The organism is Aeromonas sp. QDB17, assembly GCF_027705305.1.
In the GTDB taxonomy this organism is placed as follows: Bacteria; Pseudomonadota; Gammaproteobacteria; order Enterobacterales; family Aeromonadaceae; genus Aeromonas; species Aeromonas caviae.
This window is the reverse complement of the sequence record NZ_JAPDBP010000017.1, coordinates 1-56,507: the sequence shown is the minus strand read 5'-3', so window position 1 is coordinate 56,507 and position 56,507 is coordinate 1. Positions and strand designations below refer to the sequence as shown.

General features: G+C 63.8%; 51 protein-coding genes and 1 pseudogene. 22 read left to right on the top strand and 30 right to left on the bottom strand.

Going from position 1 to position 56,507, the window contains the following annotated elements; genetic code table 11:
• Nucleotides 1–297 precede the first annotated feature (297 nt).
• A complete protein-coding gene (locus OKC41_RS14830; RefSeq protein WP_010672901.1) occupies nt 298–1,611 on the top strand; it encodes a sodium-dependent transporter in 1,314 nt (437 codons plus the stop codon).
• 36 nt (nt 1,612–1,647) lie between these two features.
• Here the strand turns inward: OKC41_RS14830 and OKC41_RS14825 are convergent, their stop codons facing one another.
• The 3 genes from OKC41_RS14825 to OKC41_RS14815 all read right to left on the bottom strand — a co-directional run bounded on the left by OKC41_RS14825 (nt 1,648) and on the right by OKC41_RS14815 (nt 5,294).
• Nucleotides 1,648–3,285, bottom strand: coding sequence for a hypothetical protein (locus OKC41_RS14825; protein ID WP_010672902.1), 1,638 nt, complete (start codon nt 3,283–3,285; stop codon nt 1,648–1,650).
• Nucleotides 3,286–3,426: 141 nt separating this feature from the next.
• Entirely contained in the window at nt 3,427–3,891 is a 465-nt protein-coding gene (locus OKC41_RS14820; RefSeq protein WP_010672903.1) for a hypothetical protein, read from the bottom strand.
• A 29-nt stretch (nt 3,892–3,920) separates the two neighbouring features.
• Nucleotides 3,921–5,294 (bottom strand): PLP-dependent aminotransferase family protein, encoded by a 1,374-nt coding sequence (locus tag OKC41_RS14815; RefSeq protein WP_109112596.1) that lies wholly within the window; start codon nt 5,292–5,294, stop codon nt 3,921–3,923.
• 116 nt (nt 5,295–5,410) lie between these two features.
• On the opposite strand from OKC41_RS14815, the gene OKC41_RS14810 reads away from it, so the two are divergent.
• The 4 genes from OKC41_RS14810 (at nt 5,411) to OKC41_RS14795 (ending at nt 8,969) form a co-directional block, all read left to right on the top strand.
• Complete coding sequence (locus tag OKC41_RS14810; protein WP_039039402.1) at nt 5,411–6,007, top strand: LysE family translocator; 597 nt, start codon at nt 5,411–5,413, stop codon at nt 6,005–6,007.
• A gap of 102 nt (nt 6,008–6,109) precedes the next feature.
• Complete coding sequence (locus OKC41_RS14805; protein WP_010672906.1) at nt 6,110–6,700, top strand: LysE family translocator; 591 nt, start codon at nt 6,110–6,112, stop codon at nt 6,698–6,700.
• A 135-nt stretch (nt 6,701–6,835) separates the two neighbouring features.
• A complete protein-coding gene (locus tag OKC41_RS14800) occupies nt 6,836–7,528 on the top strand; it encodes an aspartate/glutamate racemase family protein (RefSeq protein WP_270672123.1) in 693 nt (230 codons plus the stop codon).
• A 226-nt stretch (nt 7,529–7,754) separates the two neighbouring features.
• Nucleotides 7,755–8,969: an aldose 1-epimerase family protein gene (locus OKC41_RS14795; RefSeq protein WP_039039404.1), complete on the top strand. Its 1,215-nt coding sequence runs from the start codon at nt 7,755–7,757 to the stop codon at nt 8,967–8,969.
• 60 nt (nt 8,970–9,029) lie between these two features.
• Here OKC41_RS14795 and OKC41_RS14790 read toward each other — a convergent pair whose 3' ends face one another.
• Nucleotides 9,030–10,820: a long-chain fatty acid--CoA ligase gene (locus OKC41_RS14790; RefSeq protein ID WP_201895114.1), complete on the bottom strand. Its 1,791-nt coding sequence runs from the start codon at nt 10,818–10,820 to the stop codon at nt 9,030–9,032.
• A 181-nt stretch (nt 10,821–11,001) separates the two neighbouring features.
• Between OKC41_RS14790 and OKC41_RS14785 the strand changes: the two genes are divergently transcribed.
• Complete coding sequence (locus tag OKC41_RS14785) at nt 11,002–11,544, top strand: hypothetical protein (protein WP_010672910.1); 543 nt, start codon at nt 11,002–11,004, stop codon at nt 11,542–11,544.
• Nucleotides 11,545–11,616: 72 nt separating this feature from the next.
• Here OKC41_RS14785 and rimI read toward each other — a convergent pair whose 3' ends face one another.
• A complete protein-coding gene (gene rimI / locus OKC41_RS14780) occupies nt 11,617–12,066 on the bottom strand; it encodes a ribosomal protein S18-alanine N-acetyltransferase (RefSeq protein WP_029313700.1) in 450 nt (149 codons plus the stop codon).
• A 74-nt stretch (nt 12,067–12,140) separates the two neighbouring features.
• Nucleotides 12,141–12,578: a DNA polymerase III subunit psi gene (locus tag OKC41_RS14775; RefSeq protein WP_049635924.1), complete on the bottom strand. Its 438-nt coding sequence runs from the start codon at nt 12,576–12,578 to the stop codon at nt 12,141–12,143.
• A 216-nt stretch (nt 12,579–12,794) separates the two neighbouring features.
• On the opposite strand from OKC41_RS14775, the gene OKC41_RS14770 reads away from it, so the two are divergent.
• Together OKC41_RS14770 and viaA are read left to right on the top strand one after the other, a co-directional pair.
• Entirely contained in the window at nt 12,795–14,408 is a 1,614-nt protein-coding gene (locus tag OKC41_RS14770; protein WP_201895115.1) for an ATPase RavA domain-containing protein, read from the top strand.
• A gap of 95 nt (nt 14,409–14,503) precedes the next feature.
• On the top strand, nt 14,504–15,958 hold the full coding sequence (gene viaA, locus OKC41_RS14765) for an ATPase RavA stimulator ViaA (protein ID WP_029313704.1): 1,455 nt from the start codon (nt 14,504–14,506) through the stop codon (nt 15,956–15,958).
• A gap of 12 nt (nt 15,959–15,970) precedes the next feature.
• On the opposite strand, the gene OKC41_RS14760 is transcribed toward viaA, so the two are convergent.
• The gene (locus tag OKC41_RS14760; RefSeq protein ID WP_010672915.1) at nt 15,971–16,975 is read right to left on the bottom strand and encodes a sensor domain-containing diguanylate cyclase; all 1,005 of its coding nucleotides are present in this window, start codon (nt 16,973–16,975) and stop codon (nt 15,971–15,973) included.
• A 195-nt stretch (nt 16,976–17,170) separates the two neighbouring features.
• Between OKC41_RS14760 and OKC41_RS14755 the strand changes: the two genes are divergently transcribed.
• The 4 genes from OKC41_RS14755 to OKC41_RS14740 all read left to right on the top strand — a co-directional run bounded on the left by OKC41_RS14755 (nt 17,171) and on the right by OKC41_RS14740 (nt 21,897).
• Nucleotides 17,171–19,033 (top strand): diguanylate cyclase, encoded by a 1,863-nt coding sequence (locus OKC41_RS14755; protein WP_201895119.1) that lies wholly within the window; start codon nt 17,171–17,173, stop codon nt 19,031–19,033.
• Nucleotides 19,034–19,277: 244 nt separating this feature from the next.
• A complete protein-coding gene (prfC, locus tag OKC41_RS14750) occupies nt 19,278–20,867 on the top strand; it encodes a peptide chain release factor 3 (RefSeq protein WP_089503670.1) in 1,590 nt (529 codons plus the stop codon).
• A 168-nt stretch (nt 20,868–21,035) separates the two neighbouring features.
• On the top strand, nt 21,036–21,374 hold the full coding sequence (locus OKC41_RS14745) for a nuclear transport factor 2 family protein (protein WP_048206934.1): 339 nt from the start codon (nt 21,036–21,038) through the stop codon (nt 21,372–21,374).
• Between the two features lie 73 nt (nt 21,375–21,447).
• On the top strand, nt 21,448–21,897 hold the full coding sequence (locus tag OKC41_RS14740) for an N-acetyltransferase (RefSeq protein WP_010672919.1): 450 nt from the start codon (nt 21,448–21,450) through the stop codon (nt 21,895–21,897).
• Between the two features lie 180 nt (nt 21,898–22,077).
• Here the strand turns inward: OKC41_RS14740 and OKC41_RS14735 are convergent, their stop codons facing one another.
• From OKC41_RS14735 to OKC41_RS14725, 3 genes are all read right to left on the bottom strand, one after another.
• A complete protein-coding gene (locus OKC41_RS14735; RefSeq protein WP_201895121.1) occupies nt 22,078–22,539 on the bottom strand; it encodes an acyltransferase in 462 nt (153 codons plus the stop codon).
• Nucleotides 22,536–23,462 (bottom strand): bifunctional helix-turn-helix transcriptional regulator/GNAT family N-acetyltransferase, encoded by a 927-nt coding sequence (locus OKC41_RS14730; RefSeq protein WP_201895122.1) that lies wholly within the window; start codon nt 23,460–23,462, stop codon nt 22,536–22,538. Before OKC41_RS14730 ends, OKC41_RS14735 begins: the two co-directional genes overlap by 4 nt.
• 197 nt (nt 23,463–23,659) lie before the next feature.
• Nucleotides 23,660–24,697, bottom strand: coding sequence for an alkene reductase (locus OKC41_RS14725; RefSeq protein ID WP_201895123.1), 1,038 nt, complete (start codon nt 24,695–24,697; stop codon nt 23,660–23,662).
• 167 nt (nt 24,698–24,864) lie between these two features.
• On the opposite strand from OKC41_RS14725, the gene OKC41_RS14720 reads away from it, so the two are divergent.
• On the top strand, nt 24,865–25,431 hold the full coding sequence (locus OKC41_RS14720) for a TetR/AcrR family transcriptional regulator (protein ID WP_201895124.1): 567 nt from the start codon (nt 24,865–24,867) through the stop codon (nt 25,429–25,431).
• A gap of 155 nt (nt 25,432–25,586) precedes the next feature.
• On the opposite strand, the gene OKC41_RS14715 is transcribed toward OKC41_RS14720, so the two are convergent.
• Nucleotides 25,587–26,498 (bottom strand): LysR family transcriptional regulator, encoded by a 912-nt coding sequence (locus OKC41_RS14715; protein ID WP_039041291.1) that lies wholly within the window; start codon nt 26,496–26,498, stop codon nt 25,587–25,589.
• A gap of 145 nt (nt 26,499–26,643) precedes the next feature.
• Here OKC41_RS14715 and aguA point away from each other — a divergent pair, with 145 nt between their 5' ends.
• On the top strand, nt 26,644–27,741 hold the full coding sequence (gene aguA, locus OKC41_RS14710; RefSeq protein WP_270672122.1) for an agmatine deiminase: 1,098 nt from the start codon (nt 26,644–26,646) through the stop codon (nt 27,739–27,741).
• A 136-nt stretch (nt 27,742–27,877) separates the two neighbouring features.
• The gene (locus OKC41_RS14705; protein ID WP_270672121.1) at nt 27,878–29,581 is read left to right on the top strand and encodes an amidase; all 1,704 of its coding nucleotides are present in this window, start codon (nt 27,878–27,880) and stop codon (nt 29,579–29,581) included.
• A gap of 159 nt (nt 29,582–29,740) precedes the next feature.
• Here OKC41_RS14705 and OKC41_RS14700 read toward each other — a convergent pair whose 3' ends face one another.
• From OKC41_RS14700 to OKC41_RS14645, 12 genes are all read right to left on the bottom strand, one after another.
• Nucleotides 29,741–31,081 (bottom strand): hypothetical protein, encoded by a 1,341-nt coding sequence (locus OKC41_RS14700; protein ID WP_270672120.1) that lies wholly within the window; start codon nt 31,079–31,081, stop codon nt 29,741–29,743.
• A gap of 580 nt (nt 31,082–31,661) precedes the next feature.
• On the bottom strand, nt 31,662–32,057 hold the full coding sequence (locus tag OKC41_RS14695) for a hypothetical protein (RefSeq protein ID WP_010672931.1): 396 nt from the start codon (nt 32,055–32,057) through the stop codon (nt 31,662–31,664).
• A gap of 235 nt (nt 32,058–32,292) precedes the next feature.
• Nucleotides 32,293–32,802, bottom strand: a complete 510-nt coding sequence (locus OKC41_RS14690; protein WP_050485224.1) for a hypothetical protein — start codon at nt 32,800–32,802, stop codon at nt 32,293–32,295.
• Nucleotides 32,803–32,970: 168 nt separating this feature from the next.
• Nucleotides 32,971–33,576 (bottom strand): LysE family translocator, encoded by a 606-nt coding sequence (locus tag OKC41_RS14685; RefSeq protein WP_010672933.1) that lies wholly within the window; start codon nt 33,574–33,576, stop codon nt 32,971–32,973.
• Nucleotides 33,577–33,592: 16 nt separating this feature from the next.
• Nucleotides 33,593–34,420 carry an AraC family transcriptional regulator gene (locus OKC41_RS14680; RefSeq protein WP_010672934.1) on the bottom strand — a complete coding sequence of 276 codons (828 nt, stop codon included), beginning with the start codon at nt 34,418–34,420 and terminating at the stop codon, nt 33,593–33,595.
• Nucleotides 34,421–34,564: 144 nt separating this feature from the next.
• Complete coding sequence (locus OKC41_RS14675; protein ID WP_270672119.1) at nt 34,565–35,908, bottom strand: ferric reductase-like transmembrane domain-containing protein; 1,344 nt, start codon at nt 35,906–35,908, stop codon at nt 34,565–34,567.
• Between the two features lie 221 nt (nt 35,909–36,129).
• Nucleotides 36,130–37,383 carry a DEAD/DEAH box helicase gene (locus OKC41_RS14670; RefSeq protein ID WP_201895134.1) on the bottom strand — a complete coding sequence of 418 codons (1,254 nt, stop codon included), beginning with the start codon at nt 37,381–37,383 and terminating at the stop codon, nt 36,130–36,132.
• Nucleotides 37,384–37,484: 101 nt separating this feature from the next.
• Entirely contained in the window at nt 37,485–38,960 is a 1,476-nt protein-coding gene (locus tag OKC41_RS14665; RefSeq protein ID WP_270672118.1) for a GGDEF domain-containing protein, read from the bottom strand.
• Nucleotides 38,961–39,177: 217 nt separating this feature from the next.
• A complete protein-coding gene (locus OKC41_RS14660) occupies nt 39,178–39,831 on the bottom strand; it encodes a DUF799 domain-containing protein (RefSeq protein WP_039041300.1) in 654 nt (217 codons plus the stop codon).
• Nucleotides 39,828–40,187, bottom strand: a complete 360-nt coding sequence (locus OKC41_RS14655) for a DUF4810 domain-containing protein (RefSeq protein ID WP_201895136.1) — start codon at nt 40,185–40,187, stop codon at nt 39,828–39,830. Before OKC41_RS14655 ends, OKC41_RS14660 begins: the two co-directional genes overlap by 4 nt.
• 11 nt (nt 40,188–40,198) lie before the next feature.
• A complete protein-coding gene (locus tag OKC41_RS14650) occupies nt 40,199–40,870 on the bottom strand; it encodes a CsgG/HfaB family protein (protein ID WP_182935825.1) in 672 nt (223 codons plus the stop codon).
• 89 nt (nt 40,871–40,959) lie between these two features.
• Nucleotides 40,960–41,868, bottom strand: a complete 909-nt coding sequence (locus tag OKC41_RS14645) for a LysR family transcriptional regulator (RefSeq protein WP_103244277.1) — start codon at nt 41,866–41,868, stop codon at nt 40,960–40,962.
• Between the two features lie 246 nt (nt 41,869–42,114).
• Here OKC41_RS14645 and OKC41_RS14640 point away from each other — a divergent pair.
• A pseudogene (locus tag OKC41_RS14640) lies at nt 42,115–43,342 on the top strand (MFS transporter).
• Nucleotides 43,343–43,349: 7 nt separating this feature from the next.
• Here OKC41_RS14640 and OKC41_RS14635 read toward each other — a convergent pair.
• Nucleotides 43,350–43,811 (bottom strand): hypothetical protein, encoded by a 462-nt coding sequence (locus OKC41_RS14635; protein ID WP_045523445.1) that lies wholly within the window; start codon nt 43,809–43,811, stop codon nt 43,350–43,352.
• 150 nt (nt 43,812–43,961) lie between these two features.
• Between OKC41_RS14635 and OKC41_RS14630 the strand changes: the two genes are divergently transcribed.
• Nucleotides 43,962–44,870 (top strand): S-adenosyl-l-methionine hydroxide adenosyltransferase family protein, encoded by a 909-nt coding sequence (locus OKC41_RS14630; protein WP_042015034.1) that lies wholly within the window; start codon nt 43,962–43,964, stop codon nt 44,868–44,870.
• A 259-nt stretch (nt 44,871–45,129) separates the two neighbouring features.
• Entirely contained in the window at nt 45,130–47,025 is a 1,896-nt protein-coding gene (locus OKC41_RS14625) for a PhoX family phosphatase (protein WP_201895137.1), read from the top strand.
• Nucleotides 47,026–47,242: 217 nt separating this feature from the next.
• Here OKC41_RS14625 and OKC41_RS14620 read toward each other — a convergent pair whose 3' ends face one another.
• A complete protein-coding gene (locus tag OKC41_RS14620; RefSeq protein ID WP_234922329.1) occupies nt 47,243–49,192 on the bottom strand; it encodes a MacB family efflux pump subunit in 1,950 nt (649 codons plus the stop codon).
• 2 nt (nt 49,193–49,194) lie between these two features.
• Entirely contained in the window at nt 49,195–50,352 is a 1,158-nt protein-coding gene (locus OKC41_RS14615; RefSeq protein WP_201895139.1) for an efflux RND transporter periplasmic adaptor subunit, read from the bottom strand.
• Nucleotides 50,353–50,500: 148 nt separating this feature from the next.
• On the opposite strand from OKC41_RS14615, the gene OKC41_RS14610 reads away from it, so the two are divergent.
• Entirely contained in the window at nt 50,501–51,181 is a 681-nt protein-coding gene (locus OKC41_RS14610; protein ID WP_201895140.1) for a response regulator transcription factor, read from the top strand.
• A gap of 14 nt (nt 51,182–51,195) precedes the next feature.
• Nucleotides 51,196–52,515, top strand: a complete 1,320-nt coding sequence (locus OKC41_RS14605; RefSeq protein ID WP_234922330.1) for an ATP-binding protein — start codon at nt 51,196–51,198, stop codon at nt 52,513–52,515.
• 87 nt (nt 52,516–52,602) lie between these two features.
• Here the strand turns inward: OKC41_RS14605 and OKC41_RS14600 are convergent, their stop codons facing one another.
• The 3 genes from OKC41_RS14600 to OKC41_RS14590 form a co-directional block, all read right to left on the bottom strand.
• Nucleotides 52,603–53,013 (bottom strand): DUF6515 family protein, encoded by a 411-nt coding sequence (locus OKC41_RS14600; protein WP_201895142.1) that lies wholly within the window; start codon nt 53,011–53,013, stop codon nt 52,603–52,605.
• A 1-nt stretch (nt 53,014) separates the two neighbouring features.
• Nucleotides 53,015–53,308, bottom strand: coding sequence for a hypothetical protein (locus OKC41_RS14595; RefSeq protein WP_042877801.1), 294 nt, complete (start codon nt 53,306–53,308; stop codon nt 53,015–53,017).
• Between the two features lie 146 nt (nt 53,309–53,454).
• Nucleotides 53,455–54,015, bottom strand: a complete 561-nt coding sequence (locus OKC41_RS14590) for a carbonate dehydratase (RefSeq protein ID WP_010672952.1) — start codon at nt 54,013–54,015, stop codon at nt 53,455–53,457.
• Between the two features lie 221 nt (nt 54,016–54,236).
• On the opposite strand from OKC41_RS14590, the gene OKC41_RS14585 reads away from it, so the two are divergent.
• Together OKC41_RS14585 and OKC41_RS14580 are read left to right on the top strand one after the other, a co-directional pair.
• The gene (locus OKC41_RS14585) at nt 54,237–54,878 is read left to right on the top strand and encodes a ribonuclease (protein ID WP_201895143.1); all 642 of its coding nucleotides are present in this window, start codon (nt 54,237–54,239) and stop codon (nt 54,876–54,878) included.
• Between the two features lie 203 nt (nt 54,879–55,081).
• Nucleotides 55,082–56,128, top strand: a complete 1,047-nt coding sequence (locus OKC41_RS14580; protein WP_201895144.1) for a nitronate monooxygenase family protein — start codon at nt 55,082–55,084, stop codon at nt 56,126–56,128.
• Nucleotides 56,129–56,321: 193 nt separating this feature from the next.
• On the opposite strand, the gene OKC41_RS14575 is transcribed toward OKC41_RS14580, so the two are convergent.
• Nucleotides 56,322–56,507: hypothetical protein (locus OKC41_RS14575; RefSeq protein WP_270672117.1), on the bottom strand; the 186-nt coding region annotated here is incomplete at its 5' end.

Genomic DNA, 56,507 nt, shown 5'->3' with positions numbered 1-56,507 from the left:
TTCGATATTTTGTTTTGATTAAATCTGTTTTTGGTTCTGTTTTAGACTATTTCCTGTCAACTTCTCTTGCCATGGTTTAGGCTGTGGCTCCTTTTTACCGTGCAGGCGTCGCCCTCCCATGTCACCCCTTATCGCCCTCTGTGGCCGATTTAGCCCCTTCCTGGAGAGGTGACCTTGCAGGTGTCGTTTGTCTGACTGTTCATTGCAAAGGTCGCCCTCAGGCGGCCTTTTTTGTTGCGGCGCACACCGCGTCTAGCCATGGAGTATCGAACTGATGTTGTCTTGCCCGGAGGTTGTATGAGCCAGGTTCAGTGGTCTTCCCGTATTGGTCATGTGCTGGCGGCCGCCGGCTCGGCGATCGGCCTTGGCGCCATCTGGAAGTTTCCCTATGTGACAGCCACCAACGGGGGCGGTGCCTTCCTGCTGGTGTTCCTGCTCTTCAGCTTCACCCTGGGGGTCGCGGTGCTGGTGGGGGAGACCCTGCTCGGCAGCCGCAGCCAGCGCGGCGTGCTCGGCGCCTTCCACAAGCTGGTGGGGCCGAACTGGCGCTGGATGGGTTACATGGGGATCCTGTGTGGCTTCTTCATCTACAGCTTCTACAGCGTGGTGGGGGGCTGGACCGTCGGCTATGCGGCCCTGGCCGTGGGCGGCGAGCTCAACCTGAGTGAGGCGAGCACCCTCACCGCACTCTTTACTGGTTATGTGAGCGATCCTCTCTGGCCGGTCCTCACCCATCTCGTCTTCGCCGGGCTCACCTGGTGGTTCGTGCAGGGAGGGCTGCAACAGGGGGTGGAGCGGGCGCTGCGCTGGATGATGCCGGCCCTGTTCGTGATGATGCTGCTCCTGGTGGTGACCGGGCTCTCCATGCCGGGGGCCATGGCCGGGGTACGCCAGTTCCTGATGCCCGACTTCTCCCACCTGACGGGGCAGGGGGTGCTCGACGCCCTGGGGCTGGCGTTCTTCTCCCTCTCCATTGGCCTCGGGGTACACACCACCTATGGCGCCTACCTGCCGAGCAGTGACGGGGCGCTGCGCTCCGGGGTCTGGGTGGTCACCCTGGCGAGCTGCATCTCGGTGCTGGCGGGGCTGATGATCTTCCCGGTGCTGGCCTCCACCGGCATCGATCCTGCCGCCGGTCCCGGCCTCACCTTCATGACCATGCCGGCGGTGTTCAACCACCTGCCGTTCGGTCAGGGGCTGGCGGTGATCTTCTTCCTACTGCTGCTGGTGGCGGCGCTCTCCTCCTCCATCTCCATGCTGGAGCACCTGGTGCGCTTCACCACCGAGGAGTGGGGCTGGTCGCGCCGCAATGCCTGCCGGGTGCTGACCCTGCTCATCATGGCCTGCGGCATTCCGGTCAGTCTGTCGTTCGGGCCCTGGGCGGACTACACCCTGTTTGGCAAGACCCTGTTCGATCTGCTGGATTACCTCACCTCCAACCTGATGATGCCCCTGTTCGGTCTGGTGCTGACCCTGCTGCTTGGCTGGAAGCTGGGGGACAGTATTGTGCCTGCGGATCTCTCGCCGCTGATGCGTGGCGCGCTGCTCTGGTGCTGGCGTCTGGTCGCCCCCCTGCTGATCGCGGGGATCCTGGTGCGAGGCTTGTTGTAACGCACCTGCCAGGGCGGCATGCACCGCCCTGGATGGCTATAGGCCCTGGTGGGGACCGAGGGGCGGCAGTTTGGGGGCCAGGTGGGATCTCACCTGTTGCAGGGTCTCCCGATAGGCGTTCCCATGGTGTTCCAGGAAGGCGGCACTGTGGTTGAGACGCTGCTCCAGCCTGTCCACCAGGCGGGCCACCGCCGGGGCCGCCATGCCGGCGGGCCAGCACTGGGTCAGCAATACCAGCAGTTGCCAGGCATCCCCCGCCTGGGCCGGGAATCGCTCCTGCAGGGTCAGTGCGCTCTGCACGGCGAGCTGGAGCTGACCCGTGGTCATGGCCCGTTGCCGCTCCTCGCGCAGCTGGGTCAGCTGCTGCTCCCGCTGCGCCAGTTGCCGCGCCAGATCGTCGACCACCTGCAAAATGAGCCCCTGCAGCAGCGGGGTCTGTGCCACCGGCCCCTGATACTGGCCGAGCTGGGCCAGATAACGCTGGGCATGGTGGGGAAGCCCGCAGAACTGGCTGACGGCCACCCCGAGCAACTGGTTGAGGTGATTGTCCCGCGCCGCCTCCGGCGGGTGCTTGGCCAGCAGCATCAAGGCGTCATCGAATCGATAATCCAGACCTAGCATCAGGGCGCGCAGCAGCCCCTCCTCGTGGGCCCGCAGGGTCACGGCCTGCTGGCCGAGCTCCTCCAGGGCCTGCTGCAGCCCATGAACTCTGGCCTCTCCCGGTGGATGCCAGAGCACCGCCAGGGTCGCATCCAGCAGGCAGCGTTCGACGGAGTGGCGAAATGTCTGTTTGGGGAAGTAGCGCAGGATGAAATCGGTGGCCTGCGCCAGCACCTGACCTTCATCCCTTCGCAGCAGGGCCAGCAAAATGGCCACCTGGCGCCACTGCGGCTGCCAGGGGCAGCGTTGCAGCAAGCCTGACAAGGTTTCCCAGGCCGGATCCCACTGCGCCTCGTGCAGTTGGCAGGCGAGAACCAGCGCCTGATGGATGACGGGGGGCAGTCGCTCCCGGTTGCGGGCCAGATCCTTGTGGGCACTCTCCACCCGGTTCAGCCCGAGCAGGGCCTGGTTCAGCCCCTCGCGCGGCCACCAGGCATCGTGCTCCGTGGTGCAGATGGCGTAGTGCTGGGCGGCCTGCACCCGTTCCCCGGCTTGCAGCAGCATGTAGCCCTTTACCCTGTCCATCTGTGCTTCCAGCCCCTTGTGGCTGGCGTGCCGGTAAAGCAGATCCTCGCACTGGGCGCAGGCGCTGCGCCACTCCCTGAGCGCCATGGGGGTGGCCAGGGGGCGGGTCACCGTGGTCAGTGCCAGCAGCGCTTGCAGGCTGTGCGCCAGCTGCTCCGTGGTGAAGGGCACGGCCAGACGCAGGGCGAAATAGAGGTCGGAGGGGGGGAACTGGCCGGTGTCCTCATCTTGCTCCAGCAGCAGGAGCACGCAGCCGGGCGCGAGCAGGCCCAGGTGGTGTGCTTCATGCAGCAGCCTGACTCCCTCGTGGGCCTGGTGGTGATACTGGCGGCAAAGAATGGCATCGAAGGCGTGCTGTCGCAGCAGGGCGGGCAGGCTTGCTATCTCTTTGCAGTGGAACAGCTCGGTGGGGGGCAGCCCCAGATCACTCAGTCCCTGGGTGAGGGTCGAGCCCATCATGGCATCGTCTTCGATGAGGAGGATCTGCATCTTTGACGCTCCTTCGCCGGTCGGGGGTGGCGAGGTTGGATTCAAAGGTAGCCTCCACTCTCCCGCGAGAGCCAGAGGGGGTCAATACCCCACCTGGGTCAGGGATGGCTCAGCGCAGCCTCGGGCGGGGCAAAAAAAGCATCACTGAAGGCCGGGCCCCCTGGCCGAGAAGGGGCAGTCCCGCTGGGGGACACGCAGCTCCCCGGCGCCCGCCTCTCCCTGCCAGGCGAGCTCGAGCTGGCCTAGGTGCCCGAGGCGGCGCAGCTCGAACTCGTAGCGCAGGCAGGGGTTGTCGGTGGGCAGCCGTGTCATCCCGGCGGGCAGCCGGTAGTCGTAGTGCAGCAGGGGGCCATCTTGCAGTCGGCTCTGCACGGGCACCAGCCCCTCCGCCGTCGGTGCGGGGGCCTTGAGATAGCGGCGCAGCGCCACCGGTGCGTCGATGGCTTTTTGATAGTGAAGGCCGTTCATGGCTGCCAACTCCTCCTCCAGCCGCGTCAGCTCCCCCTCCAGTCCGCTCAAGGCGGCGCCAAGCTGTTGATGGGCCGGGGAGGCGCAGCCTCCCAGCAGCAGGGTCGCGATGAGCAGGGCGGGACGGACGGCAGACATGAAGGTTCCTCGGGTGCCAGGGTCAATGACTATAGCAGGGGATTGGTGGGCGGCGTGCCCCTCAGCAGCCCGGCGAGGCGCTCCAGCCCTTCGGCGACGCGGGCGTCGGTGGCGGGCTGGCTCAGGCTGAGGCGTACTCCCTGCGGGGCGGCAAACTGGCCGGCGGCGAAGTGTTCTCCGCTGGCGACCCCCACGTCAAGGGCGTTGGCGGCCTCCGCAAACTCCTGGCTGCGCCAGGGCTCGGGCAGTGGCAGCCAGGCGTGCATGGATCCCGCCTGCCAGCGCGCTCCCGGCAGCAGGTGGCGCAGGAGCTCACCCCGGCGCGCCAGGATTTTTCGCTGGTGTTCGATGAGCGGCATGATCTGGCGCTGGCTCACCAGCTTGCAGGCCAGCTCGATGAGCAGCGGACTCACCATCCAGCTCGACAGCCGCATCGCCTGGGCGAAGCCATTGCGAAGGGCGGGAGGGGACAACACGAAGCCGACCCGCAGGCCGCCGCAGGCGATCTTGGCGAGACTGCCGAGGTAGATGACCCGCTCCGGTGCCAGGTTGACCAGGGGAGGGAGCGCACTTTCGGGCAGCAGGCCGTTGACGTCATCCTCGACGATCAGCAGATCATGGCGACGGGCGATGGCGACGATGGCGTCGCGCCGCGCCAGGCTCATGGTGGCCGTGGTGGGGTTTTGCAGGGTGGGGGTGAGGTAGAGCAGCTTGGCCCGGCGGGTACGGCACGCGGCATCCAGCGCCTCTGGCAGCAGTCCCTCCTCATCCATCGCCAGTCCCACCACCTGATTCTTGAGCTGGCGTGCATTGCCCAGCATGCCGGGGTAGCTCAGTCCCTCGCAAAACAGGGTCTCTCCCACGCAGCCGGTGGCCAGCAGGGCCAGCATGATGCCGTGCTGGGCCCCATGGCTGAACAGCAGGCGATCTTCGCTCGCCGTGATGCCCTGCTCGGCGAGCCAGTCGACGAACAGCTGGCGTTGTGCGGGGCGTCCGGCCTCCTTGTCATAGCCGAGCAGGCCGTTGAGATCCCCCTGCGCCAGCTCGGTGAGCAGGGGCCTGATGATGGCGCCCCTGTCCAGCTGGACCGGGAGGTTCTGCCACAACTCGATGCGCTGGCTGTCTTCATTGCGGATCACCCATTCGTTGGCGGGATCCGCCGCTCCCCTGACCCAGGTGCCGTGCCCGACCCGGGCCGCCAGTAGGCCCCGTCGCTCCGCCTCGGTGTAGGCGCGGGTGACGGTGCCCACGGTGACCCCCAGCTTATCTGCCAGGGCCCTGTGGGTCGGCAGCCGGGTCTCGGGTGAGAGGATGCCGGTGGAGATGGCCTGCTCGATGGCCTTGACCAGTTTGAGGTAGAGGGGCCCCTCGAAAGGGGTGAGGTCGGGCGTCCAGATTGTCATGGTGACAATAAATCCATTGATCCAAGATTGTCCGCAATATAGCGTGATTATCAGTCTTTACACAACCAGCAAGCACACATTGTATCGGTACAATGTGGCGAGAAAGGAGTCTCCCCATGACCATCGAATGGTATGCCACCCTGTTTGGCTTCGCCCTGCTCACCTGCGGCACGCCAGGGCCGAACAACCTGATGTTGACGGCGTCCGGTGCCAACTTCGGCGTGCGTCGCACCCTGCCCCATCTCATCGGGGTGGCGGTGGGCCAGCCTGTGCTGCAACTGGTGCTGGCGCTCGGCTTCTATCCGCTGTTCGAGCGCTGGCCCCTGCTCAAGCTGAGCCTGCAGGTGCTGGGCAGCCTTTACCTGCTGTGGCTGGCGTGGCGCATCGCGGTGGCAGGCGCCCCCGGAGATCCCGCCAGCCGTGCCCGCCCCTTGACCCTGCTTGAAGGGCTGGGCTTCCAGTTCCTCAATCCCAAGGCGTGGATGATGGGGATCTCGGCCATCAGTCTGTTCAGCCTGCCGGGGAGCGACTACTGGCCGAGCATGTGGGGCATCATGAGTGTCTTCCCCATGGCGGGGTTCCCGGTCTGCTTCGCCTGGGTGATGTTTGGCCATCAGCTCAGCCGCTGGATCAACTCGGACAAGGGGTGGCGTCGTCTCAACGGCAGCCTGGGTGCCTTGACCGCCCTGTGCGTGGTGATGCTCTGGTATTAACAGCGTCTTGATTATTCATGCAAAGAAAATGCATTGCTGACCTTGTCGTCAGGGCGTCGGCTCTGCATATTAGGAGGCTTGCCGTATCTGAACGAGGTTGAGATGGATCTGAACTGGTTGCTCCCCCTGGCGGGCTTTGCCCTTATCACCTGTGGCACGCCGGGCCCCAACAACATGCTGCTCACCAGTGCCGGGGCCGCCCAGGGGTTTCGCCGCTCCGTGCCTCTGCTGGTGGGGGTGGTGGGGGGCATCAACCTGATGATCCTGGCCACGGCCCTGGGGCTCGGGGTGGTGTTCGAGCGTCTGCCCCTGCTGCACGACGGCCTCAAGCTGGTGGGGTCGGCCTACCTGCTCTGGCTGGCCTGGAAGGTGGCCAACGCCAGTGGCCCGGCGGAGGGGAACCGGCCGCTCATCCCGGCCCATCAGGGGGCCATGCTACAACTGCTCAATCCCAAAGCCTGGATGATGGCGCTCTCCGCCATCAGCGGCTTCACCCTGGCGGGGGAGGCTTACTGGCCGTCCGCAGGCTGGGTGCTCGGCATTTTCTTCGTGACCGGCCTCTATACCGGTGCCTTCTGGGTGCTGTTCGGTGCCCAGGTGCGCCGCCTCATCCGCACCGCCACCGGCTGGCGTCGTTTCAATCTGGGCATGGGGCTCGCCACGGCGGCCTGCGTGCTGATGATCTGGGTTTAGGCCTCGGCCTGAGCCTTTACCGGCTGTCTTGTTGGCCCTTCGGGGCCTTTTTTATTGCCGGGGCGGTGCGACCAAACGCGCCCCCTGAGGGATTGCAGCATTGGTTTGCACCATCGGGTTACATAAGGAGATCCCATGAAATGTATCGGTCTGCTGGGTGGCATGAGCTGGGAGTCCACCGTCAGCTATTACCAGGCCCTCAACCGGGGCGTGCGTGAGCGGCTCGGCGGCCTGCACTCGGCGCGGGTACTGCTGAGCAGCGTCGACTTCGCCGAGATTGAGCGGCTGCAGCACGCCGGCGACTGGCCCGCCACCGCCCGCCTGCTGGCGGCCGAGGCCAGGGCCGTCCAGGCCGGTGGCGCCGATTTCCTGCTGATCGGCACCAACACCATGCACAAGGTGGCGCCGGAGATCGAGGCCGCCATCGACATTCCCCTGCTCCATATCGCCGATGCCACGGCCCATCGCCTCCAGGCCGACGGGGTGACCCGGGTGGGTTTGCTCGGCACCCGCTTCACCATGGAGCAGGATTTCTACAAGGGGCGGCTCCAGGAGCGCTTCGGGCTGGAGGTGCTGGTGCCTGATGACGCTGCACGGGAGCGGGTGCACCGCATCATCTATGACGAGCTCTGCCTCGGCGACATTCGCGAGTCGTCTCAGGCCGAGTATCTGGCCATCATCGCCGATCTGGCACAGGCCGGTGCCCAGGCGGTGATCCTGGGTTGCACCGAAATCGCCCTGCTGGTGGGGGCGTGCCAGGCCGCCGTGCCTCTCTATGACACCACCGCCATCCACGCCGAAGCAGCGGTCACGCTGGCCCTTGCCTGATGTGGTGCGGGCGGGGTGAGGGGGCGCCCCTCTCGGCGCCCGCCTGTTTTTTCCTCCTTTCATAACTGTGAGTCAGCCTTCATTTCAGCAGGGCTGAAGCCGTTTTTATTGTCAATCGGCTCACATTTCCTCTTTTTGTCTCTTGAGTACTGGGCGTCAGACGCCTAGTTTTCGATCACTGAAACGATTCAGCTTTCACAAAAACAAGAGACACGAGGATAAATCCATGTTGAAGAAACTCTCCATTGCCGTGCTGCTCGCCCTGGGCGCCACCGCGGGTCACGCCGCCGAATTTCTGCTGACCGACTCCCAGCAAGGGCTGGATGTGGGCGACTGGAAGATCACCAGCGAGAAGCTCGGCATCAAGAGCCCGGTTCCCTTCACCATCGAGAAGAAACGCCTGCACGGCGGCCGCCAGGAAGGGGTGGATCTGCTCATCGTCGACAACGGCGTCATGAAGATCACCCTGGTGCCGACCCGCGGCATGGGGATCAAGGAGGTCAAGGCGGCGGATCTGCGCCTCGGCTGGGATTCACCGGTCAAGGAGGTGGTCAATCCCGCCTTCATCGATCTCGAGAGCCGTGGCGGCCTCGGCTGGCTCGACGGCTTCAACGAGATGCTGGTGCGCTGCGGCTACGAATGGACGGGTCATCCCGGAGTGGATGACGACGGCCGCCTCAAGAGCCTGCATGGCCGGGTGCAGAACATTCCCGCCTCCGTGGTCAGTGTGACCGTGGACGAAGAGCCGCCCTATGCCATCCACGTGCTGGGCCGGGTGGACGAGCGCACCTTCAAGATGAGCGAACTGGTCACCTGGACCCAGCTGAGCGTGGTGCCCGGTCAGGCGGAGTTTGCCCTGCAGGACAAGCTGACCAACCACGCGGACTACGAGAACGAGTACCAGATCATCTATCACGGCAACTTCGGGGCCCCCATTCTGGAGGAGGGAGCCAGGGTGAGCACGCCAGTGAAGCAGATCTCCCCGTTCAATGACTACGCCAAGGCCGGACTCAAGGGCTGGCAAACCTATCTGGGGCCCACCAAGGGCTTCGACGAGATGGTGTTCAACCTGGTGCCCTACAGCGACGCCGACGGCAATACCCTGGCAGTGCTGAACAACCGGGCCGGCAACGCCGGAGTGGCGGTAGGCTACAACACCCGACAGCTGCCGGTGCTGACCCTGTGGAAGAACACCGACACCCGGGCCCAGGGCTATGTGACCGGCATCGAACCCGGTACCAGCTATGCCTACAGCACCAAGTACCAGCGCCCGCTCGGGCTGGTCCCCAAGATCCAGCCGGGGGAGACCAAGACCTTCGATCTGACCTATCGCCTGCTGCAAAATGCCGACGAGGTGAAGCAGGCCCTGGCCCAGGTGGAGAAGATCCAGGGCGGTCGGGCCACCGAGCTGCGCGAGCAACCCCTGGTCAAGCTGCCATAAGGGAGAGACGCCCAGCAAAAAGCCGCTCCATGAGCGGCTTTTTCATATCAGGCCCGTCGATCAGACGTGGCTGTACATGGCTTCTATCTCGCGCTGGTACTTGGCCTCGATGATCTTGCGGCGCAGCTTCATGGTGGGGGTGATCTCCCCGAGCTCCATGGAGAAGGCGCTCGGCAGCAGGGTGAACTTCTTCACCTGCTCGAACTTGGCCAGCTCTTTTTGCAGATCGGCGATGCGGGCCTCGAAGAACTCCATCACCCGGGAGTGGCGCAGCAGCTCGGTCTTGCACTGGTACTGCAGGTTGATGGAGCGGGCGTACTCCTCCAGGGACTCGAAGCAGGGCACGATGAGCGCCGACACGAAGTGGCGGGCATCGGCGACGATGGCAATCTGCTCGATGAAGCGATCCTTGCCGAGGGTCCCCTCGACCAGTTGCGGCGCCACGTACTTGCCGTTGGAGGTCTTCATCAGCTCCTTGAGGCGCTCGGTGAAGTAGATGTTGCCCTCGTCATCCAGCTCGCCTGCATCGCCGGTGCGCAGGAAGCCATCCTCGGTCATCACCTCGGCGGTGGCCTCCGGCTTGTTGTAGTAGCCACGCATCACGGTGGGGGCGCGCACCAGCAGTTCATTGTTCTCGCCGAGTGTCACCTCGATGCCGTTTAGCGCCGTGCCGATGGAGCCCAGCCTGAACTGGGTGTCTTCATAGCAGCAGACGGTGGCGGTGGTCTCGGTCATGCCGTAGCCGTACTTGAGGTTGAGCCCCATGGCCTGGAAGAAGAGATTCACCTCGTCCGCAAGACGGGCGCCCGCCACAGGCAGGAAGCGGGTGCGGCCGCCGAAACGGGCGCGCAGCTTGCGAAACACCAGGCGCTCGGCAAGCCAGAGCTGGCCATAGAGCAGGGGAGAGGCAGACTTGCCCGCCTGACGGGTGGCGACCATCTGCTTGCCCACCCGGGTGGCCCAGCCGAACAGGGTGCGGCGCAGGCGCGGCGCCTGGGCGACCTTGGCCTGGATCATGGCGTAGGCCTTCTCGTAGAGGCGAGGCACGGCGCACATCACGGTGGGCTTCACCTCGCCGATGACATCCATCACCTTCTGCGGGTCGCGAATGTAGACGTTCTCGGCGCCGCAATAGAGCACGTAGTAGCTCCAGGCACGCTCGAACACATGGCTCAACGGCAGCATGCAGAGGGAGACATCCTGCTCGCTGAGGTCGAGGCGAGCGTCATGCATCTCGAAGCAGGCGGCCATGTTGGCGAAATCGAGCATGACCCCCTTGGGTTCGCCCGTGGTGCCCGAGGTGTAGATGAGGGTCAGCAGGTCGTCCATGCGGTAGTGGCGCTCGCGCTCGCGCAGCACCTGCTCGCTGGGTTGGTGGTTGCCGGAGACGAGGAAGGCCTGGAAGTGGCTGGCCGAGGCGCAGCCGCGCAGATCGACGGTGCCGTCCAGGGCGACGATGTGGCTTATCTCGCCGCTGTCGATGAGGTGCAGCGCCTGATCGAACTGGGGCTGCTCCCCCACGAACAGCATCCTGATGCCGGCATCCCTGACGATGTAGCGCAGCTGATCGAGGGTGCTGGTGGGGTAGATGGGCACGCTGACGCCACGGGCGGCCAGGATGCCGAGGTCGGCCTGGGTCCACTCGGGCATGTTGCGGGCATAGATGCCGACCATCTCGCCGGACTGGTGGCCCGCCCGGATCAGTCCCTGGGCGCAATAATCCATGGCCTGACCCAGGGTTCGCCAGCCGATGGCGCGCCACTGGCCATCCTGCTGGACGCGCAGGGCGGCCTTGTTGCCAAGGCGGGCAATACGCTCACGCATCACTCTAACCAGATGAAACTGCGACATCTCACGCATCCTCAAGTAACAGTTGTGCGCCCGCAGGGGCACCAAAATCGGGGCTGGAGTTTAAACTCTAACATTACAGCTTACAAGTGTGCGCCATTTGTCCTGGATCACAAAGTCGTCAACCAGATGAGAGTGAGGCATGATAGGGGGCAGGGATCGGATTCATTCAGGGAGTTGCACCATGAATATCGGGATCAAGAGCCTGTTCACCGGCGTGTTGCTGCTGTTGGCGGGGGCAGGCGCCCTCTGGTATCTGCTGGGGGGCGCGGGGGAGCAGGAGAATCCCTGGCTGAGCGGCGCCGAGGGCTATGAGCAGGCGCAGCGGCTGGCGCTGAGGGAAGGATACCCCTTGCTCTACGTGATCGAGCGCGCCAAGTGTCGACGCTGCAAGGCGCTGAATACCAGGCTGTGGCGTGCCCCCGAGATGCAATCCGCCCTGGCGGGGCTGGTGAAGGTGCGACTCAACCCGGATGCGGGGGATGGCAGCGAGCACATTCTGCGCCGCTTCCCCCAGGTTGCGACGGCCCCTGGCATCTATGTCCAGCGACCGGGTGAGCCGCTTCGCCCCATCAAGATCGCGGTGGATATCGAACAGATCTGGATGCCCGGCGTCACCTATGGTCGCGGCTTCTTCATGCCCCTCTCGGGAGCCGCCTTCGAGGCCGTGCTGAGGGTGACCCTGAGCCTGGAAGACCCCTCCATCGACAATGCGCCCCTGCCTTGAGGGGGGAAGCGAAGCGGGGGAGTCAGGGAGGTCAGAGGGGGGCGCCCGCTGACGGCGGTCTGCTGCGGGTTGTCAGCCGAAGTCGAACAGACGGGACATCAGCACGGCATCCTCCCTCTCCTGCCCGGTGCCATAGTAGTCGGCGCGGCGGCAATACTCGGCAAACCCCTCGCTCTCGTAGAGGTTGATGGCGGTGCGGTTGCCAGCCCTGACCTCCAGGAACCAGGCCTCGGCCTTGCCGGCCTTGCTGCGGGCCAGGTACTCCCTGAGCAGCGCTCGCCCCAGCCCCTTGCCCTGAAAGTCGGGGTGTACGCAGATGTTCATCAGGGAGCTGTCTCCCGCCACCAGATCCGAGATGTAGAAACCGGCCGGTCGTCCGTCCACCAGCATCAGGCCGTTGAGATAGCGCGGCCCGAAGCAGGAGAGCAGGTTGGCCTGGCTCCAGGGCTCCTGGTGGGCGGCCTGCTCGATGGGGTAGATGGCTTCGAAGTCCGATTCGAGCAGGGGGCGAAAGTGGGGCAAGAGGTCAGACATGGTCACTCCGGACGGGATTCAGGCTTGCGATGGACACCATGGCCGTGCCATGGTCGTGAGCATCAAGGGGTGTGGCGCTGCCGGCACTGCTGCCAGAGGGCGCGCTTGTGCGCCCCATCGGGCTTGAGCGGGCAGACCAGTGCATCGGGCCAGCGAGGGTCCGGCGCCGTCAGCCAGAGCAGGGGCGAAGTGGCCCCTGCTGGCAGGGAAGGCATCTCGGACAGCAGGGAGACCTCGTCCGTGCCAAGGCCGAGCCAGCGGCAGATGTCCCCGAGCAGGGAGGGCGCGGGCAGCGTCTCTGCCAGCAGCCAGAGCTTGCCGGTCGGCAGAGGGGCGGTCTCCTGCGGGGCCAGCACCTCGTCGGCGGGCGTGTTTGCCGGCTGCGCGGCGCCGTCGGGGCTGGTGCCTCCCGCCAGGAGTCGGCCTCTTTGTTGCCAGAGGGGGATGCCCATGCGGGCCAGGATGCGCTGGCGCAGCGGGTCCAGCAGGGGATCTTGCATGGCGAAGGCTCACTCTTGATCTGCGTTGGGGTAAATAATGATGCGCAGAGTACACTCTCGCGGGATTTGCTGCACCCCGGACGTGCGCTTTTCGCCCTGTGGCGATGGCAAACGAGCGCCTCCCCGGGGGCAGAGATGACAGACAATGAGAGTGGGGCGGGGCCAAAGGCCGGACCCCGTCACCACGGATGACCTATCAGCTTCGGAACTGTGCCTATGCCGCCTTTAGCCCAGAATACTGTTCGTGCCACCCCCATTCATGAGCGCCTGCCACGGCTCCTTTCCGCCCTTGGCGAGGGACTGTATGAGCGCCAGGATGCCCTGCGGCTCGGCCTGCTGGCGGCCCTGAGTGGCGAGAGCGTCTTTCTGCTGGGCCCCCCGGGCATCGCCAAGAGCCTGATCGCGCGGCGCCTCAAGCTGGCGTTTCAGGATGCCCGCCATTTCGAATACCTGATGACCCGTTTCAGTACGCCGGAGGAGGTGTTCGGCCCCCTCTCTATCCAGGCGCTCAAGGAGGATGGCAAGTACCTGCGGTTGACCAGCGGCTACCTGCCGGAGGCCGAGGTGGTCTTCCTCGACGAGATCTGGAAGGCGGGCCCCGCCATCCTCAACACCCTGCTCACCGCCATCAACGAGCGGCAGTTTCGCAACGGCGACAGCCAGCACCCCATTCCCATGCGGCTGCTGGTCACCGCCTCGAACGAGCTGCCTGCCCCGGACAGCGGGCTGGAGGCGCTCTACGACCGCATGCTGGTGCGGGTCTGGATGGACAGGGTGCAGGAGAAATCCAACTTCCAGGCCATGCTGGCGAGCGATGGCCAATCCCATCAGAACCTGACCCCCTCGGTGCAGATTCGTGGGGAGGAGTACGACGCCTGGCAGGATGCCATCGAGCAGGTGCGCCTGCCGGACGCCTGTTTCGAACTCATCTACCAGCTGCGCCAGCAGCTCGACAGCCAGCTCGGGCACGGCTGCTATGTCTCGGATCGGCGCTGGAAGAAGGCGGTGCGGCTCATCAAGGCGAGCGCCTTCTTCAATGGCCGCGACGAGGTGGCGCCCCTGGATCTGCTGCTGTTCAAGGATTGCCTCTGGCACGACGAGGCTTCCCGCACCGCGCTGCTGGAGATGATCGGCGAGTTTTCCCGCCTCTACGGCTACCAGCAACTGGCGCTGACCCGGGAGCTGCTCTCCCTGCGCGAGCAGTTCAAGCAGTTGCAGGGGGCGGTCGCCCTGCGCATCGGCTGCAAGGCGGTCAAGCGCAAGCAGTGGTTCGGCCGCCGCGCCCGCGGCACCGAACTGCCGCTGGCCAACGCCAGGCCGTTCGGCAAGCTGGTGCATTTCCAGCTGCTCACTCCGGCGCCCCTGGATGGCAGCGATCCCGAGCGCCTCACCGGCACCCTCACCTTCGATCGCACCCTGCTCTCTCACTGGCACCCCACCGGGGAGGCGCTGGTGGGCTGGCCTCTCGGCAACCCCAAGGAGGGGCACTACGAGCTGGTGCTGGACGAGCAGTTGCGGCTGCACGTGCTGGATATCCAGCGCCAGCCCGTGCCCCTGATGCTGGTGGAGCGCACCCCCATCCCCGAGGTGGTGATGGCCCCCTGGCTGTCGGCCCTGGACGACCTGACGGGCCAGGTGAACCGGGTGCTGCAAAACCTCAAGGGCCAGCGCAACCTGTTCGACCGTCACCAGCCCCATCTGTTCGTGGGGGACCACTGGCTGCGTCAGGTGGAGGACAGCTTCTTCGTGCTGAACCGGGACCTGGAGCGGCTGGGGGCCGAGCTGCAGCAGTGGCGGGATCGTCTGCCTCTTCTCGATGCACAGGGGTGACGTCGCGCCTGACGTGGGATTGGTGAAATAAACAGGATGAAAAACATGTTTAGTCAGCATGATATTCCATCACATCTCAACATCCGGGGTGGTCCATGCTAGAGATCGGCATGATGGACCTGGGGCTGCTCATGGGGGAGGGGGAACTGGCGGGGGAGATGGCGCTGCTGCTTGCCTCCACCCCCAAGATCTCCGAGTTCCTCAAGCGCTCGCCCCTGCAGGGGAAGCTGCTCAGAAAGCGAATCCAGACCTGGAGCGAACAGCTTGGGGAGGAGATGCGCCACAAGCCGGTGCCGGTGGCCCTCGAGCGGGAATACCTGCTCTATCAGGCCCACCGGCAACTGCCTCTGCCGGAGCTGGTGGGGCGACTGCCCGCCCTGCTGGAAGCCCTTGAGCAGCACAGCCCTTTTGCGGGGGATGCCCGCAGCCTGGTGCGCCAGATAGTGGCCCAGCCCACCGAGGGGCTGCGCCAGCTCTTCATCGAGAAGTGGCGCGCCAGCCTGGTGGGCAGCCTGTTGCAGTTGCAGCAGCAGATAGCGGAGGCGGAGCGGGAGAAGCAGCGCCAGGAGATAGAGGATCAACTGCTGGCCAACCGGACCCTGGCCGATGCCCTGGATCCGCACCAGATCTCCGCCGGGGGGCTCTGGGATCTGGCCCAGGGGAGCTGGCACAAGCGCAGCCTGGCGCTGGTGAAGCAGTACGCCCGCATGTTGCAGCAGGAGCCTCTGCTCGCGGAGATCGCCGCCCTGCTTGGGCGCAGCGAGCGGGAGCGTCGCAGCGAGGACAGGACGCTGCCGCCGGTACCTGTGCACGAGCTGGAAGAGGTGCAAAGTGACGATGTGCCCGACGATCTGGTGGGGGTGCACCCGGCCAGCGATCTGATGCGCCTCCTGCCGAGCGAGGCGGTGATGCTGGCGCTGCCGGAGCTGGAGCTGGAGTTCTATCGCCGTTATCTGGAGCGGCGCCTGCTGAGCTATCAGTCACGGGGCACCCTGCCGCGCCAGCGTCTGATGCTGCGCTCCCCCGAGCAGGGAGGGCAGGAGGTGCAGCCGCGGGGCCCCTTCATCGTCTGCGTCGATACGTCAGGTTCCATGGGGGGCTATCCGGAGGAGTGTGCCAAGGCGCTTTTTCTCGCCCTGCTCAAAGGGGCGATGGAGGAGAAGCGGGGCTGCTATCTGATGCTCTTCTCCACCGAGGTGGCGACCCTGGAGATCACCGCCGACACCGGGCTTGAGAAGGCGGAGCGCTTTCTCTCCATGAGTTTTCACGGGGGGACCGATCTGGTGCCCTGCCTGGAGCAGGCCCTGACCCAGCTCGAACAACCCGCCTTTGCCAAGGCCGACGTGCTGGTGATCTCCGATTTCATCGCCCAGAACCTGCCCCACCCCCTGCTCGAGCGGATGAACCGGCGACGGGCGCAGCAGACACGCTTCCATGCAGTCGCCATGTCCCGCCACGCCAAGGCGGCCATTTTGCGGGTGTTCGACAACAGCTGGCTGCTCGATTGCGGCCTGCGTGGACGCCTGCTGCGGCGCTGGCAGCGCCATTGAGGGTGCTCAGGCTCAGAGAGTGGGCCTGTGGTATAGGCCCCGTTCGTTGACCTGCTCCTGATCCAGCAGCGGCTGACCGCTTGGCTGGGCAATATAAAAACCCCGCTTGCCGCTGCGCTTGACCCTGTACATGGCCTGATCCGCCCGGGCCAGCGCCGCGCCGAAATCGTCCTGGGGCCGGATGGCCGCAATCCCCATGCTCAGCCCCACCGAGGCGTCCCCGTTGGGCAGCTCGAAGGGGGTGGCGATGGCATCGATGCACTGGCGGGCGAGGTGGCTGGTGCGGGGATCGTCGCACGCCCAAGGCAGCAGCAGCACGAACTCGTCCCCGCCGATGCGCCCCAGCCGTACCTCCTCGCCGCAGCAGTGGCGAAGGCGCTGGGCGAGGGAGACCAGCAGCTCGTCACCTGCCCGGTGGCCCAGGTTGTCGTTCACCAGCTTGAAGTCATCGAGATCGATGAAACAGATGGCCTGGTACTCCCCGGGAAAGTGGCGGTGCAGCGCGGTGCGGTTGAACAGGCCGGTGAGGGGATCCCGGTGGGCAAGCTGGGCGAGCTGCTGCTCGTACTCCTTCTCGTGGGTGATGTCGATGTGGGTGCCCATCACCCGGACGGGGTTGCCCTGATCATCCCGCTCCACCACCCGGCCCCGGTCCAGCACCCAGGTGGTCTTGCCATCCTTGCCGATCATCCGGTGCATCGCCTGATAAAACGGGCTCTTGCCCTCCAGATGGTCGAAGAAGGCCTGCAGCACCTGCTCCCTGTCCTCCGGGTGCAGGTGGGCGCGCCAGACGTCGAAGTGGGCCGACAGCTCCTTGGGCTGGTAACCGAGCATGGAGCCCCAGCGCCGGTTGAAGATGATGAGTTTGCCGGTGGGCACATGGTTCTGCCAGATGCACAGGCCGGTGCCGTCCATGGCGGCGTCCAGCTTCTCCCGCGCGTCATCCGCGATGCGTTTGAGACGCTCGTTCTCCAGCAACAACCTGTCGTAAGCCTCCCTCAGCTCCTCGTAGGTCATTCCTCATCCCTTCCCCTGTTCGAAAGCATATATAGTCGATGCACTCTCTCCTTCTGTAAAGAAGGGGATAGGGGAGGCTCTCGTCCGATATGAGGCGTTTTCCCACCCTCTGACGGCTGTGCACCCAGAGTCTGTGGGGATATGATGACAGCGGTGAGCGCGGCGTCCGGCCAGTGAAGAGGAGAAAATGTCCGCATGAAGATCCTGATGGGAGGTGGTCTGTTGCTGGGGGTTGCCCTGGCCCAGGCGACGCCACTGGCTGGGTACGAGTTGCAACTGGCGTTGCAGCAGCTGGAAGAGTCGACGATGCCGGTGCAGGTGTTTCGCGAGCGCGTCGACGCCCTGACTGCCGGACAGGCACACTATCCGCCCGAGGTGCAGGGGCGTCTTGCCCGGCTGCAGTGCTGGGCCCTGCCGGGTGAACGGGACGAGGAGTTTCGCCGCGCGGTGGCGTTTGCCGAGCAGGGGCTGGTACAGGCCCGTGCCCGCAAGGACAGGGTCACCGAAGTGGGGTTGCTCGCCTGCCGCGGGTATCACCGGCAACTGCTCGGCAACATGGCCGGGGCCCGGCAGGATTACGACGCCGCCCTGACCCTGGCCCGTCGGCTCGGGGATGAGCGTCAGCGTGCCGACATCCTGAGCCTGCGGGGGGAGATGTACTCCTACCAGGGGGAGCTGGCGGAAGGGCTGATGGATCTCATCGATGCCCACCAGCGCTACGAGGCGCTCGGGCTGGAGGCCAAGGGGCGCGAGGTGCTCGCCAATATTGCCAATGCCTATCGCAGGATGGGGCTCTATGAGCGGGCCGAGAGCTACTTCAACGAGCTGGAGCACGACTACCGGCAGCTCGGGGTCGAGGAGTACCTGGTGGACATTCACAGCCAGCAGGGGCTCCTCTACATCGACACCGAAGAGTACGACAAGGCGCAGCCCCTGATGGCCGAAGCGGAGCGTTACTATCTGGGATCAAACCAGGAAGGGGTCCTGGCCTGGAGCCGGATCGAGCTGGCCACCATCCTGCAGAAACAGGGCAAGCCGGACCAGGCCATGACCAAGCTCGATCAGGCGGCAGCCTCCCTTCATCAGGGGGAGGGGGCGGACAGCGTCACCCTGGGCCACTGGCACCTCGTCATGGCCGACGTCCTCGAGGCCCTGAACCGACCCGGCGAGGCGCTGCGGCACCTGGACGAGGCCGAGCCCATCTTTACCCGGGAGCAGAACCTGCGCTTCCTCGCCCGGGTGCATGAGACCCGCGCCCGGGTGCTGGAGCGTCAGGGGCATATCCAGTCGGCCCTCACCAGCCTCAAGACCTATGTCGAGACCCGCCAGGCCCTCGAGCTGAGATTGCGGGAACAGCGCTCCTTGCAGATGCGTTTCGAGTTCGATCTCGCCCGCAAGGAGCTGGAAAACCAGACCCTCAGGTCCCAGCAGCAGTTGCAGGCGGAGAAACTCAAGCAGTTGCAGGAGCGGCGCTACTGGCAATACCTGGTGGTGGCCCTGCTGCTGGTGGTGATGGGTACCCTGGTGGTGCACCAGCGCGGGCGCACCCGCAAGATGCAGCGCCTCGCCATGACGGACGAACTGACCGGCATCCACAACCGGCGCCAGATCCAGGCCAAGGGGCGCAAATGGTTCACCCAGGCGCGGGAGGAGGGCAACCCCCTGTGCGTGCTGCTGCTGGATGTGGATCACTTCAAGAAGGTGAACGACCAGCTGGGCCACCACGTGGGTGACAGGGTGCTCACCGCCGTGGCCCAGTGCATCGAGGAGCAGCTGCGCAGCCTCGACAGAGTGGGGCGCAACGGCGGTGAGGAGTTTCTGGTGCTGCTGCCGGATACCCTCCTGAACGAGGCCGTCGAGGTGGCCGAGCGGATCCGCCAAGCCGTCGCCCGTCTCGAGATTGAGGGGGTGCCTGCGGATCACCCCATCCGCATCAGCATCGGCTGTGCCCAGTACAAACCCGAGGATGACAACCTGGGCGAGCTGGTACGCCGGGCCGACGAGGCCATGTACGAGGCCAAGTTGGCGGGGCGCAACCGGGTGATGACGGCCCGGTGAGGCCGACCCCGGGCCCCCGTGATAGCGGGCTGGGTATTTTTCACTCGCGCGGGTATAATGCCGCGCAATTTTGCTTTGATCCGGGGCCAGACCCATGTAATGCAACGCGCTTCTCCTGTCTCCACCGGCGGTCACTGACCCGCCCGCGTGGTGTCGTTGTCTGCATGGGCGCCCTGATTCCAAGGTGCTGTCCCGCATTTTTCCCACGGTGGCTCCAGGCCGCCGCTCAATAGAAGAACGTCGAATTATGTCAGCTGAATTTCTGAGTGAAGTCTCCAAGAGACGCACTTTTGCGATCATCTCGCACCCGGATGCGGGTAAAACCACCATCACCGAAAAGGTCCTGCTGTTCGGACAGGCCATTCAGCGCGCCGGTACCGTCAAGGGCCGTGGCTCGGGCCAGCACGCCAAATCCGACTGGATGGAGATGGAGAAGCAGCGCGGTATCTCCATCACCACTTCCGTGATGCAGTTCCCCTACGCCGACTGCCTGGTCAACCTGCTCGACACCCCGGGTCACGAGGACTTCTCCGAAGATACCTACCGTACCCTCACGGCGGTCGACTGCTGCCTGATGGTCATCGACGCCGCCAAGGGTGTGGAAGACCGGACCCGCAAGCTGATGGAAGTGACCCGGCTGCGCGACACCCCCATCCTCACCTTCATGAACAAGCTGGACCGCGAAGTGCGCGACCCGATGGAGGTGATGGACGAGGTGGAGCGCGAGCTCAACATCATGTGCGCCCCCATCACCTGGCCTATCGGCTGTGGCAAATCCTTCAAGGGTGTCTATCACCTCTACAAGGACGAGACCTATCTCTATCAGAGCGGTCAGGGCCACACCATCCAGGAGAAGCGGGTGGTCAAGGGGTTGAACAACCCCGAGCTGGATGCCGCCATCGGCGACGATCTGGCTGCCCAGCTGCGTGGCGAGCTGGAGCTGGTGCAGGGCGCCTCTCCCGAGTTCGATCACGACGCCTTCATCGCCGGCGAGATGACCCCGGTCTTCTTCGGTACTGCACTGGGCAACTTCGGTGTCGACCACATGCTGGACGGCCTGACCGACTGGGCGCCAGCCCCCATGCCGCGCAAGGCCGAGAGCCGCGAAGTGGTGGCCACCGAGGAGAAGTTCTCCGGTTTCGTGTTCAAGATCCAGGCGAACATGGACCCGAAACACCGCGACCGTATCGCCTTTATGCGTATCGTGTCAGGTACTTACAGCAAGGGCATGAAGATGCGCCACGTGCGCATCGGCAAGGACGTGAACATCTCCGACGCCGTCACCTTCATGGCCGGTGACCGCGAACAGGCGGTCGAGGCCTGTGCCGGCGACATCATCGGTCTGCACAACCACGGCACCATCCAGATCGGCGACACCTTCACCCAGGGTGAAGATCTCAAGTTCACCGGTATCCCGAACTTCGCGCCGGAACTGTTCCGCCGCATCCGCCTGCGTGACCCCCTCAAGCAGAAGCAACTGCTCAAGGGGCTGGTGCAGCTCTCCGAAGAGGGGGCGGTGCAGGTGTTCCGTCCGCTCATCAGCAACGATCTCATCGTCGGTGCGGTCGGTGTGCTGCAGTTCGACGTGGTGGTCTCGCGCCTCAAGAGCGAATACAACGTCGAGGCCATCTACGAGGCGGTCAACGTCGCCACCGCCCGCTGGGTGGAAGGGACTGACGTCAAGAAGTTCGAAGAGTTCAAGCGCAAGAACGAGGTCAACCTGGCCCTCGATGGGGGTGACAACCTCACCTACATCGCGCCGACCATGGTCAACCTGCGCCTGGCCCAGGAGCGTCACCCGGACGTTCACTTCCGCCAGACCCGCGAACACTGATCACCCCGCCCGCACCCAGCGGGTGGCTGATGACCAGAGAGACCCCGCTTCGGCGGGGTTTTTTGTTATGGGGCGTGTCATTGGAAGGGGCGGCGATCCCCATCCGGGGCTTGATGAGTGAATAAAAATCAAGGATAAGTGATTTAAATATCACCCGTGGAGAGAGACATGTCCGTCACCCAACCCGTAGAGGCGCAGTTTGCCGCCTACAATGCCCACGATCTCGACGCCTTCGTGGCCTGCTTTGCCCCGGATTTCAAAGGCTATCGCATGCCGACCGAGACGCCGAGCACAGTCGGCAAGGGGGCGCTGCGAACCTTCTATGCGGAGCACAGATTCAACAACCCGCTGCTCAAGGCCGAGCTGCTGTCACGCACCGTCTTGGGCAACAAGGTGTTTGATCACGAGAAGATCCATGGCCTCTCCCCCGAGCCCATCGAGAGCGTGGCGGTGTTCGAGGTGAAGGAGGGTCTTATCCAGACCGCCTGGTTCTATTTCCCCTCTTAAACCCGACACTGTATTTGCCATACGGCCCCATCCTATTGCACCGCTGTGCAGGGAAGGGTGACAAGGAGATGCCATGCAGATATTCCAGGCCACGTTGGCCCACATTGAAGAAACCAGCCGTCTGTTTGATGCCTATCGGCAGTTTTATGGGCAAGCGCCGGACAGAGATGAGGCAACCCGATTCATCGGAGAACGCCTTCAGGGGGCGGATTCAGTTATCTTTCTGGCACGCAACGAGGCGGGAGAGTGGGCAGGCTTTGTCCAGTTGTATCCGGCATTCTCTTCCGTCGCGATGAAGAGGATGTGGTACCTCAATGATCTTTATGTCGTCGAGTCAGCTCGCCAGCAGGGTGTGGCAAGAGCGCTGCTGAAACGGGTGGCCAGCTTTGCCAGGGAGACAGATGCCCTGACCGTCAAACTGGCGACGGCTGTCTCCAATCAACCTGCAAAATTACTTTATGAATCAGAGGGGTATCAAAAGGTAATCGCCTTTGATCACTATACCCAGCGGGTTGGAGCCTGACAGGCGTTATGTGTCACTGTCCATGAGATGGATGGCAATCGCTCTTCTGGGGAGGCGCGGTGTCAGCCAGGGGCCGTGATACGGGGTAAACGGGCTCGCGGGGTATCGACAGATTGCCTGCCCGGCCCCCTTCTACCCTTGAGGGAGAAGGGGGGATGAGGGGGGAATTGGCGCTTCTGGCTAGAAAGTTCGCAGCAATCTGGCGGGGTTGCCGGCATAGGTGCCAGGGACAGTGATGTCCCGGGTCACCACTGCGCCGGCACCGATGACGGCTCCCTGGCATATCCGTACCGGCAAAATGGTGGCGTTTGAACCGATGGATACCCCATCCCCGATGTGGGTTCGGCCCCAACTGGCGGGATCCGGGTCGGGGGCGCCGCTTTGAAAGAGGTCATTGGCAAACATGACGCCGTGACCGATAAAACAGCGCTCACCTATGGCCACATGCTCACAGATAAAGCTGTGGGACTGGATGCGGGTTGCGCGACCTATGGAGACGTTCGACTGTATCTCCACGAAGGGGCCGACAAAGACATCGTCAGCCAGGGTACAGCCGTAAAGATTGACAGGCTCAACCAGCTTCACCCTTTCACCGAAGCTGACATCTCGTATGCCGACAGAGAGTCGTTTTGGTTCACTCATCTCCCCTCCTTCCCGTCGAGCGCCAGCACCATGCAGATCTCGCAGGCGTCGTGGCCCGTGCAGCCAAGGGGCCCCGGCAGGTGTTCGAAGCCCAGGGATTCATAGAGGGCGGTGGCTTCCCGCAGCACGGCGGTGGTCTCCAGATAGCAGCGCTGGTAACCCAGGGCGCGAGCCTCGGCCAGCGCCTGCAACACCAGCCGCCGTCCCAGGCCTAGCCCTCGTAGGGCGGGCAGGAAGTACATCTTCTGCAGCTCGCACACATCCGCTGCCCCCGCCAGCGGCGCTATGCCGCCCCCGCCGAGAATGGTGCCGTCCGGTCCCTCAATCACCCAGTAGCGGCTGCGCTCCCCCTGATAGGTCTCGTGGAGAAAATCGAGGTTGGGATCCGCCACCCCGTACCCCTTGTCGGCGGTGAGGCCGTATTCGGCGGAGACGGCGCGCACCACGGCGGCGATCCGGGGATTGTCGGCCGGGGTGATGGGGCGGATGACGAACCCCTGCTGGCGGCGGGCGCGGGAGAGGGCGCTGCGATAGAGCCGCATGCCCTCCCAGATCTGCTCGCACTCGGCGGGGGATAGCTGGGCCAGGGCCCCCGCCATGGTCTCGTCCATCTGCCGGTGCAGCTCCTCAAGCTGTGCCTTGCCCGGCTCGGTGAGGCTCGCCTCCTTGCTGCGCCCGTCCGAGGGGTGGGGTTGCCAGGCGATAAGCGCCCGCTCGGCGAGGCGGGCCAGGGGGCGGCTGGCGTTGGACTTGTCGATGCGAAGGCGCTCGGCAAGCTGCTGGTTGGTGGCGGGACCGTTCTCCAGCTCGATGAGCAGGTGGGCCTCCAGGGGGCTCAGGGCCAGCGAGCCGCACTGCTGGGAGAGCATGCCGAGTTCGCGTACCAGTTCCCTCGACAGGGCGCGCAGGGGGCGGGGATCCATGGGGTTGTCTCCTTGCGATGTGATGGTATTTGGTTGTTATGCGCAACTAGTACCATCTTTTGGTTGTTGATGACAACTATTTGCGTGAAAAAGGGCGAAAGGCAGGCAGAAAAAAGGGCCCGGGAGAGGGCCCAAACATTGGAAACCCGCGCGGGGGCGCGGATCCCATCCTTGGTCTGGCAAGGTGCCGGCGAGGGTTAGACCAGCTCGGCCAGCATGGTGTCGGCATAGGGCACCAGGGCGTCGCCCTGTTTCACCTTGGCGAGGTAGTCCGGGTTGGCGATGAGGGGGCGACCGATGGCGACGAGGTCGAAGCGGTCCGCCTCGATGGCCTCGAGCGCGGTCTCGGCGCTGTAGTTGCCCACCCCTACCAGGTGGCCGTCGTAGCGGGCACGCAGGTAGTCGGAGGCGCGGCCGTCCAGGTAGTCGAAGGTGAGGCTGTCATCGAAGATACCCAGGTGCAGATAGGCCAGAGTGCGCTGGTTCAGCTCGGCCAGCAGGTGGTCGAACACGGCGCGATCCCGGGCATCCCCTTCCAGGTGCACATAGGCGCCGGGGGAGAGGCGCAGGCCCACCCGATCCCCGCCAATGCGGGCGGCGATGGCATCCACTACCTCGAGGGCGAAGCGGCTCATGTTCTCGGGGCTGCCGCCGTAGTTGTCGGTGCGCAGGTTGCTGGCGTGGTGCAGGAACTGATCGATGAGGTAGCCGTTGGCACCGTGGATCTCCACCCCGTCAAAGCCCGCTTCGATGGCGTTGGCGGCGGCCTGGGCGTAATCCTCGACCAGCTGGGCGATTTCGCGCTCGGTCAGGGCGCGCGGCACCTGATAGACCAGCTCGCGCATGCGCGGCACCGTGCCCTCATGGGCGACGGCGGAGGGAGCCAGCACTTCGGCGTGGTGGAAGAAGGGGTGGGAGAGACGGCCCACGTGCCACAGCTGGGCGAAGATCTTGCCACCGTTGGCATGCACGGCGCTGGTCACTTTCTTCCAGCCGGCGATCTGTTCGGCGCTGTAGAGCCCAGGGGTATTGGGGTAGCCCTGCCCGTCCGGACGGATGATGGTGGCTTCGGAGATGATGAGGCCGATGTCGGCGCGGCGGCCGTAGTAGGCGGCCATCTGTTCGGTGGGCACCAGACCCGGGCCCGCCATGCAGCGGGTGAGGGGGGCCATCATGAAACGGTTCGCGAGGGTGAGGGTGTCGTTGAGGCGATAGGGCTGAAACAGGGTATTCATGATCGTCTGTCCTGAGGGAGTGATTCTTGAACGGGCATTCAAGACGCTTTTTGATTTGTGTGCAAGTATTTTTTGAGCAAGCATTCAACATGGATTGACGGGGGAGGCTGGGGTAAACTTGCCGCCCTGTTTTTTCCGTCCCGCGGGACCTTGCCACCGGAGACCCCATGCGCAGCGCCGAATACGATCGGGATGCCGTCTTGCGAAACGCCATGGAAGCCTTTCGCGCCAAAGGCTATGCCAAGACCACCATGCAGGAGCTGGTGGCCGCAACCGGCCTGCACCCGGGCAGCCTCTATGCCGCCTTTGGCAACAAGCGCGGCCTGCTGCTGGCGGCGGTCGATCACTATGTGGCAGAGAAGGGGGCCCTGCGCCGCCGCTGCCTGGCACAGCCCAGCCCGCTGGCGGGGCTGCACGCCTACCTCGAGCAGGTGGTGGACGATGCCCTGCAGGGCTCCTGCCTGCTGACCCGCACCCTGATGGAGCTGGCGGAGCAGGACGAGGAGCTGCACCTTCGCTTCAAGGCCATCTACGGCGAGTTGGAACAGGATCTGGCCGGGCAGCTGGCCCTGGCAAAGGCGCAGGGAGAGCTGGCAAAAGAGGGGGACATCCTCACCCTGACCGCCTTCTTGCAGGTCCATATCCAGGGACTGGTCACCTTCGCCCAGTGCCACCCCGACCGCCCTCTGCTGGCCGGTGTCGTCGCCCGGATGATGAGCGCCCTGCGGGCGTGATGGCGAGGATGGAAACAACAAAGGCTCCCGCGGGAGCCTTTGTTGTTGCTGGGAATGCCCCTCGCAGCAGGGGTTTTGCCCCCTTCTCCCGCTCATTTACAAAAGAATGGGAGAAGGGCTGGGGATGAGGGGGTGGAACTGCCAGCCGCAGCCGCTTAGCCCGGATTCACCAGATCCTTCATCAACGCCTTCAACCAGATCAACGCCGGTTGCTGGGCGTGGACCGGGTGCCAGACGCAGTTGAGGTGATAGTCCGGCACGTCGTCGGGCAGGGGCAGGCTTTTCAGCGGCCAGTGGCTGGCGAGCAGCTCGGCCACCATGCTGGGCAGCACCAGCAGGTGATCGCTCTGGCTCACGATGGCGGCGGCGGACATATAGCTCTGGCTGTTGACCGAGATGGTGCGGCTATGGCCCAGGCTCTGCAAATAGCGGTCGAGGCTCGCCTCCGAGGTGCCGAGCGGCGAGTGGAACACATGGGGCATCTCGATTAGCTGCTCGAGGGTGATGCGCTCCTCTTCCAGCTCCAGGGTGGCGCGCACCAGCCCGGCCAGGGGTTCGGTGAGCCAGGTCTCCTTGCCCAGATACCCCGGCACCTGCATGTACTCGTCAAACCCCAGCACGAGATCTATTTCGCCGCTCGCCAGCTCGGCTTCGGGCAGGGTATCGCGCAGGATGCGGATTTCGATGGTGACGCCCGGCGCCAGCTTCCTGAGGCGCTGGATAAGGGGCGGGATCAGCACGCACTCCACGTAATCCGTGGTGCAGAGCACGAAGCGGCGCTTCGACTGACGCGGCGCGAACTCGTCCTCCTCCCAGAGTTGCTGCTCCAGCAGCCGCAGCGCCTGCTGCACCCCCAGATGCAGGCGCTGGGCCCGGGGAGTCGGCAACATCCCCTGGGGCGTGCGCACCAGCAGGGGGTCGCCGAGAAAGGCCCGCAACCGGCCGAGGGAGTGGCTCATGGCGGGCTGGCTGATAAAGAGCGATTCGGCGGCGCGGGTCACGCTCCCTTGCGTCATCAGAGCGTCAAAGGCGAGCAGCAGATTGAGGTCGAGCTGGTGCAGTTTCATGGGGGGATTATTCGCCGTGTTTATGGGACAATTAATCCTATTCATTTGATGGATGGGCGCGCAACTTCTTACACTGCGACCCACTCTTATTTTTTCAGGGTTCCCAGGCAAATCGGGGGCCTCAATCCATGCAAGGAGCCTTGCGATGAGCATCAAGACCATGAACACCACGCCGGCCGCCGACGGCTTCACCATGCCCGCCGAGTGGGCTCACCAGCAGGCCGTCTGGATGATCTGGCCGTTCCGCCCGGACAACTGGCGGGAAGCCGGTCGCTTCGCCCAGGCCACCTTCGCCAAGGTGGCGGATGCCATCGGTGGCGCGACGCCGGTCTTTATGGGGGTGCCGGCCCAGTTTATGGAGCAGGCCCGTGGCATCATGCCTGCCCACGTTACCCTGGTGGAGATGGCCAGCGATGACTGCTGGGCCCGCGACACAGGTCCTACCATCGTCACCAACGCCGCAGGCGAGTGCCGCGGGGTGGACTGGGGCTTCAACGCCTGGGGCGGCCACAAGGGGGGTCTCTACTACCCGTGGAACCAGGATGAAGAGGTCGCTGCCCGGATGCTGGAACAGCACGGCATGGATCGTTACGACGCGCCGCTCATTCTGGAAGGGGGCTCCATCCATGTGGATGGCGAAGGCACCTGCCTGACCACCGCCGAGTGCCTGCTCAACGAAAACCGCAACCCGCACCTGACCAAAGCGCAGATCGAAGCTCACCTGCGCGACTATCTGGGTGTGAAGAGCGTTATCTGGCTGGACGAAGGGGTCTATATGGATGAAACCGACGGCCACATCGACAACATGTGCTGCTTCGTGCGTCCGGGTGAAGTGGCCCTGCACTGGACTGACGACCAGAACGATCCCCAGTACGCCCGCTCCCTGGCTGCCCTCCAGGTGCTGGAAGCGGCGGTGGATGCCAAGGGTCGCAAGCTGAAAGTGTGGAAGCTGCCCCAGCCGGGCCCGCTCTACTGCACCCAGGAAGAGTCCGCCGGCGTCGAGAGCGGCAGCGGTGTGCCGCGCGAGGCAGAGGGCCGTCTGGCCGGTTCCTACGTGAACTTCCTTATCACCAACGATCGCATCGTCTACCCGCTGCTGGATGCCGCCACCGACGGCGAAGCCCAGCGCATTCTGGAAGAGATCTTCCCGGAGCATAAGGTCGTCGGCGTGCCGGCCCGGGAGATCCTGCTGGGGGGTGGCAATATCCACTGCATTACTCAGCAGATCCCCTCCGGCAAATAAGAACCTGTTCCAAGCCAGCCGAGGTTGGTATTCAAAACCCCACTCAGTGGGGTTTTATCCCTTGATGACGTGATGGCCGCAGGCGCCGATGCGGCGATCATCATGACAAACAGTCACCCTTTTACAGGAGATCCCCATGATCGAAGTGACCGAGGTTTCCATTGCCGAGCTGCGCGATGCGCTCGAATCAGGCCGCACCACCGCGGTCGAACTGGTCGAGGCCTATCAGGCTCGGATCGCCGCCTATGACGGCCCCGAGACAGCAACCCGCCTCAATGCCGTCGTGGTGCCCAACCCCGATGCCCTGAAAGAGGCGCAAGCGTCTGATGCGCGCCGCGCCCGTGGCGAAACCCTGGGCCCGCTCGACGGCATTCCCTACACCGCCAAAGACAGCTATCTGGTCAAGGGGCTGACCGCCGCCTCCGGCAGCCCGGCCTTCAAGGATCTGGTGGCCCAGCGCGATGCCTTTACCATTGAGCGCCTGCGCGCCGCCGGTGCCATCTGCCTTGGCAAGACCAATATGCCCCCCATGGCCAATGGCGGCATGCAGCGCGGCGTCTATGGCCGCGCCGAGAGCCCCTACAACGCCGACTACCTGACCGCGCCCTTTGCCTCCGGCTCCTCCAACGGGGCCGGTACTGCCACCGCCGCGAGCTTCGCCGCCTTTGGTCTCGCCGAAGAGACCTGGTCGAGCGGCCGGGGCCCTGCGTCCAACAACGGCCTGTGTGCCTACACCCCGTCCCGTGGCGTCATCTCGGTGCGCGGCAACTGGCCGCTGACCCCGACCATGGATGTGGTGGTGCCCTATGCCCGCACCATGGCCGATCTGCTGGAAGTGCTGGATGTGGTCGTCGCCGACGATGCCGAGACTCGTGGCGATCTCTGGCGCATGCAGCCCTGGGTGCAACTGCCCAAGGCCTCCGAAGTGCGTCCGGCTTCCTATCTGGAGCTGGCTGCCAAGGCCGATGCCCTCAAGGGCAAGCGCCTCGGCGTGCCGCGCATGTTTATCAACAAAGATGAACTGGCCGGCACCAGCGACAACCCCGGCATCGGCGGCCCGACCGGTCAGCGCATCCATACCCGCGAGGCCGTGATTGCCCTCTGGGAAGAGGCGCGCAAGGCGCTGGAAGCCGCGGGCGCCGAGGTCATCGAAGTGGACTTCCCGCTGGTCTCCAACTGCGAAGGGGACAGACCCGGCGCGCCGACCGTGTTCAATCGCGGCATCGTGAGCCCGGAGTTTCTCAACGACGAGCTGTGGGAGCTCTCCGGCTGGGCGTTCGACGACTTCCTGCGCGCCAACGGCGATCCCAAGTTGAACAAGCTGGCCGATGTCGATGGGCCGAAGATCTTCCCCCACGATCCGGGCACCCTGCCAAACCGCGAGGGGGATCTGGCGGCGGGCATGGACGAGTACGTCAAGATGGCCAAGCGCGGCATCAAGCGCTTTGACGAGATCCCCACAGTGCCGGACGGCCTGCGCGGTCTGGAGCAGACCCGCAAGCTGGACCTGGAAGAGTGGATGGACGGGCTCAAGCTCGACGCCGTGCTGTTCCCGACCGTGGCCGACGTCGCCCCGGCTGACGCAGACGTGAATCCGGCCTCCGCCGATATCGCCTGGAGCAACGGCATCTGGGTTGCCAACGGCAACCTCGCCATTCGTCACCTCGGCGTGCCGACCGTCACCGTCCCCATGGGGGTGATGGCCGATATCGGTATGCCGGTGGGGCTGACCTTCGCCGGTCGCGCCTATGATGACAACAACCTGCTGCGCTTTGCCTCGGCCTTCGAGTCCACCGGCAACAAGCGTCAGGTGCCGCCACGGACGCCGCCGTTGGCTTGATTGGTTTTGTGAGTTAAATATCTCGGGTTCTTTCTGAGAGAATAAAAAACCACCCGTTATGCGGGTGGTTTTTAATAGGCTGAATATTCATTTTACTCTTTCTCGGATAGTGATAAATCAACAGGGAATATGGCTGTTTTAGCTAGTGATGAATGGGTTTTATACCAGTGAATCAATCCTTTTATTATGTATACCTTTATCTGTCCAGATCGCAGTAAATAGGTCTTTACCCCAGCTATAGATATATGAGTCGTCATCGAGAGCTCTCAGCACTAAGTGTTCAATCTGTATGGTACTAGAGCTTAGTTTTTCAATGCATATCTTTCTAAACTCCTCCATGTCTGGAATTGTTGTAATGACGCCTTGTTGAAAGTAATCATCAACTCCCCCATCCATTATAGAGATACATGATGTTGGGTTATAAATTGCATCTTCAGATAAAAATTTATAACGAATTAAATAGTTTTTTGCTTTTTCATATGCATAATTATTATTGGTTGATGCACTGGTGTGTAATAGATATATAGCAGCATTTAAGCCAATCCATGAGTCACCTACTTTTATTATGATGCCATCAAGTATTGAAATTAGATCTTCGCACAACTTACATTGAAAGCAGGATGCGATCATGCAGAGAGAAAGGAGTTGTGGGGCACACCCAAGAATAAAATCGTCATAGTCACGAGAAAGCCCAAATGAAGGTGTTATCATCGGCATATAAGAGCCATTTTTTTGCCACTCAATAAGCCTCGACGCCCAATAGTATGATTCTTCTTTATCCTTACTCAAGCCACATAGAAATGATGTTATTATAGGCGCATGCCAGCATCCACCAAGATACGATGAGATAGCTGTGTTTTTGAATTCATGATTTGCTTCATATCTAAGCAATGATATTAGGTCGGAGAATAAGTTTTGGTCATTTTGTGTAATTTTTATGTATGAAGCAATGATGTCCTGTTTGGATAAATCTAAGTTAGTTGCATGCATCATTAGTTGTTTGTATTCAACTTTATCAAACCATAAATCTGATGTAAGTAGTTGATGTAATGCCACGTAATCTATATCATTTCTCACTCTAGCATGTTGTTCAAGAATGTTTTTGATAAGTGCAGTCGCAGAGTCTTCCCCTATCAAATACACTCTGTAATTATGTGTTCCATACATGGATTCAAGATTTCGTGTTCTACTAGATAATTTTCCTCCGTTAACAACTACATGGAAAAAGAAAAGTGGTTTCTCAAGGTGTCTATTTCCTTGGGAATAGACTTTCAATGCATTGTTGGTCATGCTGTTAGTTGCTTTGCTTTCAACCTCAAAAATGAATAGAGGGAATTTATTTCCTTTTTGTGAAAACCATGCGACATCAACAGCTGGTGCTTCACCATAGGTAGGCTCATCGATGGGAAATTCCTTTTCTATATGATAGCCAAGAACTATACCAAGACGGGCTATACCTTCTATTAACTGTTTACCTGCGGTAAGTTTATGGTTAGACATATATGTGTTTATTCCTTTTTTTAAAAAATAGTATGTTTGATATATTAAAAACATTATAGGGTCGTAGGTTCGAATAGCGAAGTGTATTCGGACGTTCGCGAACAGGAGGTCGCTGCTGATTGCTCCGGACTTCCCCCTGACTTCCCCCAGACTTCCCCCAGACTTCCCCCAGACTTCACCTTGGCTTCACACAACCTCATTTTCCCCTCACAAATCCCCCGTATTTTCTGCCCACTGATAAATGGGCCTGCTTGCCGCAAGGTGGCGAGGGGCCAACGAGAGGGGAGCAAGACGATGAAATCCTGGATCAAATACGGGTTGGCCGGGGCTTTGATACTGGTGGCGAGCTTCTGGGGCGGCAGCGTGCGGGCGGCGCAGATGCACCTTGGCCGGGATGCTGCCCTGCCAGGGCAGACAGTCGCCAAGGCGGTACTCCCGACGGGGGCCCATTTCCAGCCCCTGGGGGCTCTGCCATCGGTTGCTGCCGGGCTCAGCACCTCAGGGCAGGGATTGGGGCCTGTTTATCCGGACCAGGGCGGTGAGGGCGCGGCATATGGCGTATCAACACAGGCCGGGTTGGTCACTGAGCCCGATATTGCGCATCCAGCCAGGCGATGGCCTCTTGGGGGTCGTTGAATGCCCGGATATGGTCCGGATGGGTGAGAGAGAGGCAGGAGAGGGCGATGTGATGGAGCACCTTGGCCGAATAGAGGGAGGCGATGGCCACCAGATTCTTCTGTGTCAGCCACTGATAGGTCTCTTGCAGATGGGGCAGGGCGGAGAGCACCACCCCCTGATGCTGGCGATGGTCCACCAGGGCGCAGAAACGCTTACCATCGAGACTGTTTACTACGCGCTTAATCTCCGTAATCCACGTCAGCATACCCTCTTCATTGAAAGGGCCGATCAGCTCGCAGGTGACCAGGTGTTCCTGCACATTGAAGATGAACTCACCGTGCTTTTTATCAAAGGACATACAACATTCTTATCCATGACCAGGGGCCGCAAGATGATGCTTATTCATTGCGTATGCATCAATGCCCGAATGAGGGCTTGCTCGTGGCAGCTGTACTGCTGCGTTGACACCAGGAGATAAGGTGCTGGCCCGTGATGGCGATACGACAACAACAGGCGGCGCCAGCGTGTTGCATCCGGATGCCGGGTAGTCCGGTCTGCACCCGGGGTGGCAATGCTCCTGTTTGCCCGGGCCCTTATCCCGGGGTGTCTTGCCCGGAAGGGGGGACTGCTTTGGTGAGGGCGTCGATGGCATTGGGGACGAATCGCTCGGAAAAACCGGCGATAAAGGCCCAGATGACGGCTTTGGCGGCATCCAGATTGGTTGCAGGAGAGGCCAGGGTCAGCAGAGTCTGCAAGGAGACATAGGGATGCTCCATGTGTTTGAACTTGGGAAACAGGTCCCCCTGGAGCAGGCTGCTGGCAAAGAGCCCGTAGGCGATAAAACCGAGAATGCCGGAAAAGAGCAGGGAAACATAAAACTGAGTCACGATCACCCGGGGTTGGCTGATGTGGGCGATGGCACCGCTGTCGTGCAGCCTGGCGAGGCGGTAATAGTTGTTGATGACGGCCCCCACCGATCCGGCGAAGAAGATGGCGGTCATGATGTTGGAAATGAGGGGGATGGTTTGCAGCAGCAGTATCAGGGCAAGGCCTCCAAAGGAGATGAGGCCGCTGATGGCCAGGTGTTTGTAGTAGCGATCCATGGGTAGCTCCATATTGGGCAAGAGACCCCGTTGAGGATAGCCAGCCCATGGAGAAAATGACCCGAAAAGGCCGGTGCAGCAGTGCCCGCCCTTTGTCTGCTCTGTGAAGGCGACACCCCGGCATAGGTGGGCGTTTCACCGGGGTTCTTGATGGAGCGCTTCGCCGGATCAGCCGGCCAGCGGTAGATAGACATGTTGGTAGGCCAGGGCGATGGCGCTGTAGAGCAGCAGGGCGGCCATCAGCAGGTTGAAGTACCTGAACCAGCGAGGATGTTGAAGATGACGTCCGATGAGACTGCCAGCCATCGAGTAGCTGCCGGGGGCGCCGGCGGCCAGCAGGCCGAGCAGCAGGGACCAGGGCAGCAGGCTCCAGCCGTGGATCTGGGCTGCCGGGAACTGGATGCTGGTGATGGGCAGGGTGGCGATCATGGCCTTGGGGTTGAGCAACTGGATGACGAAGCCGCTGCGCACCCCCAGAGGGCGGGCAGGCGCCTCGTTGGCACCGAGCTCGCCGCTGTCGCTGGCGATCTTGATGGCGAGATAGGCGATATAGAGGCACCCCACCAGGCTGACATAGATCAGGGTATCTTCCCGCACCAGGCGGGTGCCCGCCCAGCCAAAGAGCAGCAGGAGCACGAACATCGCCAAGCCGACCCCGAGGAAGAAGCCAAGGGAGGCGCGGGTGCGGCCACCCAGGCCTGCATTGAGGCCGATGAGGTTGACGGGGCCAGGGGTATACATGATGCCGATGGCATAGGCGAGAAGCTCAATCATGGGGTGTTCCTTGGGCTCAGCGGATCAGGCTGGCACTGTATTGGGTGGGAGTCATGCCATAGATGCGCTTGAAGCGACGGTTGAGGTGACTGAGATCGGTGAAACCGTAGCGGTACACCAGATCCTGCGCCGACTCTCCGGCGGCCAAGGCGCGCCGTGCGGCATTGATGCGGCAGTTGATCACGTATTGATGGGGTGTGATGCCAAGCTGTTGGCGAAACAGCCGCAGGAAGTGGTACTTGGAGATGTTGGCCGCCGCGCTGATGTCGGCCAGGGAGATATCCTGCTGGAAGTGGGCGTGGATAAAGTCCCTGGCCTGCAACAGGAGGCGATCGATGCGACTCACCCGGCCATTGGGCTCAAAACGTCCCGCCTGCTGCATCACCCGAGTGGCGAGGCGATAGAGGGCAAACTCCTGCTCTATGCTGTCGGCCTGGCCGCGCACCGCCTGGGCCAGCTCGAGGATGCAGGCGCTCAGCGCCTCATCGCGCACCAGGGGCTGCAACAACCGATAGGTACCCATTGCCCGCTCGCCCGCGGCATCGGCAAACAGCGGGGTGAGTTCGTGGGGCGGAATGTAGAGCATGGTGTAGTCGAGGCTGGCGTTGTCACCGGCATGACCGTCGTGGACATCCCCGGGATTGAACTGGATGACGCTGCCTGCCGGGCTGGAGTGGGCTCCGCCGTGGCAGAAGAAGTTCTGCCGCCCGGCCAGAGTGACCCCGAAGGAGTACTCCTCGTGGGCGTGACGGTCGTAGCGAAATTCTGTCATGTTGACCCGCAGCGCAGTCAGGCTCGCCAGGTGCTGACTGTGTGCGAATATGAACTGGTTGTCCTGCGCCATCTTTCCCTCCTGTACCAGACTGCCCCCCTAATCTAGCCCCAAGCCTGTGTCGCCCGCTTGGACAATCTTGCTGTTTGCCGGCCCGCCTGCGCCCCGCACCGAGAAAAACGGCGCAGCCGATGGCTGGCTGCACCGACTGGCTCGTCAGCGAAAGCGAAACAGCTCCCGGTGCAGCGGGGTGGCCAGGTGGGCATCCAGGCTCTGGGCCATGGGCTCGGGGCCGCAGAACCACACCGGGGTGTGCTGGCGTTGGCCCAGGGCGGCGAGATCCAGCCGGCCATGCTCGGACTCCAGATGCAGCCGGTAGTCGACCCCGACCCGGCGGCACAGCTCGGCCAGCCGACCGTGATAGGGGGCGGCCTCGGCGGTGGGGGCGCATTGCAGCAAGGTGGTGCCGGGGCGTTGTTCACCACGGCGTACCAGGGCCTCCAGCCAGGCGACGAAGGGGGTGATGCCGATACCGGCACCCACCCAGAGCGCGGGGGCCGGATCCGGCAGGGCGAAGGCGCCATAGGGGCCGGTCACGGTGACCGCATTCCCCACCTTGAGGTGGCGGTGCAGCCAGCGGGTGTGATCCCCGAGGGCGCGTACCGCCAGGGTGAGGGTACAGCCATCCGTCGAGACATCGACCAGGGTGTAGGGGTGGGGCTCGCCGCGCCCGGCAAAGTCGAAGAAGGCGAACTGCCCGGGGCGATAGCCGTGCAGGGGCGCGGTGAGGCCAACCCGGATCTCCAGGGTGTGCTCGTCCAGAGGGGTGAGGGCGTTGACCGCTCCCTGGCGGCGCGCGTTTTGGCCCACCCGGCCAAACAGGGAGTAGAGTGCCCCCATGGCGCCCAATCCGCCGCCGATGAGCAGGGTCAGGCCGACCGGGGTCAGGGCGCCGATGCGCGGCAGCAGGCAGAGCCCGTGCAGCCAGCCCATCAGATAGATGACCGGGGCCAGCCGGTGAACCACCTTGAAGCGCTCGTAGCGCACCACCGCCAGCAGGCTTACCACCACCAGCGCCAGCAGCAGATAGAAGCTCCATTCCCCCAGGGTATTGCCGAGGCTGTGCCACAGGGCATCGTTGCCAGCACCAGCACCAGCACCAGCACCAGCACCAGCACCAGCACCAGCACCAGCACCAGCACCAGCACCGCGGCGCGCTGGCCGGCTCAGCCAGTCGGCGGCGACAGCCCACTTGGGGGCCTCCACCAGCAGCCAGTGGGCCAGCAGGGTGCCGGTGGCCCAGAGGGCGCTGCTGCGATGCAGGTGCAACATGCGATCCAGCCCGCCGCACCAGGCTTCGAGCCTGGGCAGGCGCAGGGCGAGCAGCAAAGAGAGGGTCATGGCGCCAAGGCCAATCAGACCGGTCAGGATCAGCAGTTCGTGGCGCCAGGGCCAGAGACCGGCGGGCCACTGGGTGAGGCCAGCGAGCCAGAGCAGGGTGAGGGTCAGGGGCAGGGCCCAGACGAGGGATGCGGGTTTCATGATGTCCTCCTTGTCCATGCCTCCATTGCACGCCTGCTTTGTGGCGAAAGTGTGCCCTCTGACTACCTCTTTTGTAGCAGAGTGTGGCAAAGGGTTGCCGGGTCAGGGCAAGCGGACTGAGGAGGAGGGCGCGGAGCAGAACAGGGGGGCAGGAAAGCGGTTGGCGTCACCCCACAGGCCTGGGTCTGGAGAGTGGTGATGCTGGGGCAGCCGCATGGCTGCCCCAGCAAACAGTCGTGTCAGGATGTTCGTCCCTTGCCGCCCTTGTTGCCCGCGAGGGCCTGCTTTCTGGCCTTCTGCTTCTGGGCGCCCTTGCTGGCGCGGCGCGGCTCGGGGTCGAAGCGGGTGAGATCCGGCTCAAATCCCGGGAACCACTGCTGGGGCAGACGGGCGTCGAGCACTGCCTCCACCTTCTCTAGAAGCGGCGCGTCTTCCGGGCTGAACAGGGTGATGGCGAGCCCCTTGTTGCCGGCGCGGCCGGTGCGCCCGATGCGGTGGACGTAATCCTCGGGCTGATGGGGGAACTCCAGATTGATTACATGGTTGAGATCGCTGATATCGAGGCCGCGAGCCGCCACGTCGGTGGCCACCAGCGCCTGCAAGGTGCCGGCGCGAAACGCCAGCAGCACGTTTTCCCGCGCGCTCTGTGATAGATCCCCGTGGAAGGCCAGCGCATTGATGCCCCCCTTGCCAAGCTGCTGGGCCAGCTTGTCGGCCCCCTGGCGGGTGCGGCTGAAGATCAGCGCCGGTGCCCAGCCTTTCACGGTCAGCATGTGTTGGACCAGTGCCACTTTGCGATCGCTGTCCACCGCATAGACCCGCTGCTCCACCTCGGCCGCCGTGGTGTTGCGCGGTGCCACTTCCACCAGCGCCGGGTCGCGCAGCAGCACCTTGCAGAGGGCAAAGAGGTTGTCGTCGCAGGTGGCCGAAAACAGCAGGGTCTGGCGATCCGCCGGGATTTGCTTTAGCAGCGCCTTGATCTCGTCCATAAAGCCCATGTCGAGCATCCTGTCCGCCTCGTCAAACACCAGATGGCGCAGGGCTGCGAGGCTCAGCGCCCCCTGGCGCAGGTGATCGAGCAGGCGGCCCGGGGTGGCGATGAGGATATCCACCCCGGCGTTCAGCGCCTCCACCTGTGCGGCGATGCTCACCCCGCCGTAGACCAGCGTGCTGGTGAGAGTGGTGCCCCTGGCGTAGCGTGTGACGCTCTCGGCAACCTGCACCGCCAGCTCGCGGGTCGGCACCAGCACCAGGGCGCGAATGGGGCGAGGGCCATCGCTCGTCGGGTGTTGCAGCAACTGCTCCAGCAGTGGCAGCACGAAGGCGGCGGTCTTGCCGGTGCCGGTCTGGGCGCCCGCCATCAGATCCCGCCCCGCGAGGATCAGGGGGATGGCGCTGGCCTGCACCGGGGTGGGGGCGGCGTAGCCGAGCTCGGTCAGGGTTTGCTGCAAGCGGGGGGAGAGGGCCAGTTCGGCGAAAGAGGCAATGGACATAGGGCACCAGTATGGGGTTATCCCGCCCCGTGGCCGGGACGGAAACAATCAGCGTGGCGGGATGGTAACAGATAGCAGGGGAGCGGCAGAAGCCGGGGCGCTCAGGGGGATGAATCGGTGCCCGGATCGCGGACAAGGCGGATGGTCTGCCCCTGGTAATAGGCGATATTGCGCTTGCCGTGCTGCTTGACGTGATAGAGCAGGTCGTCGGCCAGTTGCACCGCCTCGGCCACCGTCAGGTAATCGCGAATGCGGGTCACTCCGGCGGAGAAGGTGATGGGGGCGGGCAGCTCGGGGATGCGCAATGGCCGCTCCAGCAGGCGGGCGGCGGAGTGATGCACCATGTTGTCATCGTTCATCCCCTTGAACAGCACGATGAACTCTTCCCCGCCCCAGCGAATGGCGACATCGCTCTTGCGGATATTGGCCTTGAGGTGAGCGGCGAAGGCGACGAGCGCCAGGTCACCCACCCCGTGACCATGGGTATCGTTGACGGACTTGAAGTTGTCGATGTCGAGGATCATCAGGTAGTCGTACTCCTGCAGCATCGCCTCGTTCAGGATGTCACGGCGCGGCAGTCGGGTCAGGTGGTCGGTCTGGGCCAGGGTGCGCAGGCGGGTAACCAGGCTGCGCCCCGTCAGCATGATCAGCAGCAGGATGATGAGGTAGAGCTTGAAGGCCGCCCCGTAGAGCACGGACCGGATGAAATCGCCGTAACTGTATGACCACTTGAGGTAGAGATCATTGCCTGCCTGAGTGCGCATCAGCGGCGTGCTCAGGCAGAGGTGGAACGGGCGGCAGGGCTCGACCTCTTCGAAGGAGAGGACGGTCCGGGTCGGATTGAGGCTCTCGAAGGGGTGTAGCACCTCCTTGAACGCCCGGTCGACGGCGATGTCGATGCCCTTGAGTCCATAGCGGTAGTCCTTGATGGCGGGCTCGTAATAGACGAAGGGGAAGTAGAGGGTGATGGTATTCAGTCCGGTGAAGGTGTCGGTGTAGATCTCGGATACCCAGGTTTCATCCGTGCTGCAGGGGACATGGGTGGCCGCGAAAAAGGCGCAGCCGAAATAGTGGGTCCAGGGCTCGATGTCATTGAGGTCGGTGTTGATGGGCAACAACTGGCTCGGCAGCATCCCCTTGCTGGCGACCATGCCAAGCATGCGGCGATCATCATAGAAGGCGTAGAGGTTGAGGACCTCGGGGTTGGAGATGACGTACTGGTAGGCGAGGAGCATCTGGTTGGCCGGGGGCAACACGGGAATGACCGCCAGGCGCTTCAGGGTGGGGAGATCATAGCCATAGGCATAGGCCGTCGCATCCCCGTTCTCGCTGAAGATGGGCATCTTGATGCTGCTGTTGTCGATGAAGGCGGCCAGTTTCTCCGGCGCCAGGATGCGGGCCCGCTGATAGAACACCTCGAACAGGTTGGGCTGCTTGGCGGTGATGAGCGCCATGTCGTGCCTGATGACGAAGTAGGTGTAGTTGCACACCAATCCGAGCCCCATCAGGGCCAGGCAGAGCCAGCCAAGCCGGGTGAGCCATCGACGGGGGAGGAAACGCAGCAGTGAGGCGGCCATGGCGTGAACGCTTCCGTGGTGACAGAGGCCTTTTTTGTAACTGATTTTGCCGGGCATCACCAGATGAAGTTGGTGGGGCGCCATGGGGTGTGCACAAAAATGAGCCAGTAATATCAAAAAGATAGACGATAAGATCGCATTCGATGGTGGGCGGGGGAAAGGGGGGACTGAAACAAGAGGGCATGGCGCCCTCTTGTGTGGAGTGAGACGACGCGTCTTAGCGAGCCTGGTATTTCGGCGAGCGGGGGCCAGGGAGGATGCCGTTGGGCATGTCGGCACTGAGCAGCCTGACGCTGGTGATGCCGGCGATTTCATGGCCCTTGTCGGTCAGGGTGTTGGCAATCTGATTGACCACCGCCACCACCAGCATGCCGATGAGGCCGCCCCCCGAATTGCCCTGCTGCTCGGCACTGCTGGCGCTGGCACTGCCTTCCCACAGCAGCTTGCCGGTGCGCAGATCCACCAGGCGGGCACTGGCGGTGACCACTGTCTCGCTGGAGATGACCAGATAGCTGGTGCCGTACTCCTTGATGTCGAGGTAGAGGGCGGTATCGGCACCGTAGATCTCGTGGAGCTTCTTGATGGGCAGCGCCTGGATGTCGGCGGGCTCGGTCACGCCGTTCTGCCGGAACGTCTCGTTGGTGACCGCCACCGGCAGTACGTAATAGCCGGACTCGGCGAGCGGATAGGTGATCTGGGATTGCAGGCTGGGGCCCGCTTTGATGTCCGGCGAGTGATTCACCGGCGGCAGCACCAGAATGGAGGTTGGTCTGCTCTCCTTGAAGTTGCTGTAGTCGTAGCCGGGGCCCTGTGCACAGCCACCCAGGAGGAGGGCGCCCAGCGTGAGGGCAAGGAGGGTGCGCAGGGTCATTGGGTCTCTCCCTTCTTGCTGGACATCAGGAAGTCCATGAAGGGGGCCGATTCGGGGAAGAGGCGCTTCTCGGTTTCGAACTGCTCGCGAGTCTGGGCATCCTTGCCGAGCTGGGCGTACAGCATGCCGAGGTGAGCGTGAAAGCCCGGTGGCACAGCCTGCCCCTTGGCGCTCGCTTCTTGCTGGTTTTTCTCCAGCGCATCGATCTGCGCTTCGACCCCGGTGTCGTCACCCTGCATGTGCTGGTAAACCACCCCCTGATATTGATCCCAGTTGTAGAGCGTCTGCGGCCCCTGGGCGCAGGCGCTCAGCAGCAGGCCGCTGACCAGCAGCAGGGTAGGACGGAACAGCGTCATCTCGTCTCTCCTCATTGGGCCGGGCGCCAGGCACCGGTCTCGATGCCGTTCACCAGATTGTTGACGGCCTCGCGGATGGCGAGATCCAGCACCTTGCCGTTCAGGGTGGAGTCGTAGCTGGCGGTGCCGCCGAAGCCGACGATCTCGCGGTTGGAGAGTTCATACTCTCCGGCACCCTGGGAAGAGAAGACCACTTCCGAGGTGGTGACGTTGACGATGTTCAGGTTGACCTTGGCATAGGCGATCTGTGACTTGCCGCGACCCAGGATGCCAAACAGCTGATGATCACCGACTTCCTTGCGACCAAACTCGGTGACGTCGCCGGTGACCACGTAGTCGGCGCCCTTGAGTTGCTGAGCCTGTTGCTTGATCCCGGCTTCGGCTTGGATCTCCGCCATGTTGTCGCGATCCAGCACGCTGAAGCGGCCGGTCTGCTGCAGGTGGGTGATCAGCACGGTTTTCGCCTGGTTGCCCAGACGGTCCACGCCGTCGGAGAAGATGCCACGCATGTAGCTGGAACGGTTGTCGAACTTGCCGACGGCGATGGGGCTGCGTGCGCCCTGATAGTGGCTCTGATAGGAGGCAACCTTGGGCACCTCCAGGGTGCGCGACGACTCGCTCGCACAGGCTGTCAGCAAGCCCGCCACCAGGATGACACTGGATGAAACAACAAACTTCTTCATGTAAGGCCCCGTTATCAAAGGAAAAAACAGCGGCGGACTCTAACATGGTTCGTTGCGAAGAAAGTGCCCCGTATGGGGGGCATACCCGCTCAATCCCTATGCGTTTGACAGGGGGGGGCGGAGGGCTGGGTCTGTTGCAGGGGCTGGAACACCTCCTCCAGGGCTGCCACCAGGGCGCGCATTCGGCCCGTCTTCTGCACATCCGGGTGCAACACCATCCAGATGTCGATGGGATCGTGCTGGTCAGGCAGCAGGCGCACCAGGGCGGGATCCTCCTCGGCGAGGAAGGTGGAGAGCAGGGCGATGCCGAGCCCCTGCCGGGCGGCCGCCATCAGCACCAGCTGGGCATTGCTCTGCAGGACCACGTTGGGTTCGTGGAGCGGTTCGCCGCACAGACTCAGCCAGTGACGGGCCACCAGCTCTCTGGGAAAGAGCAGCAGGTCGTGTTCTTGCAGTGCCTGACCCGAGCGGGGCGTGCCCCGCCTGGCCAGGTAGTCGGGAGAGGCGTAGAGCCCCATCTTGATGGTGGCGAGCCGTTTGACCACGAGATCTCCCTGCTCGGGGCGCACGCTGCGAATAGCGAGATCCGCCTCCTGATTGGGGATGTCGCTCACGCTGACGGCGGTCAGCAACTTGAGGCGGATACCGGGGTGGCGCTGGCGCAGCAGGGTGAACGCGGGCAGCACGAAGCCCTGGGCCAGGGTGTCCGTGGTGGCGATGCAAAGCTCCCCTTCCAGCTCCCCCAGGCTCGCGGTGCGCATCATGGCCAGGGCCGCCTGCGCCATGGCCTCGGCCTGGGGCAGCAGCGCTTCCCCCAGGGGGCTGGGGCGATAGTGTCTGGGGGTGCGGATAAACAGCTTGGCCCCCAGCTGCTGCTCGAGCAGGGTGATCCGTCGCCCGACGGTGGCCTGATCCACCCCTAGCTCGAGTCCGGCCTGCCGCAGGCTGCCCCGCCGTGCCAGGGCCAGGAAGAAGCGGGCATCGTCCCAGTTGATCATGCTTGCTCCTCACTCAAGCAGAACGCCCGATTGGCGCCGCAATATTAGATGCCAGCGGGGATGGCAGCACAAGGGGATAGACCGGGTCCGGTGCGTGCCTGCGGCTCCCCGGCCAAGGGCGCGTGCCACCCCGACGTGATGCAGGATTGAGTCGGCGTGATGCAGAACTGCCGCAGTCCGGGGTGGGCGGGATCGCTATGATGTCGCTCCCGATTGCGGTTTCATTCGTCTGCCACTGGAGTGTCCATGTCTGTCTCAAGCGTTCCGGCTTGCGAGCCAGGTCAGGTTGTCCATCCTCGTCTGCGCTGGTTTCTCTCCCTCGCCCTGATGTCGGCCCTGCTCAACAGCAGCGTGCCTACCCCGCTCTATCCCCATTACCAGGCGGCGCTGGCTCTGAGCGATCTCGGCCTCAGCCTCATCTATGGCGGCTATGCGGGGGGCGTGCTCATCGCCTTGTTCGGGGTGGGCAACCTGGCAGGACGCGTGGCGGATCTGCGCACCCTGATCCTGCCTGCCCTGGTGGCGGTCGGGGGCGGGGCACTGCTCTTCTCCCTGGCCGACAGCTTCTGGACCCTTTTGCTGGCGCGGCTGCTGGCCGGGATTGGCACGGGCAGCCTGACCGGTGCCGCCAATGTGGCGCTGCTGCGTTTTGGCCCCAGGGATGGGGGCAAGCGGGCGGCGCTGAGCGCCACATTGTCTTTCACCGCCGGACTGGCCCTTGGCCCCGTGTTCAGCGGGCTGGCGCTGCAGCAGGATCTCTACCCGACCACGCTGCCGTTTCTGCTGATCCTGGGGATGGCGGCCTGCGCCATCGGGGGGCTGGTGTTGAGCTGGCCCAAAGGGGCGAGGGCGACGGAGGCCGCCCCGAGCGGGCAGGGTGGCGGATCCCTGGGAGAGGGGCTCAGGGCCACGGGGGCCGGGTTCTTCCTTTGCGCCCTGGCGCTCTTCACCGCCTGGGCGGTGGCGGCCAGCTTGCTGGCCATCGGTCCCAAGGTGGTGAGCGAGATGCTGGGCATGACGGATCTGGGGCTGTTCGGCTATCTCGTCGCGGCCTATCTGGTCTTCTCCGGGCTTTGCCAGCTCTGGGCCCGTCGCCTTGATGCCCGTCATACCCTGCAAAGCGGCGTGCTGGCCCTGGCGCTGTGCGTACTGCTCTTTGCCGGGGCCGTTCACGGCCTGCCCAGCTGGCTGGTGGGACTCGGGCTGCTGGTGGCGGGCTATGCCCAGGGGGCCGTGTTCGTGGGCAGTGCGACCCTGATCAATCGCATCGCGCCCCCGGCCAGCCACGCGCGGCTGCTCTCCCTCTTCTATGTGATCGCCTATGTGGCGAACTGGGTACCCGTGTTGCTGGGCTGGGTGAGCGACGGGGCCGGTCTTGGCGTCGCGCTGGATCTGCCTCTTCGTCGGCAGCACCCTGACAAGCCTGGGGCTGGCCTGGGCGGTGTCTCGGCGACGCTTCGAACCCGCTGTGTGACAGGGCATCACCCATCGACCAGGACGACGCTCCCGGCATCCAGGTGGTGCATCCACTCCCGCAGGATCAGCAGGGCGGCGGCGATGCGCTTCTCCCTCGGCAACTGAGCCGATGCCAGGGGATCCCCCTCCACCATGGCGGCAAGCTGGCCGAACAACCGCTCAATGTTTTCCCGGCTCTGCACCCGGTTGCCTAGCACCTCGGCCAGGGGCTCCGGGCTTTGCAGGTGCAGCACGGGGTGGGGCGGGATCCGTGCCGCGAGGGGCATCAGCACATCCTCCACCACCATGATGGCCTGCTCAAGCTCCAGGGGCGTCGGCGGATCCCGGCGAAAGGGTCCCGGGGTCAGAGCATCGAGCCCCAGTGTCAATGCAAATGTCTGGCTGGTGCCATCGGCCGCGGTGAGCGCGACCTGGCTTCGGGTATTGCCCAGGCTCAGCAAAATGGTGTCGTGATGCTCTCTGGTCATCTGGTGTGCTCCCGGCGTTGGATGCCCCATGGATACACCCGCACGGGGCGGATTGGCGAGTCATTTCGCCCCCCATTCGGGCATCAGGGGTTGCAAAGATCCCCATGAGTGGCAATCTGGACGTCCAAACGTCTTTAAAGGAGCCCTGACATGGATATTCGTATCGTCCCCCGCGCCCTCGTACTCGCTCTCTCTCTGGTGGGGGCGAGTGCCCTTGCCAACGAGGCCCTGGTGTTCCAGACCGACTTCGGTCTCAAGGATGGCGCCGTCTCGGCCATGAAGGGGGTCGCCTTCGGGGTGGACCGCACCCTGCCGCTCCATGACCTGACCCACGAGATCCCGGCCTACAACATCTGGGAAGCCTCCTACCGCCTCTATCAGACCCTGCAATACTGGCCCGCGGGCACCGTCTTCGTCAGCGTGGTGGACCCCGGTGTCGGCACCGAACGCAAGTCGGTGGTACTGAAGACCAGGAGCGGCCACTACATCGTCAGCCCGGACAACGGCACCCTGACCCTGGTGGCGGAGCACTTCGGCATCGAGGCGGTGCGCCAGATCGACGAGAAAACCAACCGCCTCAAGGGCTCCGAGAAGTCCTACACCTTCCACGGCCGCGACGTCTACGCCTACACCGGCGCGCGCCTCGCCTCCGGTGCCATCAGCTTCGAGCAGGTGGGGCCCCTGCTGCCCGCCGAGGTGGTGACCATCCCCTATCAGCCCGCGGTGGCCGAGCAAGACGGTACCCTCAAGGGCACCATTCCGATCCTGGACGTGCAGTACGGCAACGTCTGGACCAATATCGACGACAGCCTGCTGACCAAGGCGGGTATCCACAAGGGGGACAACGCCTGCATCAGAATCAGCGAAGGGGATGCGCTGAAATACGAGGGCAAGGCCCCCTACGTCAGCAGCTTTGGCGATGTGCCGGAGGGCCAGCCCCTGGTCTACCTCAACAGCCTGTTGCAGGTGTCGGTGGCCCTGAACATGGACAGCTTCGCCGCCAAACATCAGGTGCAATCCGGCGCCAACTGGCATATCAGCCTGAAGAAGTGCAACTAGACGCTGCCAGCGGGTGCTATCCGGTACAAACGGGCATATCAGTCTGAAGAAGTGCGGATAGGGTTCAACCCTTCTGTCGGCGACATGTCTTTCGGGGCGGTGGGACTCCTGTCCACCGCCCCTTGTCGTTGGCGGTGGCGTCTTGCCAGGCCAGCCGGTTATCTCATCATTTGTCATCCTCGCTTAATAAAGCGCTGCCATGCTGTGGCCGGACGCCGTGATGACGCAATGATTGCGCCGAGATAACAAGGAAAAGCCGATGAGCCGTTTTGACGAGAAAGACAGTGCCAACCACCCCCGCGAGCAGGAGCCGGCGTTCAACCGCCTCATCGAGGCGGGTCTCAGCCGCCGTGGCTTCCTCAAAGGGGTGGGCGCCGCCAGCATGGTGGCCTTCTTTGCCGCGAGCCCCGTGGCCCAGGCCGTGGCCGCCGCAACCCGGCCGCTGCTTGGCTTCCAGGCCGTGCCCGCCTCGGTGGCCGACACCATAGTGGTGCCGCCCGGCTACAAGGCCGAGGTGCTGATCGCCTGGGGAGATGCCCTCTTCCCCGATGCCCCCGCCTTTGCCCAAAGCAACGACGCCAAGGCCCAGGCCCGCCAGTTTGGCGACAACAACGACGGTATGAGCTTCTTCCCCCTGGGCCCGGATCGCGCCCTGCTCGCCGTCAACAACGAATACACCAACTACGAATACCTGTTTGCGGATGGCGGCAAGACCCTCAGTGCAGAGGCTGTCGCCAAGGCCCAGGCGGCCCACGGGGTCTCCCTGGTGGAGCTGGTGCGCATCGATGGCAAGTGGCAGGCCAACCCCAAGGGGGCCCTCAACCGCCGCATCACCGCCACGACCCCCATGACATTGAGCGGCCCGGCGGCGGGCCATGCCCTGCTCAAGACCCAGGCCGATCCCGAAGGGCGCACCGCCCTTGGCACCTTCAACAACTGCGCCAATGGCCAGACCCCCTGGGGCACCTACCTCACCTGCGAGGAGAACTTCAACGGCTACTTCGGCAGCGAGGGCAAGCCGGAGCTGGACCAGCGCGCCGCCCGCTACGGCTTGGCCGCCGAGGATGCGGGCTTTGGCTGGCACAGGTTCGACGAGCGCTTCGATCTCGCGAAGCATCCCCAGGAGCCGCACCGCTTCGGCTGGGTGGTGGAGATCGATCCCCGCGATCCCGCCTCCACCCCGAAGAAGCGTACCGCCCTTGGCCGCTTCAAGCATGAGAATGCGGCCTTCACCATCAACCAGGATGGCCGCGCCGTGGTCTACCTCGGCGACGACGAGCGGGGGGAGCACATCTACCGCTTCGTCTCGAAGAACAAGGTGGCGCCGGGCAACGATCCTGCGAACCGGGATCTGCTGGATGAGGGCACCCTCTATGTGGCCCGCTTCGAGGCCAGGGAGGGGGAGCTCAAGGGCACTGGCCAGTGGCTGCCCCTGGTGCACGGCGAGCACGGCCTGACCCGGGAGAACGGCTTCGCCGATCAGGGGGAGGTGCTCATCTTCGCCCGGGAAGCGGCGACCCGGCTCGGCGCCACCACCATGGACAGGCCCGAGTGGGTGGCCGTGCATCCCCACAGGGCCGAGGTCTACTGCACCCTGACCAACAACAAGAACCGCGGCATCAAGGAGAACCAACCTCTGGACGGGGCCAACCCCAGGGCCGAGAACCCCTATGGCCAGATCATCCGCTGGCGCCCGATGGGGGACGATCACGGGAGCGACAGCTTCGAGTGGGATCTCTTCCTGCTGGCGGGCAACCCTGGCGTGCACAAGGAGGGGCTGATGGCGGGCAGTGCCAACATCCATCCGGACAACATGTTCAACAGCCCGGACGGCATCGGCTTCGACGAGGCGGGGCGGCTCTGGATCCAGACCGACGGCGATTACTCCAACGAGAAGCAGTTTGCCGGCATGGGCAACAACCAGATGCTGTGCGCCGATCCCGCGAGCGGCGAGGTGCGCCGCTTCCTGACCGGCCCCGTGGCCTGCGAAATAACGGGCCTCACCTTCACGCCAGACTGGCGCACCCTGTTCGTCGGGGTGCAGCACCCGGGTGAGGAAGGGGCTCCCTCCCATTTCCCGGACGGCGGCACCGCCATTCCCCGCTCCGCCGTGTTGCGGATCACCCGGGACGATGGCGGCATCATCGGCGCCTGATGGCCCGGATAACCGCCTGGCCCGTGATGACAAGAGCCGCCTTCGAGCGGCTTTTTGTCGGAGTGGCGGGCGGCAAAAAAAGACCGGGTACGGGACCCGGTCAAAGAACCCGCGCATTCAGGGAAGAAGTGCGGGCGTTCAGGCTTGGTGGCGGGGCCGGGCATCGGCCCCCGATCCGGTGTCGGGGTGAGTGGCGACACCCCGGCGTCAATGCGGGCTATTCGCGCTCCAGTGCGTGGATGGGATCCAGCCTGGCAGCCCGGCGGGCCGGGGCGAAGCCGAATATTACCCCGATCAGGCTGGCGCAGAGGCAGGCCACCCCCATGGCGGCAAGGGAGTAGCTCATCCGGACGCCGCTGCTGAAGTGGTCGAACAGTTGGCCCAGCACCAGGGAGAGGACGATGCCGAGCACGCCCCCCAGCAGGCAGATCAGCACGGCTTCAATGAGGAACTGCTGCTGGATGTCCCGGGTCCGTGCGCCGACCGCCATCCGCACCCCTATCTCCCGGGTGCGCTCGGTGACCGAGACCAACATGATGTTCATCACCCCTATGCCCCCGACGATCAGGGAAATGAGGGCGATGAGGGCGATCAGCGTGGTCAGGGTGGCGCTGGTCTGGCTGATGGTCTGGCGGATGCTGTCGGTGTTGAGCAGGAAGAAGTCCTGGCTGCCGTGGCGCAGGGTGAGCAGGCGGCTGATGCCGTCCTGGGCGGCGTCCAGGCTCACCTCGTCTTTGACCCGCACGCTGATGCTGCGCAGATGGCTCTGCCCCAGCAGGCGGCTCATGGCGGTGGTATGAGGGATCCAGACGTTGAGGGTCTCGTCGCTGCCAAAGCCGCTCTGGTTCTTGATGGCGACCCCGATCACCCGGCAGGGCAGATCCCCCAGCAGGATCACCTGGCCCAGGGGGGACTGGGTCGGGGCGAACAGCTTGTCCCGGGTGTGCTCGTCGATCACCACCTCCTGGGCCAGGCTCTCCTCGCTCTGGCGATCAAAGCCCATGCCCTGGGCCAGGCGATAGCCCCTGACCTGGAAGAACTGGGCGCCGACGCCGTTGATGGTGCCGGAGACGGCAGTGCTGCCAAGGCGCAGGGTGGCGCTGGTGCTGAGGCTGGGGGTGACGCTGTGCACGTAGTCCAGCCGGGCGATGGCCTCGGCGTCCCCGATCCGCAACGTCTGTATGGTAGCGGAGCGCATGTCCCCGAAGCCGCGGCCGGGGAACACCTCCAGGGTGCTGGTGCCCATGGCGTTGATGTTCTCCAGCACCCGCTCCCGGGAGCCCTGGCCGAGGGCCACCACGGTCACCACCGAGGCGATACCTATGATGATGCCGAGCATGGTGAGAAAGGTGCGCAGACGCTGGGCGACCATGGCCTTGAGGGCCATCTGCAGGGCATTGCCGAGCCCCGCCATCAGCGGGGTCTTCCCCCTGGCGGACGTCTTGGTGGCGGCCTGGGTCGCCTGGGAAAGGGCCTGTGGTTCGCGCGTGCGGCGATCGGCGATCACCCGGCCATCTTTCAGTTCGATGATCCGCTCGGCGTGGCGGGCGATGTCCATGTCGTGGGTGACGATCACCAGGGTGTGGCCCTGGCGATGCAGGGCCTGAAGGCTCGCCATCACCTCGGCGCCGCTCTGGCTGTCGAGGGCCCCGGTCGGCTCGTCGGCCAGGATCACCTCGCCGCCGTTGATGAGGGCGCGGGCGATGCTGACCCGCTGCTGCTGGCCGCCGGAGAGCTGGCTTGGCTTGTGTTCGAGCCGGCTGGCGAGGCCGAAGCGGGTCAGCAGGGCCTCGGCCCGCTGGCGTCGCTCGGCCGGATCCAGACCGGCGTAGAGGGCGGGCACCTCCACATTGGTGCGGGCATCGAGATCCGCCAGCAGGTGATAACGCTGGAAAATGAAGCCGAAGTGCTCCCGGCGCAGGGCGGCGAGCTCGTCCCGGCTGAGGGTGGCAGTGTCGCGCCCGGCCACTAGATAGGCCCCCTCGCTCGGCTGATCCAGGCAGCCCAGCAGGTTCATCAGGGTGGATTTGCCGGAGCCCGAAGCGCCGACGATGGCCACCATCTCTCCACGGGCGATCGCCAGATCGATGCCATCGAGCACGGTGACGGTGCGCTCACCCTCTTTGAAGTGGCGGCGGATGCCCCGCAGTTGCAACAAGGCGCCCATGGTCACATCCCCATGGGGGGCGGCATGCCCCCGGCGGCGTTGCTCTGGCCTGCACTCACTTCGCTGACGATGACCTGCTCACCGGCGCTCAGGCCCGACAGGATCTGGGCATCCACCTTGTTTTTCAGGCCGACCTTGACCCGGCGCAGGCTGATCCGGCCTCCGTCGTCGATCACCCTGACCTGATCCCCCTGCAGGGCGATGGCCGGGATCACCAGCGCATCTTTGAGCCGGGCGACCACCAGATAGACCTGGGCCGTCATGCTGATCCTGAGCTGACCATCCTGGTTGGGCACCTCGAACAGGCCGTGATAATAGATGGCGCTGCTGTCGCTGCTGCTGGTGGTATCGTCGTCATTGATGGTGTCGGGGGCGGGCTCGATGGCCCGCAGGGATCCCTCGAAGCGGCGCTGGCTGTTGCCAAGAATGGTGAAATAGACCGGCATGCCGACCCGGACGTTGATGACGTCGGCCTCGGAGATCCTGGCCTCCACCGTCATGGTGTCGAGCTGGGCGATCTTGAGCAGGGTAGGGGTGCTCTGGCTGGCGTTGAGGGTCTGCCCCTCCTCCACCGGCATGGCCACCACGGTACCGGAGAGGGGGGCCAGGATCCGGGTATACCCCAGGTTGACCCGGGCTGTGTCCACCGCGATCTCGGCCTGCACCCGCTGGGCGTTGAGGGCCCGGATATCGGCCAGGGTCTCGTCCAGGGTCGCCTTGGCGCTGTCATGGTCGGCCGTGCTGCCAAGACCTCTTGCGACGATCTGCTGCTGGCGCTGGTATGCCAGGCGGGCATTGCGAAGGGTGGCCTCTTTGGAATCCAGCTGGGCCTGGAGGTTGTCGCGCTGGGCCAGGGCATCCTTGAGGGCGTTCTGCTGGGGCAGATCGTCGATCTCGACCAGCAGATCCCCCTGTTTGACCTCCTGCCCCAGAGTCACGTGCAGCCGCTTGATCTGGCCAGACACCTGGGCGCCCACGCTCACCTGCTTGCGCGCCTTCAGGGTGCCGTCCGCCATGATGAGCTGCTCCAGATCCCGGGTCTTTGCGCTGGCGGTGATGTAGTCGCTGGCGGGTGCCTTGGCCTGGGGGCGCCAGGCCAGCCACAGGGCGAGGGCGCACAGAGGCAGCAGCCAGAAGAGACGAGGGGAGAACGTGGGCATGACAACCTGTATCCTGAATGACGGTAACGGCGGCACTCTACCCCAGAGCCGGGTTAAGGCTCTTTGCGTCAAGCGTAAGGGTTTCGTAAAAATGGCTGCCAAGTGCGTGGCAAGCGGCGAAAATGGCCGCCGACAAGGGAGACCGCATATGAAGATCCTGCTGGTGGATGACGATGCCGAACTGGGCGCCATGTTGAGTGAATACCTCGGGGGAGAGGGGTTTGATACCACCCAGGTGCTGACCGGAGGGGAAGGGGTGCACCATGCCCTGTCCGGCCGTTACAGCGCCCTGCTGCTGGACGTGATGCTGCCGGATCTGGGGGGCACCGAGGTGCTGCGCCAGGTGCGCCAGCGCAGCCGTCTGCCGATCATCATGCTGACCGCCAAGGGGGACAACGTGGATCGAGTGGTGGGACTGGAGATGGGGGCCGATGACTATGTGCCCAAACCCTGCTACCCCAGGGAGCTGGTGGCCCGGCTGCGGGCCGTTCTGCGGCGGGTCAACGAGGGGGGGAGCGCAACCCCCTCGCCGGATGCCCTCATCCTGGGGGATCTGACGGTCACGCCGGCCAACCGGGTCTGTCTCTGGCAGGGGGAGCCGCTGGAGCTGACCGCCACCGAGTTCAACATGCTGGTGTTGCTGGTGCGAGCACCGGAGCAGGTGGTTACCAAGGACACCCTCTCCCTGCAAGGGGTGGGGCGCCCGCGGGAGGCCTATGATCGCAGCGTCGATGTGCACATCTGCAACCTGAGGCAGAAACTGCAGCAGAAGGCGGGGGAGGCCGTCACCATAGAGACGGTGCGCAGCATAGGGTACAAGATACGGTGATCCTCAAGGGACGTTTGTTCTGGAAGATTCTGCTGGGGTTCTGGCTGGCCATCGTGCTGGTCAGCCAACTGCTCTGGCTCGGTTTTCGTGCCGAGCGTGCTCCCCCGGAAGAGCACCAGGCCCAGCAGTTGGCGAGCCAGCATCTGGAGATGGCGGCAGCCGTGCTGGCAAAGGGGGGAATCGAGGCTGCGACGGCATTGAGCCAGGCCATGTCGCCGCCGTTGCTGCAGATAACACTCCTCGATGTCTCCGATGCGCCTCCCCGGCCAGCGCCCCGGGCATCCAGGCTGCCAGCCTCCGGGGAACCTGGCCCGGGCACCGTGCTGACACGCACAGTGATTGCCAGCGACGGGCAGACCTATCTGCTGCAGACCAGAGCGGACCCGCGTATCCTCCCCGGCGGGCCGGCCCCCGGCCCCCTCTCCTGGCTCAACATTCCCCCGCCCATGCTCTGGATTGGCGGCCTGGGGGGACTCTTGTTCAGCATTCTGTTCGCCTGGCACCTGACCCGGCCCATGAACGCCCTGAGGCGCAGCTTCGATCGGGTGGCCAGGGGGGATCTGGGGGTGCGGCTGTGGCCCGCCCTGCGCTGGCGTCGGGACGAACTGACGGAGGTGGCGCAGGAGTTCGATCTCATGGTGGAGCGGTTGCAGCAGCTGGTCGAGGGGCGTGAGCAGCTGCTCCACGACGTCTCCCACGAGCTGCGATCCCCCCTGGCCCGCATCCAGATGGCCATCGGCCTGGCGGAGCAGCGCCCGGAGAAGGCAAGCGACGCCCTGGCGCGGATCCGGCTCGAGACGGAGCGCATGGACAGGATGATAGGGGAGCTGCTGACCCTCTCCCGTGCCGAGCAGGGCCACGGGCTTGAGCAGAGCCACTACGACCTGCTGGCGCTGGTGGAGACCGTCGTCCAGGATGCCAGGTTCGAAGCCCAGCAATCCGGGGTCGAGATAGGGCTCGAGGCGGCGCTGGGGGAGGGTTGCCTCCTGCTGGGGCATGCGGAGCTGGTGCGCCGCGCCGTGGAGAACGTGGTGCGCAACGCCCTGCGTTTCTCGCAGTCGGGCCAGATGGTGAGTGTTCGCTTGCTGCGCCTGGGCCAGGAGGTGCAGCTCTCCATCGCCGATCGGGGGCCCGGGGTGGAGGAGGGGAAGCTGGCGGGGATCTTCGACCCCTTCGTGCGCATCGGCTCACCCGGCATGGGCAAGGGCTACGGGCTCGGGCTCGCCATCGCCCGCAAGGCGGTGATTCTGCAGGGGGGCACCATCCAGGCGCGCAATCGCGCACAGGGGGGGCTGAGAGTGACCATGACGCTGCCCCTGCATGAGCCCTCCTGAGGTACGCGGCTCAGGCCGGAGTGTAAACACCCCGGTAATGAAAGAGGGGGCCAAGGCCCCCTGTTCGTATCTGTTCCTCCGTGCGATTCAGCGCAGCGCCGCTGGCGACGGCACCTCGGTGTAGCGCCCGTCTATTTCTCGCAGGTAGTAGTGACCCTCCCTGACGCAATAGCGGCGGCCATCCAGATCCAGGGGGATGAGCCCTGTCTCTGCCACCACCAGGATCTGAGGAGGCGGGGAGACCACCACATAGTGGTTCTCCTGCCGGCGGTAGAAGATGCCGTCGAGCACATAGTAGGTGAGCCCGGCCAGCAGCAAGGTTTCCACCCCTCCCGGCAGCCTGTCGACGGGGTGGCCGAAGCCGGGGCCAGCCCCATGGCCGTACTGCGGGGCAGGGCTCTCCCATCCGCCCGGTCTGCCCATGTTCCCCGGACCCGCCATAGCGGGCAGGGCGATGGCCATGGCAAGCAGCCAGAGTGAAGGGCGGTGCAGACTCATCTCACTGCCCTTTGAGCGGCGCACCGGCGGGCTGGGGTTTGAGTGGCTGGGGCGGCAGTTCGCGCACGCTGACCGTGACCTCGTAGCGGGTATCCGGCTTGGCGGCATCAATGTTTTTGGACAGCGCCTGGACCAGGGCCTGGGGATCCGCACCCTGCTTGCTGGCGTGATAGAGCACGGAGGGGGGCGGTGTCATGGGACCTCCCTGGCGGGCGCCCATCGGGGGCGGCATCTCGCCGGCATGAAGGAGCGTGGTGCCCAGCAGCAGGGCAAGGGCGACAGGATAGCGTGACATGATGATGACTCCATTGATGGGAACGCCCCCATCAAACGCGACGCGTGCGCCCGGCTCAACCACCTTTACACCCTCTTTTCGCCCTCTTTACAGTTGTGACAACGGGCGCCGTGGCGCCCGTTGTGTGTCGTGAACCGTTCGCCGGATCAAAACTCGTTGGAGAGCGCCTTGTAACCCCTGACCAGGTCGATGTTGGTGTGAGCCACATCCTCGGAGAACTCGGTGGCGTCCACGGTGACGCGCGGGATCTGCGCCAGATCGCTCTGCTGGTTGATGCGGGTGGTGGAGGGGACATAGAAGCCGGGGGGAATATCGCAGCCATCGACCACGGAGTTGTGGCGCACCACGGACCCTTCGCCGATGTGGCAGTTGAACAGCACGCTGTTGAAGCCGATGAAGACCCGGTTACCCACTTCGCAGGGGCCGTGGACGATGCTGCGGTGGGCGATGGAGCTGAACTCGCCGATGGTGACGGCAGCGCCGGATTTTGAGTGGATGACGACGCCATCCTGAATGTTGGAGTTGGCGCCGATGACGATGGGTTCCATGTCACCGCTCTCGTCCACTTCGTCTGCGCGGATCACGGCATAGGGGCCGACAAACACGTTCTCCTTGATGATCACCTTGCCACAGATGATGGCGGTCTTGTCGATATAGGCGGATTCGTCGATAACGGGCAGGTGACCTGAGGGATTCTTGCGGATCATGTTACGTCCTGTTGCTGATGAAATCGGGGAAACGTGGCGCGTCATGAAGGCCCGCCGGAGAGCCAGCTTACGCCTCTGATCCGGCAGGGGAAACCTTTTACTGGTCTGACCCACAGTGAGTAAGGCCATTTTGAGCGATTGTTCTTTGACTCCCTGTTATGGGAGCATGAGGGCGCAAAATGGGGCGCCACCGGGTGCAAAGAGATGAGGGGGAACGAGAGATGAAGCAGGTCATGGTATGGCTGGTGGGGTCGCTGTTGTGGATCTCCGCCGCCCAGGGCAAAGGCTATGCGGGGGAGTTTGACTATTACGCCATGGCACTCTCCTGGTCGCCCGAGCATTGCGCCATCAAGCCAGGGGATCGGGAGCAGTGCGCCCGCAAGCTGGGGTTCGTGCTGCATGGGCTCTGGCCCCAGTATCAGCGTGGCTACCCCGCCAGCTGCACCCGCGAGCGGCTGGATGCGGACATGGAGCAGCAGTTTGCCGGGCTCTACCCCAGCCGCTTCCTCTATCGCCATGAATGGGAGAAGCACGGCACCTGTTCCGGGCTGAGCCAGGAGGCATTTCACCAATTGGCCAGCGATCTGCGCCAGAAGGTGAAGATCCCGGCCGACTATCAATCGCCGGAAGAGCCGCTGAGAAAAAACAGCTTCCAGCTCAAGGCCGATCTGGCGAGCGCCAACGAGTGGCTGGCCCCCGATAACATCACGGTGGCCTGCGCTGATGGGGGCCGCTTCCTGCGGGAGATCTACATCTGCATCAACAAGCAGGGGACGGATGCCGTTCCCTGCTCCGACGAGATGCAGAAGCGGGAGCGCCGCTCCTGTGGCCAGCCGGACTTCCTGCTGCGCAGCGTGCGTTGACACTTCACGTTCGGGCCCTTCGCGGGCCCGATGTGCCATGAACCTCAAGGAGCCTGATGGATGAAAGCGAAGACAGGATGTCTGGCCGGGAACTGGACAGGCGATATCGCCAGACGACGTGTCAGCACGTCAGGTGCGCTATGCCGACTCAACCCGCCTCTGGCGTACAGGCAGACTCACCATCAGAAACAGGAAACCGTCATATGACGCTCTTTGCCGAACTGGGGATGCGCTATCCCGTCATTCAGGCCCCCATGGCGGGCGTGCAGGACAGCGCCCTGGCGATGGCGGCGACCAGTGCGGGGGCACTGGGCTCCCTGCCTGCCGCCATGCTGGGTGGTGCCGATCTGCGCCAGGAGCTGAGCCGTCTCGCCGCCAGCGGGCCGGGCCCATACAACATCAACTTCTTTTGCCATCGGCAGCACGAGCCGGAACCGGCAGCGGAGCAGCGCTGGCGCCACGTACTGTTACCCTATTACGCCGAGTTCGGGGTGGATGCCGCTGCGCCGTCGCGAGCCCCCTCTCGGGCCCCCTTCAATGACGAGCATGCGGCCCTGCTTGCAGAGTTCAGACCTGCCGTGGTCAGTTTCCACTTCGGCTTGCCCGAGCCCGAATTGCTTGCCCAGGTAAAAGCCACAGGCGCAAAAGTGTTTGCCAGCGCCACCACGGTGGCAGAAGCGCAGTGGCTTGCTGACCACGGAGCCGATGCCGTCATCGTCCAGGGGCTGGAGGCGGGTGGCCATCGCGGCCATTTCCTGAGTGAGGATCTCAGCTTGCAGCAGGGCACCTTTACCCTTCTGCCACAGGTAGTGGCGGCAGTAGCGATCCCGGTCATCGCTGCAGGAGGCATCGTGGATGGAAAGGGCATCAGAGCCGCCCTTGCTCTGGGAGCGAGCGCCGTGCAGGTGGGAACGGCGTTCCTCTGTTGCCACGAGGCGACGACCTCGCCCCTGCACCGTGCGGCGCTGCAGGGGAGGCATGGCCAACACACCGCACTGACCAATCTGTTCAGCGGCCGTCCGGCGCGGGGGATAGTCAACCGCTTGATGCGGGAACTCGGCCCCCTTTCGGTGCTGCCGCCAGACTTCCCGTATGCCAGCGGCGCATTGGCTCCGTTGCGTGCCGCAGCCGAAAAGGCGGGTGACCGCGGTTTCTCGCCACTCTGGGCCGGGCAGAATATATCGGGTTGCCGCTCCATGGCGGCAGCCGAGCTGATCGCTGCCTGGGTTGCTGAGGCAGGACTGGTCTGAGCGTCACTTTGCGATTCTCTTCCTTTATATACGGATTGATATGATCAGCAACCCTTCGAACAGGAGACGGTCAGAGAGGAACGGGAGGTAATAGGGGGCAGAATGAGCCCTTCTGGGGCTTGCCCTGTGGGTAAGTCTGTATAAAAACTGTGTTTTGATATGAATAACTAAGAATTGGCATTTTTTCGCAATTTTATTGCGATGAGAGCTTGCCAATGTGATCTATGTCTCTATAATGCGCCTCCATCGACAGGGCAAGCGGCAACGCAAACAAGCCAGTCGGTGCCTCGAAAAAGCCTCGTAAAATAAGGCTTGACTCGAGAAGGCGGTTGAGTAGAATGCCACTCCCGCAGCAGCCAAAAGCTGCGTCGCTCTTTAA

Bases quoted from the DNA above. Each gene is read 5' to 3' on its own strand.
- OKC41_RS14695 (WP_010672931.1), bottom strand. From the start codon at position 32,057: ATGTCCTTTGATAAAAAGCACGGTGAGTTCATCTTCAATGTGCAGGAA.
- OKC41_RS14745 (WP_048206934.1), top strand. From the start codon at position 21,036: ATGTCCGTCACCCAACCCGTAGAGGCGCAGTTTGCCGCCTACAATGCC.
- OKC41_RS14810 (WP_039039402.1), top strand. From the start codon at position 5,411: ATGACCATCGAATGGTATGCCACCCTGTTTGGCTTCGCCCTGCTCACC.
- OKC41_RS14690 (WP_050485224.1), bottom strand. From the start codon at position 32,802: ATGGATCGCTACTACAAACACCTGGCCATCAGCGGCCTCATCTCCTTT.
- viaA (WP_029313704.1), top strand. From the start codon at position 14,504: ATGCTAGAGATCGGCATGATGGACCTGGGGCTGCTCATGGGGGAGGGG.
- OKC41_RS14830 (WP_010672901.1), top strand. From the start codon at position 298: ATGAGCCAGGTTCAGTGGTCTTCCCGTATTGGTCATGTGCTGGCGGCC.
- OKC41_RS14825 (WP_010672902.1), bottom strand. From the start codon at position 3,285: ATGCAGATCCTCCTCATCGAAGACGATGCCATGATGGGCTCGACCCTC.
- OKC41_RS14735 (WP_201895121.1), bottom strand. From the start codon at position 22,539: ATGAGTGAACCAAAACGACTCTCTGTCGGCATACGAGATGTCAGCTTC.
- OKC41_RS14800 (WP_270672123.1), top strand. From the start codon at position 6,836: ATGAAATGTATCGGTCTGCTGGGTGGCATGAGCTGGGAGTCCACCGTC.
- OKC41_RS14585 (WP_201895143.1), top strand. From the start codon at position 54,237: ATGAAGCAGGTCATGGTATGGCTGGTGGGGTCGCTGTTGTGGATCTCC.
- OKC41_RS14760 (WP_010672915.1), bottom strand. From the start codon at position 16,975: ATGACCTACGAGGAGCTGAGGGAGGCTTACGACAGGTTGTTGCTGGAG.
- OKC41_RS14730 (WP_201895122.1), bottom strand. From the start codon at position 23,462: ATGGATCCCCGCCCCCTGCGCGCCCTGTCGAGGGAACTGGTACGCGAA.
- OKC41_RS14625 (WP_201895137.1), top strand. From the start codon at position 45,130: ATGAGCCGTTTTGACGAGAAAGACAGTGCCAACCACCCCCGCGAGCAG.
- OKC41_RS14610 (WP_201895140.1), top strand. From the start codon at position 50,501: ATGAAGATCCTGCTGGTGGATGACGATGCCGAACTGGGCGCCATGTTG.
- OKC41_RS14820 (WP_010672903.1), bottom strand. From the start codon at position 3,891: ATGTCTGCCGTCCGTCCCGCCCTGCTCATCGCGACCCTGCTGCTGGGA.
- OKC41_RS14755 (WP_201895119.1), top strand. From the start codon at position 17,171: ATGAAGATCCTGATGGGAGGTGGTCTGTTGCTGGGGGTTGCCCTGGCC.
- OKC41_RS14685 (WP_010672933.1), bottom strand. From the start codon at position 33,576: ATGATTGAGCTTCTCGCCTATGCCATCGGCATCATGTATACCCCTGGC.
- OKC41_RS14720 (WP_201895124.1), top strand. From the start codon at position 24,865: ATGCGCAGCGCCGAATACGATCGGGATGCCGTCTTGCGAAACGCCATG.
- OKC41_RS14675 (WP_270672119.1), bottom strand. From the start codon at position 35,908: ATGGACAAGGAGGACATCATGAAACCCGCATCCCTCGTCTGGGCCCTG.
- OKC41_RS14615 (WP_201895139.1), bottom strand. From the start codon at position 50,352: ATGCCCACGTTCTCCCCTCGTCTCTTCTGGCTGCTGCCTCTGTGCGCC.
- OKC41_RS14680 (WP_010672934.1), bottom strand. From the start codon at position 34,420: ATGGCGCAGGACAACCAGTTCATATTCGCACACAGTCAGCACCTGGCG.
- OKC41_RS14795 (WP_039039404.1), top strand. From the start codon at position 7,755: ATGTTGAAGAAACTCTCCATTGCCGTGCTGCTCGCCCTGGGCGCCACC.
- OKC41_RS14705 (WP_270672121.1), top strand. From the start codon at position 27,878: ATGATCGAAGTGACCGAGGTTTCCATTGCCGAGCTGCGCGATGCGCTC.
- OKC41_RS14785 (WP_010672910.1), top strand. From the start codon at position 11,002: ATGAATATCGGGATCAAGAGCCTGTTCACCGGCGTGTTGCTGCTGTTG.
- OKC41_RS14600 (WP_201895142.1), bottom strand. From the start codon at position 53,013: ATGAGTCTGCACCGCCCTTCACTCTGGCTGCTTGCCATGGCCATCGCC.
- OKC41_RS14740 (WP_010672919.1), top strand. From the start codon at position 21,448: ATGCAGATATTCCAGGCCACGTTGGCCCACATTGAAGAAACCAGCCGT.
- OKC41_RS14805 (WP_010672906.1), top strand. From the start codon at position 6,110: ATGGATCTGAACTGGTTGCTCCCCCTGGCGGGCTTTGCCCTTATCACC.
- OKC41_RS14790 (WP_201895114.1), bottom strand. From the start codon at position 10,820: ATGTCGCAGTTTCATCTGGTTAGAGTGATGCGTGAGCGTATTGCCCGC.
- OKC41_RS14635 (WP_045523445.1), bottom strand. From the start codon at position 43,811: ATGACCAGAGAGCATCACGACACCATTTTGCTGAGCCTGGGCAATACC.
- OKC41_RS14700 (WP_270672120.1), bottom strand. From the start codon at position 31,081: ATGTCTAACCATAAACTTACCGCAGGTAAACAGTTAATAGAAGGTATA.
- OKC41_RS14770 (WP_201895115.1), top strand. From the start codon at position 12,795: ATGCCGCCTTTAGCCCAGAATACTGTTCGTGCCACCCCCATTCATGAG.
- OKC41_RS14655 (WP_201895136.1), bottom strand. From the start codon at position 40,187: ATGACGCTGTTCCGTCCTACCCTGCTGCTGGTCAGCGGCCTGCTGCTG.
- OKC41_RS14595 (WP_042877801.1), bottom strand. From the start codon at position 53,308: ATGTCACGCTATCCTGTCGCCCTTGCCCTGCTGCTGGGCACCACGCTC.
- OKC41_RS14665 (WP_270672118.1), bottom strand. From the start codon at position 38,960: ATGGCCGCCTCACTGCTGCGTTTCCTCCCCCGTCGATGGCTCACCCGG.
- OKC41_RS14660 (WP_039041300.1), bottom strand. From the start codon at position 39,831: ATGACCCTGCGCACCCTCCTTGCCCTCACGCTGGGCGCCCTCCTCCTG.
- OKC41_RS14650 (WP_182935825.1), bottom strand. From the start codon at position 40,870: ATGAAGAAGTTTGTTGTTTCATCCAGTGTCATCCTGGTGGCGGGCTTG.
- OKC41_RS14620 (WP_234922329.1), bottom strand. From the start codon at position 49,192: ATGGGCGCCTTGTTGCAACTGCGGGGCATCCGCCGCCACTTCAAAGAG.
- OKC41_RS14645 (WP_103244277.1), bottom strand. From the start codon at position 41,868: ATGATCAACTGGGACGATGCCCGCTTCTTCCTGGCCCTGGCACGGCGG.
- OKC41_RS14725 (WP_201895123.1), bottom strand. From the start codon at position 24,697: ATGAATACCCTGTTTCAGCCCTATCGCCTCAACGACACCCTCACCCTC.
- OKC41_RS14670 (WP_201895134.1), bottom strand. From the start codon at position 37,383: ATGTCCATTGCCTCTTTCGCCGAACTGGCCCTCTCCCCCCGCTTGCAG.
- OKC41_RS14590 (WP_010672952.1), bottom strand. From the start codon at position 54,015: ATGATCCGCAAGAATCCCTCAGGTCACCTGCCCGTTATCGACGAATCC.
- OKC41_RS14715 (WP_039041291.1), bottom strand. From the start codon at position 26,498: ATGAAACTGCACCAGCTCGACCTCAATCTGCTGCTCGCCTTTGACGCT.
- OKC41_RS14580 (WP_201895144.1), top strand. From the start codon at position 55,082: ATGACGCTCTTTGCCGAACTGGGGATGCGCTATCCCGTCATTCAGGCC.
- OKC41_RS14630 (WP_042015034.1), top strand. From the start codon at position 43,962: ATGGATATTCGTATCGTCCCCCGCGCCCTCGTACTCGCTCTCTCTCTG.
- OKC41_RS14775 (WP_049635924.1), bottom strand. From the start codon at position 12,578: ATGCAAGATCCCCTGCTGGACCCGCTGCGCCAGCGCATCCTGGCCCGC.
- aguA (WP_270672122.1), top strand. From the start codon at position 26,644: ATGAGCATCAAGACCATGAACACCACGCCGGCCGCCGACGGCTTCACC.
- OKC41_RS14815 (WP_109112596.1), bottom strand. From the start codon at position 5,294: ATGACAATCTGGACGCCCGACCTCACCCCTTTCGAGGGGCCCCTCTAC.